Origin of the sequence: Salmonella sp. NW884, assembly GCF_051700745.1 — a bacterium.
In the GTDB taxonomy this organism is placed as follows: domain Bacteria; phylum Pseudomonadota; class Gammaproteobacteria; order Enterobacterales; family Enterobacteriaceae; genus Salmonella; species Salmonella enterica.
Genome location: NZ_JAMMDE010000018.1, coordinates 1 through 44747 on the forward strand (window position 1 = coordinate 1; position 44747 = coordinate 44747).

At 51.9% G+C, this 44747-nt stretch carries 40 protein-coding genes and 1 pseudogene; 20 read left to right on the plus strand and 21 right to left on the minus strand.

Features of this window, described 5'->3' with window-relative positions:
* The 7 genes and pseudogenes from NA197_RS22340 to mdh form a co-directional block, all read right to left on the minus strand.
* A pseudogene (locus NA197_RS22340) lies at positions 1 to 93 on the minus strand (oxaloacetate decarboxylase subunit gamma); the annotation flags it as partial.
* Between the two features lie 156 nt (positions 94 to 249).
* Positions 250 to 867, minus strand: coding sequence for a L(+)-tartrate dehydratase subunit beta (gene ttdB / locus NA197_RS22345; RefSeq protein ID WP_000162405.1), 618 nt, complete (start codon positions 865 to 867; stop codon positions 250 to 252).
* A complete protein-coding gene (gene ttdA / locus NA197_RS22350; protein WP_000045349.1) occupies positions 867 to 1766 on the minus strand; it encodes a L(+)-tartrate dehydratase subunit alpha in 900 nt (299 codons plus the stop codon). The genes ttdB and ttdA overlap by 1 nt, the downstream gene beginning before the upstream one ends.
* 32 nt (positions 1767 to 1798) lie before the next feature.
* On the minus strand, positions 1799 to 3067 hold the full coding sequence (locus NA197_RS22355) for an SLC13 family permease (RefSeq protein WP_000433390.1): 1269 nt from the start codon (positions 3065 to 3067) through the stop codon (positions 1799 to 1801).
* Between the two features lie 210 nt (positions 3068 to 3277).
* Positions 3278 to 3943: a GntR family transcriptional regulator gene (locus tag NA197_RS22360; protein ID WP_001171581.1), complete on the minus strand. Its 666-nt coding sequence runs from the start codon at positions 3941 to 3943 to the stop codon at positions 3278 to 3280.
* On the minus strand, positions 3930 to 4559 hold the full coding sequence (locus tag NA197_RS22365; protein ID WP_064043236.1) for a GntR family transcriptional regulator: 630 nt from the start codon (positions 4557 to 4559) through the stop codon (positions 3930 to 3932). Before NA197_RS22365 ends, NA197_RS22360 begins: the two co-directional genes overlap by 14 nt.
* A gap of 119 nt (positions 4560 to 4678) precedes the next feature.
* Positions 4679 to 5617: a malate dehydrogenase gene (mdh, locus tag NA197_RS22370; RefSeq protein WP_000861586.1), complete on the minus strand. Its 939-nt coding sequence runs from the start codon at positions 5615 to 5617 to the stop codon at positions 4679 to 4681.
* Positions 5618 to 6031: 414 nt separating this feature from the next.
* Here mdh and argR point away from each other — a divergent pair, with 414 nt between their 5' ends.
* From argR to yhcN-B, 3 genes are all read left to right on the plus strand, one after another.
* Positions 6032 to 6502 (plus strand): transcriptional regulator ArgR, encoded by a 471-nt coding sequence (gene argR / locus NA197_RS22375; protein WP_001257852.1) that lies wholly within the window; start codon positions 6032 to 6034, stop codon positions 6500 to 6502.
* Between the two features lie 364 nt (positions 6503 to 6866).
* Positions 6867 to 7130 (plus strand): peroxide/acid stress response protein YhcN, encoded by a 264-nt coding sequence (yhcN, locus tag NA197_RS22380; protein ID WP_000695695.1) that lies wholly within the window; start codon positions 6867 to 6869, stop codon positions 7128 to 7130.
* A gap of 103 nt (positions 7131 to 7233) precedes the next feature.
* A complete protein-coding gene (gene yhcN-B, locus NA197_RS22385; RefSeq protein WP_000853277.1) occupies positions 7234 to 7500 on the plus strand; it encodes a DUF1471 family stress response protein YhcN-B in 267 nt (88 codons plus the stop codon).
* A gap of 59 nt (positions 7501 to 7559) precedes the next feature.
* Here the strand turns inward: yhcN-B and NA197_RS22390 are convergent, their stop codons facing one another.
* From NA197_RS22390 to aaeX, 4 genes are all read right to left on the minus strand, one after another.
* Positions 7560 to 7832: a barstar family protein gene (locus NA197_RS22390; RefSeq protein WP_001103887.1), complete on the minus strand. Its 273-nt coding sequence runs from the start codon at positions 7830 to 7832 to the stop codon at positions 7560 to 7562.
* A gap of 171 nt (positions 7833 to 8003) precedes the next feature.
* Complete coding sequence (gene aaeB / locus NA197_RS22395) at positions 8004 to 9971, minus strand: p-hydroxybenzoic acid efflux pump subunit AaeB (RefSeq protein ID WP_000510913.1); 1968 nt, start codon at positions 9969 to 9971, stop codon at positions 8004 to 8006.
* A 5-nt stretch (positions 9972 to 9976) separates the two neighbouring features.
* On the minus strand, positions 9977 to 10909 hold the full coding sequence (gene aaeA / locus NA197_RS22400; protein ID WP_000855134.1) for a p-hydroxybenzoic acid efflux pump subunit AaeA: 933 nt from the start codon (positions 10907 to 10909) through the stop codon (positions 9977 to 9979).
* 7 nt (positions 10910 to 10916) lie between these two features.
* A complete protein-coding gene (gene aaeX, locus NA197_RS22405; protein WP_000051840.1) occupies positions 10917 to 11120 on the minus strand; it encodes a p-hydroxybenzoic acid efflux pump operon protein AaeX in 204 nt (67 codons plus the stop codon).
* A 181-nt stretch (positions 11121 to 11301) separates the two neighbouring features.
* On the opposite strand from aaeX, the gene aaeR reads away from it, so the two are divergent.
* Complete coding sequence (aaeR, locus tag NA197_RS22410; RefSeq protein ID WP_000440300.1) at positions 11302 to 12231, plus strand: HTH-type transcriptional activator AaeR; 930 nt, start codon at positions 11302 to 11304, stop codon at positions 12229 to 12231.
* Positions 12232 to 12353: 122 nt separating this feature from the next.
* Here aaeR and tldD read toward each other — a convergent pair whose 3' ends face one another.
* From tldD to csrD, 8 genes are all read right to left on the minus strand, one after another.
* Positions 12354 to 13799, minus strand: coding sequence for a metalloprotease TldD (gene tldD, locus NA197_RS22415; RefSeq protein ID WP_000055930.1), 1446 nt, complete (start codon positions 13797 to 13799; stop codon positions 12354 to 12356).
* Between the two features lie 144 nt (positions 13800 to 13943).
* Positions 13944 to 17744, minus strand: coding sequence for an AsmA2 domain-containing protein YhdP (gene yhdP, locus NA197_RS22420; RefSeq protein ID WP_001253500.1), 3801 nt, complete (start codon positions 17742 to 17744; stop codon positions 13944 to 13946).
* 110 nt (positions 17745 to 17854) lie between these two features.
* The gene (gene rng, locus NA197_RS22425; RefSeq protein ID WP_000123188.1) at positions 17855 to 19324 is read right to left on the minus strand and encodes a ribonuclease G; all 1470 of its coding nucleotides are present in this window, start codon (positions 19322 to 19324) and stop codon (positions 17855 to 17857) included.
* Complete coding sequence (locus NA197_RS22430; protein WP_000210309.1) at positions 19314 to 19907, minus strand: Maf family protein; 594 nt, start codon at positions 19905 to 19907, stop codon at positions 19314 to 19316. Before NA197_RS22430 ends, rng begins: the two co-directional genes overlap by 11 nt.
* Before the next feature lie 8 nt (positions 19908 to 19915).
* Entirely contained in the window at positions 19916 to 20404 is a 489-nt protein-coding gene (mreD, locus tag NA197_RS22435; protein WP_000179403.1) for a rod shape-determining protein MreD, read from the minus strand.
* Positions 20405 to 20406: 2 nt separating this feature from the next.
* Positions 20407 to 21459, minus strand: coding sequence for a rod shape-determining protein MreC (gene mreC, locus NA197_RS22440; protein ID WP_000802538.1), 1053 nt, complete (start codon positions 21457 to 21459; stop codon positions 20407 to 20409).
* 64 nt (positions 21460 to 21523) lie between these two features.
* Positions 21524 to 22567 (minus strand): rod shape-determining protein MreB, encoded by a 1044-nt coding sequence (mreB, locus tag NA197_RS22445; RefSeq protein ID WP_000913396.1) that lies wholly within the window; start codon positions 22565 to 22567, stop codon positions 21524 to 21526.
* A gap of 307 nt (positions 22568 to 22874) precedes the next feature.
* A complete protein-coding gene (csrD, locus tag NA197_RS22450; RefSeq protein WP_001241381.1) occupies positions 22875 to 24815 on the minus strand; it encodes an RNase E specificity factor CsrD in 1941 nt (646 codons plus the stop codon).
* 203 nt (positions 24816 to 25018) lie between these two features.
* On the opposite strand from csrD, the gene acuI reads away from it, so the two are divergent.
* From acuI to NA197_RS22515, 13 genes are all read left to right on the plus strand, one after another.
* The gene (acuI, locus tag NA197_RS22455) at positions 25019 to 25993 is read left to right on the plus strand and encodes an acrylyl-CoA reductase (NADPH) (protein ID WP_001148240.1); all 975 of its coding nucleotides are present in this window, start codon (positions 25019 to 25021) and stop codon (positions 25991 to 25993) included.
* 112 nt (positions 25994 to 26105) lie between these two features.
* Entirely contained in the window at positions 26106 to 27110 is a 1005-nt protein-coding gene (msrP, locus tag NA197_RS22460; protein ID WP_000723876.1) for a protein-methionine-sulfoxide reductase catalytic subunit MsrP, read from the plus strand.
* On the plus strand, positions 27111 to 27710 hold the full coding sequence (gene msrQ / locus NA197_RS22465; protein WP_001240053.1) for a protein-methionine-sulfoxide reductase heme-binding subunit MsrQ: 600 nt from the start codon (positions 27111 to 27113) through the stop codon (positions 27708 to 27710).
* A 392-nt stretch (positions 27711 to 28102) separates the two neighbouring features.
* The gene (accB, locus tag NA197_RS22470; RefSeq protein WP_000354626.1) at positions 28103 to 28573 is read left to right on the plus strand and encodes an acetyl-CoA carboxylase biotin carboxyl carrier protein; all 471 of its coding nucleotides are present in this window, start codon (positions 28103 to 28105) and stop codon (positions 28571 to 28573) included.
* Positions 28574 to 28583: 10 nt separating this feature from the next.
* Complete coding sequence (gene accC / locus NA197_RS22475) at positions 28584 to 29933, plus strand: acetyl-CoA carboxylase biotin carboxylase subunit (RefSeq protein ID WP_000884627.1); 1350 nt, start codon at positions 28584 to 28586, stop codon at positions 29931 to 29933.
* A 108-nt stretch (positions 29934 to 30041) separates the two neighbouring features.
* Positions 30042 to 30284, plus strand: coding sequence for a YhdT family protein (locus NA197_RS22480; protein WP_000340016.1), 243 nt, complete (start codon positions 30042 to 30044; stop codon positions 30282 to 30284).
* On the plus strand, positions 30274 to 31725 hold the full coding sequence (gene panF / locus NA197_RS22485) for a sodium/pantothenate symporter (RefSeq protein ID WP_001175684.1): 1452 nt from the start codon (positions 30274 to 30276) through the stop codon (positions 31723 to 31725). Before NA197_RS22480 ends, panF begins: the two co-directional genes overlap by 11 nt.
* 11 nt (positions 31726 to 31736) lie before the next feature.
* Complete coding sequence (prmA, locus tag NA197_RS22490; protein WP_001145849.1) at positions 31737 to 32618, plus strand: 50S ribosomal protein L11 methyltransferase; 882 nt, start codon at positions 31737 to 31739, stop codon at positions 32616 to 32618.
* 660 nt (positions 32619 to 33278) lie between these two features.
* Positions 33279 to 34244 carry a tRNA dihydrouridine synthase DusB gene (gene dusB / locus NA197_RS22495; protein WP_001219664.1) on the plus strand — a complete coding sequence of 322 codons (966 nt, stop codon included), beginning with the start codon at positions 33279 to 33281 and terminating at the stop codon, positions 34242 to 34244.
* Positions 34245 to 34269: 25 nt separating this feature from the next.
* Positions 34270 to 34566 (plus strand): DNA-binding transcriptional regulator Fis, encoded by a 297-nt coding sequence (fis, locus tag NA197_RS22500; RefSeq protein ID WP_000462905.1) that lies wholly within the window; start codon positions 34270 to 34272, stop codon positions 34564 to 34566.
* Between the two features lie 85 nt (positions 34567 to 34651).
* Positions 34652 to 35536 (plus strand): adenine-specific DNA-methyltransferase, encoded by an 885-nt coding sequence (gene yhdJ, locus NA197_RS22505; RefSeq protein WP_000642613.1) that lies wholly within the window; start codon positions 34652 to 34654, stop codon positions 35534 to 35536.
* 82 nt (positions 35537 to 35618) lie between these two features.
* Positions 35619 to 35783: a DUF2556 family protein gene (locus NA197_RS22510; RefSeq protein ID WP_000620015.1), complete on the plus strand. Its 165-nt coding sequence runs from the start codon at positions 35619 to 35621 to the stop codon at positions 35781 to 35783.
* A 150-nt stretch (positions 35784 to 35933) separates the two neighbouring features.
* On the plus strand, positions 35934 to 38009 hold the full coding sequence (locus NA197_RS22515) for a putative bifunctional diguanylate cyclase/phosphodiesterase (RefSeq protein ID WP_023233478.1): 2076 nt from the start codon (positions 35934 to 35936) through the stop codon (positions 38007 to 38009).
* A 26-nt stretch (positions 38010 to 38035) separates the two neighbouring features.
* On the opposite strand, the gene envR is transcribed toward NA197_RS22515, so the two are convergent.
* The gene (gene envR, locus NA197_RS22520) at positions 38036 to 38698 is read right to left on the minus strand and encodes an acrEF/envCD operon transcriptional regulator (RefSeq protein WP_001085721.1); all 663 of its coding nucleotides are present in this window, start codon (positions 38696 to 38698) and stop codon (positions 38036 to 38038) included.
* Positions 38699 to 39111: 413 nt separating this feature from the next.
* Between envR and NA197_RS22525 the strand changes: the two genes are divergently transcribed.
* The 3 genes from NA197_RS22525 (at position 39112) to NA197_RS22535 (ending at position 43852) form a co-directional block, all read left to right on the plus strand.
* Entirely contained in the window at positions 39112 to 40269 is a 1158-nt protein-coding gene (locus tag NA197_RS22525) for an efflux RND transporter periplasmic adaptor subunit (RefSeq protein WP_000160383.1), read from the plus strand.
* 11 nt (positions 40270 to 40280) lie between these two features.
* Positions 40281 to 43394, plus strand: coding sequence for an efflux RND transporter permease subunit (locus NA197_RS22530; RefSeq protein ID WP_001273283.1), 3114 nt, complete (start codon positions 40281 to 40283; stop codon positions 43392 to 43394).
* 236 nt (positions 43395 to 43630) lie between these two features.
* The gene (locus NA197_RS22535; protein ID WP_000825645.1) at positions 43631 to 43852 is read left to right on the plus strand and encodes a membrane protein; all 222 of its coding nucleotides are present in this window, start codon (positions 43631 to 43633) and stop codon (positions 43850 to 43852) included.
* Between the two features lie 650 nt (positions 43853 to 44502).
* On the opposite strand, the gene NA197_RS22540 is transcribed toward NA197_RS22535, so the two are convergent.
* The coding region (locus tag NA197_RS22540) for a hypothetical protein (RefSeq protein WP_438796703.1) at positions 44503 to 44747 on the minus strand (245 nt) is incomplete at its 5' end.

Consider the following 44747-nt stretch of genomic DNA (forward strand, 5'->3'; position numbering starts at 1 on the left):
GAAAATCAGCAGGAACAGAAACGCCAGCACGAACCCCATGCCGAGGAACATCAGGGTGAAGCCTTCACCTAATAGCAGAGCTGCATTAGTCATAAAATAGCCTTCAGGCAGGAGGCACGATAATGGGGCTATTTATGACGATAAAATAATAAGGGTGGATTTCCCTGAGCCGCCCCCGGCCAGAGCCCTTGGTTATTATTATCGTCATAACGTATTACCACCATTATCGTGCAATTTACGTAATCAGGTTTATTTGATGAAACTTACGTTCTGGCATATTTCATCAGCGACGATCTCTTTACGCTGATTAAAAATAATTTTGTTCTGTTCAAACAGATTATTCCCATGGGTATCAATAGAAACAATCAGCGGGCCAAACTCTTTAACCCGACAGACCCACAGCGTTTCCGGCATCCCCAGATCGCGCCATTGGGCATCTTCAATTTCTTCCACGCACACGGCGGCTACAACCGCACAACCGGCAGGGAATACGCAGTGCAGCGCTTTGTGTTCAGCACAGCCCTCTTCGGTACCTTTACCCATACCGCCTTTACCCACAATTAATTTCACGCCAGTCTGCGCAATAAATTCTTTTTCGAATTTCTCCATACGCATGCTGGTGGTTGGTCCAACGGAGACCATTTCAAACTTATCGTCTTCGCCTTTAATTGGGCGGACAATGGGGCCAGCGTGTAAAATAGCGCCGCCGCGAACATCTACCGGAAGTTCGCGACCACCTTCAATTAAACGGCGATGGGCTACGTCACGGCAGGTAACAATATGACCATTGAGATAAATAATATCGCCAGCCTTAATATCCGCTAAATCTTCATCTTTAATTGGCGTAGTCAGGATTTTTTTAGTCATCAGAAATTCACTCCGCTGTGAGACGTAATGGTGTAATTCAAATCTTTATCGAAAACGATATGCCCTTTACGGTGCGACCAGCAGCCGACGTTTACCGCCACGCCGATGGTAGAAGGATGACGCGCGGTGTTTTCAATGTTCACGCCCATAACGGAGGTATTACCGGACATCCCCTGCGGCCCCAGGCCAATTTTGTTAATGCCGTCTTCCAGCATTTTTTCCAGCGAGGCTGCACGCTCATTCTCGTTATGCGAACCGATCGGACGCATCAGCGCTTTTTTCGATAGCAGTGCCGCCGTTTCAACAGAGGTCGCTACGCCCACGCCAACCAGCAGCGGCGGACACGCGTTGAGGCCGTAGCTGGTCATCACATCCAGTACAAAGCGGGTCACACCTTCATAGCCTGCACCCGGCATCAGCACCATCGCTTTCCCCGGCAGAGAACAACCACCGCCCGCCATATAGGTATAAATGCTGCACTGATCGGAATTGGGAACGATCTCCCAGAAGACCGTCGGCGTACCTTTACCCACGTTTTTACCGGTGTTGTATTCATCAAAAGTTTCTACGCTGTTGTGGCGCAGCGGAGAATCTACAGTTGCTTTGATCACCGCCTCACGCAACAACGCTTCCAGCTCGCCAATCAGCGGAAAGTTCGTCCCGCACTCCACCAGAAACTGAATGACACCGGTGTCCTGGCAGGAAGGTCGATCCAGCTCTTTCGCCAGACGCTGGTTCTCAATCATGGTAGTAAAGATGACGTCGGCCAGTTTACTGGTCTCTTTCTTATGCAAATCTTCCAGTTTTGCAGTGACATCATCAGGCAAAACTTTGCCGGTATATCCCACAAACTTGGCCATAACGTCGGTCATATGGGATATCTGTTCACTTTTGCTCATAAATGCTCCTTAGTCAGAACAGCTTCCGTTAATTACGGATGAAAAGGGAAAAGGATTGGCAGCAGGATCAAGCTGACAATGGTTGAAACGATAATCAGGGGGATACCGGCCTTAGCGTAGTCGACAAATTTATAGCCACCCGCGGAGAGCACCATCATGTTGGCAGGCATACCGATAGGGGTTGCGTAGGCGCAGGAACCGCCAATGACCGTCGCCATCAGAACCGCACGCGGGTCGGCCCCCATGCCTGCGGCAATGGACAAACTCACCGGCACCAATAGCGCTGTCGTTGCGGTATTGGACATAAAGTTGGTCATCACAACGGATAAGGCGAAAACGGCGATCAGCAACATGAACGGTGAGGAGTTTTGCCCCAGCATGCCGATTACATAGTCCGCAACCAGCTTGCCTGCCCCGGTCATTTCCAGCGCTTTTGCCAGCGCCAGTGTGCCGCCAAAGATAAAAATAGTCTGTGAATCAATGGCTTTATAGGCCTGTTTTTCCGTGAGTACGCCGCTTACTACCAGCACAAGAGCGCCAATACAACCGGTCACGGCCAGGCTGACACCGATCTTTTTCTCAAAGATCATGCCGAGGATCGTTGCGATCAACACCACGAGTGAGAGCCGTTGTTTCCACTGTGGAACATGGCTGTAGTCACGTTGCTCCCCGACGCTCCCCACCTCACCGCCGGTCGCATTATTCGGCAGAAAGCGATAGCCAATAGTCAGGAAGTAGAGAATGCCGCAGATGAGCATCGGGAGACCGATTTTTGCGTATTCAAAAAAGCCAAAGCCGCCGCCAATATTCTGTAGCGCAGACTGCGCGATAAGATTTCCCGGCGCGCCAATTAACGACAGGTTACCGCCCAACGCAGCGGCGAAAACCAGCGGCATCAGTAGACGAGAACGCGAGAAGCCCGATTTTGCCGCCACGCCGATCACCACCGGAATCAAAACCGCAGCGGTACCGGTGTTAGAGAGGACGCCAGACATCAAACCCACCACCACCATAATGGTGAAGATCAGCTGTTTTTCTGTTTTCGCGAAGCGCGTGATGACGCCGCCCACTTTGTTTGCCATACCGGTCTCGAACAACGCGCCGCCCACGATAAACATCGCGACAAAGAGGATGACGTTAGTGTCGATAAAGCCAGCAAAGGCTTGTTTGATATTCAGAACGCCGGTGATCACTAAGGCCACGCAGACAATCATGGAAGTGACGGCTAGAGGCACTTTTTCCCATACAAACATGACGATAGCGAACACCAATAAACATAAGGTAAGGGTAATGGGTTCCATATTTATAATTATCCAATCAATGATATATGATATTGTATCCAATGTTGACAGGGAGAAATTATTCCCATACAAAAACTAAGTCAAATCGTTTCTCAGGAAAGATGCAGGAGTGAGATCTACATCAAGATCGTGGTTAGATCGTTACTGGACGTGATTAATAGAATTGAAGAATTGGTTGAAGCGCCTGCGATGCTCACGCAGGCGAAAAGATCAGGCAGAAGGGTCACCAACATAGCGGGTCAGCATATTCTCCATTGAGCGAATAATGTGTTCGCGCATGCGCTGGCGTGCCAATGTTTCATCATGAAGTTCAAGAGCTTGCAGAATACTTTTATGTTCCTGAATGGAAATCACGGCATACTCTTCTTCGGTGACCTTATGGCCCATCGACAGGCCGTTCCACATATTACAGAGCAACATTTTCATTTTTTCGTTGCCAGCAACATTCCATATTTCCATATGAAATGCCTGATTCAGGTCGGAGTATTCCGCCGAGTTATTTTCCGCGAGAGCCTTTTCAGCGGCATAATGCACCTGGGCTATCCGCGAGATATCGGTGCCAGGACGAGAAGCTTTAGCCACCGCCTCACTTTCTAACAGCGCGCGAATTTCATAGTGTTCACGGATCGTTTGTTCATTGATGCCCAACACCACCGCCCCTTTATTAGGGCGCACTTTTATCAGCCCATCCGCCGCCAGAATCTGAAACGCCTCGCGCACTGGCATACTGGACACGCCGACCATTCCGGCAATGCCTTCTAACGTAATCTCCTGCCCTTCCACTAACTCCCTCGAAAGAATCGCTTTACGCAGCACTGCCGCGACCTGTTCTTTCGCTGAAAGAAGCTTAATCTTCCCTAACTTAGGCTTCTGCACTTTCCCAATCCTTCATATGTTGACGCATTATTTCTGCTAAAGAGAGGAAATAACGCTGCATAACTTGCCCAATCTCATCACGCCGCCCCCGGCGTATGACGTCAGCCAGTTCAGCGAAAAGCTGCGCCGACTCCTGATTATCTTTTTTCAGATGCAAAATAACATAAGAGACATAACCGTCCAGGAACTGCTGATACACCTTTTCCAGATAGCGGTTATTCACATAAGAAATCAGCATCGCATGACACTCCAGTTCGCAGGATTTGTCTTCTGCGACAGCCAGCGCTTGCGCACGTATCAGGAGGGCATCGCCTACTTCGCTGGGTATCAGCGAAAACATTTCGGCGGCCATCGCGGCAATCACGCGAAAAATATGACTCACGCGATCGGCCTCAAGATGCGCGACCTGCATGTGCCTGTTGGGCAGTCGGATTAAAAAACCTTCCTGTTCGAGTGACTGTAGCGCTTCTCGAACCGGCATTCGTGAAAGACCGAGCTGCTCCGCAATACTTTCCTGCGCGAGTTCTTCTCCCGCTTTTATATTGCCGGAAAGAATTTCATAGCGAAGCATTTGCGTAATGTGATCGCGGGTTTGCGTTCTTTGGATCTTTTTCACGACGTTCTCGTTAATAACCGATAAGACGTGAGGAGTTTAGCAGATTTAGTACTTGATTTCGTGGCTTGTTTACAGTCAAAGAAGCCGGAGCAAAAGCCCCGGCATCGGGCAGGAACAGCTTATTTATTAATAAAATCTTCACCCAACTGAATATCTTTTTTCAGCGTATCCAGCATAGCGTCCAGCGAATGTTGCTCGAAAGCGCTCAGTGTGCCGATGGATTTACGCTCTTCTACACCGTTTTTACCCAGCAGCAGCGGCTGAGAGAAGAAACGGGCATACTGACCGTCGCCTTCCACATAGGCGCATTCCACCACGCCTTTTTCGCCCTGCAGAGCGCGAACCAGTGAAAGACCGAAACGCGCGGCAGCCTGACCCATAGAGAGGGTTGCCGATCCGCCGCCGGCTTTCGCCTCGACGACTTCAGTACCGGCGTTCTGAATACGTTTAGTCAGCTCAGCCGCTTCTTGTTCGGTAAAACTTACGCCTGGAATCTGCGACAGCAGCGGCAGAATCGTCACGCCGGAGTGTCCGCCAATCACCGGCACTTCAACTTCCGTTGGCAGCTTACCTTTCAGCTCTGCGACAAAGGTATTAGAGCGGATGATATCCAGCGTGGTAACGCCAAACAGTTTGTTTTTGTCGTATACGCCTGCTTTTTTCAGCACTTCCGCCGCAATCGCAACGGTGGTGTTCACCGGGTTGGTGATAATGCCCACGCACGCTTTCGGGCAGGTTTTAGCGATCTGCTGCACCAGGTTTTTCACGATGCCGGCGTTAACGTTAAACAGGTCGGAACGGTCCATACCCGGCTTACGCGCCACACCCGCAGAAATCAGTACTACGTCAGCGCCTTCAAGCGCCGGGGTTGCGTCTTCACCGGAGAAACCTTTGATTTTTACAGCGGTGGGGATGTGGCTCAAATCAACGGCCACACCGGGAGTCACTGGAGCGATGTCGTACAGGGAGAGTTCTGAACCTGAAGGCAGTTGGTTTTTTAAAAGTAATGCCAGCGCCTGACCGATACCACCAGCAGCGCCGAGGACTGCGACTTTCATCCTAAACTCCTTATTATATGATTAGCTAAGTGTCTATTGCTCCGCGGCGGCGACCTTAATTCACAAATTCAATGATTACAATCCTCACTCATCAAGAATGCGGAGTCGCGCAATTTTGGCTTTTATGCATTTAATTTGCGTAATCCGGATCGGCTGCAACCAGAGAGCAACGTTCCTACAGGTGATGACAATATACCCTACTATCCTCTCAAAACAACATCATTTTGATAACAATTAATTTACTTTTAATCTTATTTGCGAGGCGTGACACAGGCATGTTTCTTGATAACGAAATTTGATAAAATTCCGCTCTTTCATAACATTATTTCAGCCTTAAACAAGGCAGACTGTTTGCATAAAAATTCATCTGTATGCACAATAATGTTGTTTCTACCGCCATATTACGGGTGACTTATGCGAAGCTCGGCTAAACAAGAAGAACTAGTAAGAGCGTTTAAAGCGCTCCTCAAAGAAGAAAAATTCAGCTCACAGGGCGAAATCGTCCTCGCGTTGCAGGATCAGGGCTTTGAAAATATCAATCAGTCCAAGGTCTCGCGCATGTTGACTAAGTTCGGCGCAGTGCGTACACGTAACGCAAAAATGGAAATGGTGTACTGTCTTCCGGCTGAACTGGGCGTCCCAACAACATCCAGTCCGTTGAAAAATCTGGTGCTGGATATCGACTATAACGACGCTGTCGTGGTGATTCATACCAGCCCCGGCGCGGCACAACTCATTGCGCGCCTGCTGGATTCACTGGGGAAAGCAGAAGGTATTCTCGGCACGATTGCCGGCGACGATACTATCTTCACCACGCCTGCCAGCGGCTTTTCCGTAAGAGATCTGTACGAAGCCATTCTGGAACTTTTTGAACAAGAGCTTTAGTCCCACTTCCTCCGTCGTCGTACGGCGGAGGCACCTTTTTGTCCTCTCCCCTCGCCGCTTTCCTGTACGGCTGTCATTTGGCAAATCATGCCCTTAAACATTCACCACATGAATGATAAATCAAAAAAACGCACAAAATGTCAAATTTTTTAACCAATTGATTTTCTTTTGTTTTTTAAAAGGAAGCGGCGAAAAACAGCAATTTTAATTCCATAACGTTATAAAAAATAAAATTTTTAATGTCTTTAAAAAGCAGAAACAATTAGCGTGGTATTAATTAATCGCGTGATTAGTGTATACTTAATTTTGTGATGAGGGTCACGAAACAAAGACCCCAGTAAAGGAATTCGACGAGGTAAAAATCATGAAAATCAAAACCACTGTTGCAACATTAAGTGTTCTGTCCGTTCTCTCTTTTGGCGCTTTCGCCGCAGAACCTATCAGCGCAGAGCAAGCGCAAAATCGTGAAGCAATCGGATCGGTTTCAGTCAGCGCTATCGGCTCATCGCCTATGGATATGAACGCCATGCTGAGCAAAAAAGCGGATGAACAAGGCGCTACGGCCTACCACATTACCGAAGCGCGTAGCGGCAGCAACTGGCACGCCACTGCCGAACTGTACAAATAAAATTCACCTGCCATCGCATATAACGTGTCGTTACTTCGCGGAGATATCGCATAAGAAAAGCCCATTAATCCGCGAGGTTGACCCTATAAAGGAATAAAAGACCATGAAAACGAAATACATTATCGCATCACTCGGCCTGGCCACTCTGCTCTCTTTCGGCGCAAATGCCGCAGTACACCAGGTCAACGCGGAACAGGCGCAGAATCTGCAACCGATGGGCACCATTTCCGTCTCGCAGATTGGTAGTACGCCAATGGATATGCGCCAGGAGATCGTCGCTAAAGCCGAAAAAGCAGGCGCTAATAGCTATCGCATCATCGAATTAAAAGAAGGTGATAACTGGCACGCCACCGCCGAGTTGTATAAGTAAACCCTCGTCGTCTAACCCGACGACTTGCCCCCGCCTGTCGGGGGCTTTTTTATGCTTTTTCAATGCCGGACATTAAACCGTAGCCGCCCCTCCAGCTCTTCTTCCGCTTCATCAAAGAGTAAAATCAGCGCCCCGTAGCGCCTGCGCAGTTTATCAGGCAGGTGAACGAACTCAATCTCTAGCGGTAGAGGTAAGATATCGCTCATTACCGCATCCCATAATGTATCAAGATCGCTTACTTTCTCACTGGCAAGACCAAACGTCTGCGTAAACTCGCGATAAAAATCGCTTTGGTTTTTAATATCATTAAAATCAAAAGTATAGACATTCATAGCCAGCCACCATCCCCGACAGACAATTGTCTGTTTTACTACTAAGCATCATTATGCAGAGGTTTCACTTCCAGAAACGCTTTTAGCCCCGGAGCACTCTTGCGCTGTTTTTGTATCTCAAATAAGTATAGTCATAAAAAAACCGACGCTTTTGGCATCGGTTCTTGTGGGTTAGCTATCGGTAAGCGCGTTCTGGTATTTATGTAACATGCCCGTCAGGCGTTTAACCGGTTCCGTCACCTGTGGCGGCGCCTCCCAGATACGTAATTTCTCCTGATAGATATCCAGCTCATCCAGCAACTGACCAAAGTAGCGTCGCCGTTTATCATCGCTTCCGGCGGAAATAACATGGTCTGCGGTACGACGAAGCTGACGATGGAACACTGACAGATCCTCATTAACCGGTATCGGCGCGTCGCGCAGACGTTGATGAGCAATGATCATCGTTAGCGCCAGGCGAAACTTCGGCAAATCGCCTGGGAATTTATTCATCAGCAAAAAGAGTTGCTGATATAACGCAGGCAGACGGTTTTCTTTACGACGTACCACGTTGGTCGTCATTGCCGAGACCGCAGCGGAAACAAACTGATTAAGCAGCACGCGACCGGTTCGATCTTTGGATTTATCACGCACCAGCAGGATGACGATAAACGCCAGCATACAGCCGACAATTTGCCCCAACGCGCTGTCGAGAAACTGGCTGAAATGGAACGTCATCGGATTATCCAACACAATAATGTTAATCGTACTGGCCAGCGCCCCCATCGACCCCAGACGCCGTTTCTGGACCTCAATGCCGATAAAGAACCCCAATACCGCCAGGCTCAAACATAACAACAGCATACTTTGCTGCGTATTGGGAATAATCACCAGGAAATAGAGCAATCCCAGCGGCAACGCCGCCAGAGTGCCATAAATAAAATCAATGCAGACCATGCGCGGATTGGGTAAACGCATCGCCAGCGAGGTCACCACGGCAATCATCACCATCGCGCCATTACCCGATGTCCAGCCGGTCCATAGCCAGAATAATGTCCCCAGAATGCAGGAAAGCGTGGTGCGCCAGAAGTTCACCATCGCATGGTGGCGTTCAGCGGATTCCACTTTAACTACGGGCTCGCCTTGCAGGATCTCTTCTTCCGTCGCGCTGATTTTGGTGTTACTGATCACGCCGCGTTTAAGCAATAGATAGCGCGTCGCAGCGCCTACCCAGCTATAAAGCGTGACGGGCGTTTCGCGCTCGCCAGTCCAGACAATGACACGCCGCATCCGTTTTAACTGTCTGTGGACGTCCTGTACCGTTTCAACCGGCGTCTCGAACAGTTCCCGGAATGTATCGGTAATCAGTTCCGGCCGCGTGTTTTGAATAAGATAAGTTTCACAGGATTGCGTAATCAGCGTGAGCGAAAGCGTATTCAACGCTTTCAGGCGGCGGTTAGCGCGTACCCAGCGCGAAGATTCCATATTCAGATTACTTCGCATCCCCTCCAGCGCCGCCGTGCGTCGCACCAGATCGCCCCAGGCGTTGTCGACTTCTTCGCTGTCGCCATGCTTAATACAAAGTTGCATTAGCTGATATTGCGCTACCAGTAAACTGTCCAGTTCGCGATCAACCTCCTGCTTTATCGATCGCGGCGAGAAAAGCAGATCCGCTAAAATAGCGCAGCCAATGCCGATGACGATTTCGCTACAGCGTTCAAGCGCAAATTGCGGCGTGAGTAGCGGCTCCGTCTGAATGGTAATCACAATGATCAGCGCAGTATAACCTGACAGTCCCCACGCATAAGAGTTTTCGATCCGTACTAAAGAGGAGATCCAGGTACAAAAACCGGCCCAGACACAGCACACCAGAATCATCAATAGCGGCGCGCGGATCATAGAGATAATAATGATAAGCGCGGCGATACAGCCAATAAACGTCCCGATAATACGCAACATTCCGCGATAACGGATAGCGCCGGAATAGGGTTCCCCGCCGGCGGCAAATGCCGGGCCTGCCGCCACGATCGCGGCGGTCAGCACCGCCCAACGCGGCGTCTCCAGTTGAAAATGGAAGCCGATAAATAATGCCAGCACAATGGCGCACGCCAGCTTTACCGCAAAACGAATGTGCTGGTTGGCAATGGAGAAAATGCCCATGACGATTAACCGAATTCGCGCAGCCGGTGCGCCAGTTTACGGAAGAAGGAGTCCTGGCTTGCGTCACGATCCTGCTTACCGGTGATCACGACGGTTGCCGTCGTACCGGCAGGCCACAAATTCCCCTGCTGCTCGTCGAGCCGGATACGCACCGGGACACGCTGGGCCAGACGCACCCATTCGAGGTTAGAGTCTATCGTCGCCATCCCTTTCGCATCGCTGGTACTGCTGGCATTCGTTACCCCTGCCGCCACGCTATCGACGGTACCTTTTAATACCCGGTTGCTGCCAAGCGGCGTGATTTCGGCACGATATCCCGGACGCACGCCTTCCAGCTTGGTCTCTTCCATATAGGCCTGCACGTAAAAAGAGTTCTTTTTCACCAGGGCGACGGCTGTGGAACCGCGGGTAATAAATTCACCGGCATAAACATTGAGGTTAGTCACCCAGCCGTCGGCAGGCGCGCGAATGACGGTGCGTTCCAGATCGAGTTTAGCCAGATCGCGCGTCGCCTGGGCTTTAGCCAGTTGATGCAGTACCGTCTGCAAGACATTGTTCGCCTGATCGATCTCTTCCCGGGACATCGCCTGTACGCCGAGGCGATTACGGCGACCGGCTTCCTGGCGTTTTTCCTGCGCCAGTACCTGATAATAGGCTACATCAGCTTCCGCTTCCGCCAGCGCTTTTTGATAGCGTGGCTGATCGATGGTAAACAGGACCTGATCCTTTTTCACCAGTTGGTTATCATGCACGTTTACATGGGTAATCAGGCCCGCGACATCCGGGGCAATAGCGACGACATCGGCGCTAAAACGCGCGTCGCGCGTCCAGGGTGATTCGGTGTAATACACCCAGGCGCGGAAAATGGCGATAAAGGCCAGAATAACCAGTACGAGGGTAATGGCCGTACGGGAGAGTTTTCTTGTTAGTGTTTTCACTTCAACCTCAAACGAACAGGCGCGATATTAAATAAAACAGACAACAATACAGCGCGGTATTGAACAGAGCCGGATGCCAGACAAAATCATAGATACCCGTCGGCACAAGCATCCGACGCACCAGCCAAAAAATAGCCAGTGACAAAAGCAATTCGAAAAATATCGGTGGGAAGGAAAGACCAAACACCACGATAACGGGAAACAGACTCATGTTGACCTTGATTTCTGAGAGAGAGCAGGCGATAGATTGTTAAGCTACATCGCCGCAGAGAAGGGCAAGAGACGCCAGGCGAGAGCGACATAGCTCTTATTCGAATAATAGTATATTAACGTAATTGTTATGCTGTTATCTATATTATGTGATCTAAATCACTTTTAAGCCAGAGTGAATAATGGAACGATTAAAACGAATGTCGGTATTCGCCAAAGTTGTCGAGTTTGGCTCTTTTACCGCCGCAGCCAGACAGCTGCAAATGAGCGTATCGTCCATCAGCCAGACTGTGGCGAAACTGGAAGATGAGCTTCAGGTTAAATTGCTCAACCGCAGCACACGCAGCATTGGGCTCACCGAAGCTGGAAAAATCTATTATCAGGGCTGTCGGCGTATGTTGCATGAAGTGCAGGATGTTCATGAGCAGCTTTACGCTTTTAATAACACGCCCATCGGTACATTGCGTATCGGCTGTTCTTCAACCATGGCGCAAAATGTGCTGGCCGGGCTTACCGCAAAATTATTAAAAGAGTATCCCGGTCTGGCGGTCAATCTGGTGACAGGAATTCCGGCTCCGGATTTAATTGCCGACGGGCTGGACGTGGTGATCCGCGTGGGCGCGCTGCAAGACTCCAGCCTGTTTTCCCGTCGACTTGGCGCGATGCCGATGGTTGTGTGCGCCGCCAAGCCGTACCTCGCTCAGTACGGCGTCCCGGAAAAACCCGCCGATCTCAGTAGCCATTCCTGGCTGGAATATAGCGTGCGCCCGGATAATGAGTTTGAACTTATCGCGCCGGAAGGAATTTCTACCCGACTGATTCCACAGGGGCGGTTCGTCACTAACGATCCGATGACGCTGGTACGCTGGCTGACCGCCGGAACCGGAATCGCCTATGTGCCGCTGATGTGGGTGATCGATGAGATCAATCGTGGCGATCTGGAGATCCTGCTGCCTCGCTATCAGTCCGATCCTCGTCCGGTGTACGCGCTGTACACCGAAAAAGATAAGCTGCCGCTTAAAGTGCAGGTAGTGATTAACGCGTTAACTGACTATTTTGTCGATGTCGCACACCTGTTTCAGGGAATGCACGGGCGAGGGAAAGAAAAATAAAAACACCGGGTAATTGCGGAAGACGATTGTAGGTCAGATGCCACCCGACGCAGACATTGCCTGGTGGCGCTGCGCTTATCAGGCCTGGGCGGCACACACCACAGGCCTGATAAGGCGGACAGTTATGCGGTGCCGCCAACCGTCAGGTTATCGACTTTCAGCGTCGGCTGGCCTACGCCTACCGGCAGACTTTGACCCTCTTTACCGCAGACCCCCACCCCGTTATCCAGCTTAAGGTCGTTGCCGACCATGGAGATCTGTTGCATCGTTTCAATGCCTGATCCAATCAACGTCGCGCCCTTCACCGGCGTCGTGACTTTGCCGTTTTCAATCAGATACGCTTCCGAGGTAGAGAACACAAACTTGCCGGAGGTGATATCCACCTGACCGCCGCCAAAATTAGGCGCATAGATGCCGTATTCAACGGATTCGATAATTTCCTGCGGCGTTGACTGCCCCGCCAACATATAGGTATTCGTCATACGCGGCATCGGCAGATGCGCATAAGATTCGCGACGCCCGTTACCGGTCGGCGCAGCGCCCATCAGGCGCGCGTTCAGCTTGTCCTGCATGTATCCTTTCAGTACGCCATTTTCAATCAATACGTTGTACTGGCCTGGCGTACCTTCATCATCGATAGCAACGGAGCCGCGACGGTTCATCATTGTGCCGTCGTCCACTACGGTGCAAAGCGCGGAGGCAACCTGCTCGCCGATCTGACCGCTAAACACAGATGTCCCACGACGGTTAAAATCACCTTCCAGCCCGTGACCGACCGCTTCGTGCAGCAATACGCCCGGCCACCCGGCGCCCAGAACCACCGGTAACGTCCCCGCTGGCGCAGCGACCGCGGAGAGATTAACCAGCGCCATGCGTACCGCTTCTTTAGCCCACGCGTCGGCGCGAACCTCGCCGTCGAGATCGGCAAGAAAATACTCATAACCAAAGCGACCGCCGCCGCCGCTGGCGCCGCGCTCGCGTTTACCGTCTTCTTCCACCTGCACGCTAACGGACAACCGCACCAGTGGACGGACATCCGCCGCCAGCGTCCCGTCGGTCGCCGCCACGAGGATTAATTCATATACGCCGGTCAGGCTGGCGTTAACTTCCTGTACGCGTTTATCGGCTTCTCGCGCCGCTTTATCAACGCGTCTGAGGATATCCAGCTTCTCTTCGCGGCTCATACTTTGCAGCGGATCAAGGGTGGTGTAGAGCGGCTGATGCGCTACGGCGGCGAGCGTTTTTACCTTGCCTTCGCCGTTATCGCGTACAATGGTTCGCGCTGCCTGCGCACTCTGCTCCAGCGCGAGGAGGCTTATCTGGTCAGCATAAGCAAAACCGGTTTTTTCGCCGCTAATGGCGCGAACGCCAACGCCCTGGTCGATATTATATGAACCATCTTTAATGATGCGGTCTTCTAAAACCCAGGATTCGTGATAGCTCGACTGAAAATAGAGGTCGCCATAATCAAGACGGCGTTCGGCCAGTTGGCCCAAAATAGCGAACAGATCCTGATGGTTCAGGCCATTCGCCGCTAGCAATTGTTCACTTACCAGGTTCAGACTCATCGTTTTTGCTACTCGTTGATTTCTGCCGGATGGCGGTTCACGCCTTATCCGGACTACGTTGTTAGATTGTGCAAACCGGATAAACGCAGCGCCGTCCGGCATGACTATTTACTGAGAGTGGGGCAATTCCTCGCCCCCGTCAAATCATTGCTGGCTTTCTTTTCTCGGTTGGCGCAGAACTTCGTTGATCTGCGGCGCATCGACCGGACCGGTAATGCGATAACGCAAAATGGAGACCTTGCTCCATAGCGGCCCCAACACTTTACTGGCGGCAAATACCGCCGCGCCGACAATCGGGTTAACGGCAAACGCGGCGGCGACGCCCACGGTGGCGGAAATTTCCGGCGCGACAACGGCCTCCATATCAAGACGACGACGCACCAGATCAACAGAACCTTTCATTGCAATATCCGCTTCCAGCCCATCCACCAGCGTATCGTCAGTATGCAGGACGCCATCTTTAATCCACGCGGTACTATGAATAGAGTCGAAATAGAAGCCCTCGCTAAAGGTATCTCTGAAGTCAAACCGCAGCTTACGCAGCAACGCATCAAAACTGAGCAGCCGCAGTAGCTGTCCGGCATGACCGCTACTGAGATCAGTAAACTCGCCTTTGCCCAGACGCGTACGTAAAATCCCGTTGAGCGTGGCTTCATCAGGTTGCCAGGGCGGGTTTCGCCAGTGCAGATCGTAATCTACGTTAAAAGACGCGTTCTGGATTGGCGTCGAGATGCCGAAGAACCCGGCAGCCGTGTCGAGGTTACTACCATGCAGACTACCTTTCAGCGAGGTTCGTTCATTACCCGGCGCATTCACCCACTCGCCGTTCGCTTTCAAACGGGCGAATCCGGTATCGATCAGGCCATTCGCCAGAGTCAGCGTATTGCCTTTGATGGCGAAATCGCCATCAATACGCCCATATTTTTGCCCCCACAGCCAGCACTCTTCGCAGCGAAGCTGTAAGTCCGGCCAGCCGCGGAAGCTAATCGTGTTCGCCGAAGCCAACGGCGATGTCGGCGTTGGTGACGAGGCGTGCGTTTTTGCGACACCAGGGTTGTAATACAGGTACTTAATGTTCGCCAGCCACGGCGCATGGTTGCGCATGAGCAGCGTGGCGTTCACCTCACGGCCCTGCGCTTCAATTTTTGTTCCATTCAGCGAGGGGGCTGAAACGACGCTCAAATTGTTCCACTGCTGGCCGCCCAGCGATAGCGCGGGAGTACGCAACGTGACGCGTTGAGGAAACTCGGCCGAACTGCTCACGTTATCCGCCGCGCCTTTCTGGAATAACGCCAGCCATTGCGCGCCATCCAGCGCCGGCAGATTGAGCTCAACGCCTTGTTGAGCAGGCAATGGCGGAATCGTCCGGCTGTCCGTCGTCCAGATAGCCCGATCCAACGTCAGCTTCTGATTTAATAACCAGCGGCTGTTAAAGTGATTTTTACTCCCTGCGCTCCCCGTTAGCGCAAAACTTTTCAGGTTGCCGTCAGCCTGAATGTTCACCGGAATGGCTTCGCCTGCGGGTTTATTTAGCGGAGAAGGTAAGTGACTACTCACATTTCTCAGATCGCCGTTCAGCTCGATGTGATAAGTGGTGTCAGCGTGATACGGAAGATCGATGCCGACTTTACCATTCCACGTCACGCTGCCGCTCAGGGCATCATTCAGTTGCGGCGGTAAGACGCCCATACGCGTTGGCTGCCAGTTACCGTTCAGGTTGACGGCGACCTGATAGGCTTTTGCCCCTTCCGTCGTACTGAAATCCAGGTTCAGCGGCTGATTAAACCAGTTTGCCGTCAGCGGCCCGCTTTTTAGCGCGCCATTCACAAAGCTGAATTTACCGTTCAGATTTTTGAGCGTGCTGTTTAGCGGCTTAATAAACAGACTGTTATTACGCAACGAGACATCACCCTCAGCGGTAACCTGTTCGCCATCCAGCGGAATATCAAGATGTAAGCGAGCATTCACATCGCCATCTAATTGGAGCTCCGCCAGCGTCGAGCCAAGCGAGTCTTTTAGCGGCGTCTCGTCAAAATAAGGCCCAACGGCTTTTCCCGGCCCGTTAATATCGGCATCAATGAGCAGTTTCTCTTTGGAATAATCCGGAATCGCCGCCGCGAGTTTGCTGGCCTTCACCCCGCCCAAATCGACGCTATCCGAACGCATCCACAGACCGTCGTTCAGGAAATCCAGTTCAATGTTGAGATTTTTTAGCGCCGGCCAGTCGGGTTGAAAAGCAAACGTCGCATTGCGTAGCGGCACCAGTACTTCGAACTGACCTTCGTTATGCTTATAGGGAAAGAGGTGCGGGTTACCACCGTAAACCAACGTGGCGTTATCCGCCTCGCCGCCCTGAATCGCGCCGCTAAGGTAATCGACCAGCGCTTTGCCCATCAGGTTTTCCGGAAAATAGCGCCACGCCTGAGATCCATCGTCGGTACTGATTCCGGCCAGAATACCCAGCCACGGTTCGTCGCCCGTCGGTTGCAGATAGCGGAACCCGCCGCGCGCATGTACCGCCTTTGCTTTGACGTCAATGTCGCGGCCATCAAGCTGAAAGCCGTTCTCATTCTTCAACCAGCTAAGCGTCGCGACGCCGTTTTCAATTTCCAGCGGCGCGCGAAAAACGGTTTCATAGGGCATTTTAGCTTGCTGCATCGCAACCTTCATCTGCCCGTCTTCTACGCTTCCCGCCAGCGTACCGGAAAAATGTTCCGCGCCGGGCAACAGCTTCCACTGTTTCCAGGCAAGATTTTCCCACGATGCCTGAAAACGCGTTTTTTCGGTCGCCTGTAGCGGAATATCCAGCGCCAGTGTGGCGATCTTTCCGCTCGGCTGCGTAGCCTGCCATATTTCGCCCAGCACAGGCGACAGTTTAGCCGCCAGCGGACGTAATGCTTCCAGCCCCGCCAGTTCAAGATTACTGGCGCGAATGCGTAGTTCATCGCTACGTGTGTGATTCTCGCCGCCGACGTCCTGCTGCGGGAGCCAGGCCACGGTTAAGGCTCCGCTCGGCCAGGGTTTACCATCAAGCGTAATCCGTGTGTCCGGAATATAAAACTGCCAGCCCGGCTGCTCGCGGCTAATCTGCGCCGTCAGGTTATCGACAGACAGCGTGTGCGTCGTGTTATCGCCCAGCCAGCTTGCGCCGCCCTGTTTCAGCCAGACGTCTCCTCCGGCGATTTCGCCTTTACTGAGCGTCATCCAGCCTTCCAGACTGAAACGCGCCGTCTGGAGCGCCACATTATCCTGCATCCATTTGCCCAGCCACGGCTTGACGTCAATATCGTCGGCCTGTAACCAGACTCTGCCGTTATTTAGCAAACCGTCGTCATCGCGTAAATCCATCCGCACCTGCATCACGCCGTGCTGCCCGGTCAGGCTGGAGAGACTGACCTCGCCTTCGGCGCGGTGCCGCTCTTTGCCGTTTAGCCAGGTAAGTTGTGGGATCGCCAGCTCTGCGCGTTGTCCGGAAAGCGTCAGAAAACTGATTTGGCTATCGCGCAGATCGAAATGATCGAACTGCCGCAGGAAAAGATCGCTTAAACGGCTGGTTTCGATGCCTTCGCCGTCGCTGCTTTGAAGAGGCGTGTTGGTGCGGAAATTGAGTTGCCAGAAGGTCAGGTCGCGAAACTGCCAGCGCATATGCAACAGGCTTTGCCAGACGTCCAGCGCCAGCGTAACGCGTTTTATCGACAGTTCGCCGCCATCTTTCAGGGCGGCATGAATATTATGCGCTTCCAGCGTAGGGCCAAAATTTTGCCAGCTTGCGGAGAGTTGGCTGGCGGCCACCGGCACGCCGGTCACAGACTCAATCTTATTCAGGATAGCTGGACGCCAGGCGTCAAGATGAGGCAACGCCAGGCGCAGCCCGCTAACCAGCAGCGCTGCAATGACGATGAGCGCGGCTCCAGTGAGCAATAAAATCCCCGGCAATCGCCTCACGCGTCTCTCCTTGTCTGCCAAAAAATACGACTCACACCCCTTGAGGATATATTGCCGGATGGCGGCGCTTGCGCCTTATCCGGCCTACATGCGCTGGTACTATTACTCAATTACATCATTACGACGTCAAACTGCTCCTGGTTATAAAGCGGTTCGACCTGAACTTTAACCTGTTTGCCGACAAAGATTTCGACTTCCGCCAGCGCGTGTGATTCTTCGCCTTTCAGCGCTTCCGCCACCGCAGGAGAAGCATAAACCAGGAAGCGATCGGAGTCATAAGCGTGATGAACACGTACAATTTCACGCATGATCTCATAGCAGACGGTTTCCACCGTTTTTACCGTCCCGCGGCCATGACAGGTTGGACATTCGTTACAAAGCACATGTTCCACGCTTTCACGAGTCCGTTTACGGGTCATTTCCACCAGTCCCAGCGGCGAAAAACCGTTAATACTGGTTTTCACGCGATCCTTACTTAACGCCTGTTCCAGCGAATGCAGCACCCGACGGCGATGATCTTCATTATTCATGTCGATAAAATCGATAATGATAATGCCGCCCAGATTACGTAGGCGTAGCTGGCGGGCAATGGCCTGAGTCGCTTCAATATTGGTATTAAAAATGGTGTCGTCGAGATTACGGTGTCCGACAAACGCGCCGGTATTGATATCTACCGTCGTCATCGCTTCGGTTTGGTCGATAATCAGATAACCGCCGGACTTGAGTTCAACCTTACGCTCCAGCGCGCGCTGGATCTCATTTTCCACGTCATAAAGATCGAAGATCGGCTGATGGCCACTGTAATGCTCCAGCTTACTGGTCATTTCCGGGATGTATTCTGCGGTAAACTCCAGCAGCGACTCATAGGTCAGACGTGAGTCGACGCGAATTCGGTCCAACTGCGCATCGGCGAAATCGCGCAGCACGCGCTGCGCCAGCGCCAGTTCGCCATACATCTGGTAGCGCGTTTGCGGACGCTTTTTGCGCTCCATGACTTTCGTCCAGACGCGCTTGAGATAGGCGGCGTCAGACGCGAGATCCTCTTCACACACGCCTTCCGCCGCGGTACGGATAATAAACCCGCCCTGTTCGTCGCAGTATTCCGCCACCACCTTTTTCAGGCGCTCGCGTTCACTTTCGCTTTCGATGCGCTGGGAAACGCCAACGTGTGACGCGCCGGGCATAAAAACAAGGTAACGGGAGGGCAACGTGATGTCCGTGGTCAAACGCGCGCCTTTCGTGCCGAGCGGATCTTTCACTACCTGCACCATCAGATCCTGTCCCTGACGCACCAGTTCGGAGATATCGCGCACGGTAAACTGTTTTTGCTCGTCGCCCGCCACGCATTCGGTATGCGGCATAATGTCGGAAGCGTGAAGAAATGCGGCTTTATCCAGCCCAATATCTACAAAAGCCGCCTGCATACCTGGAAGTACACGACTTACACGACCTTTGTAGATATTGCCTACGATTCCGCGTCGCGCTTCGCGCTCAATATGGATTTCCTGAAGAATACCGCCATCAATGTACGCCACGCGCGTTTCCGATGGCGTTACGTTTACCAACAATTCAGCCGTCATGTTTATCCCTTTTATCACGCAGTGCGTTAAAATGACTCAACAACTCATACGTTTCAACCAGCGGTAAGCCGACCACGGCGTGATAGCTGCCATTTATCTTCCTGACAAAACAGCCACCCCGCCCCTGAATACCGTATGCACCTGCTTTATCTAAAGGCTCGCCGCTGGCGACATAGCCAGTAATATCCTGCGCAGAAAGCGTGCGGAAAGTCACCTCCGTTACCACCAGACAATTCAGCGTCTGCTGCGAGTCCGCAAGCGCAACAGCAGTCATCACCTGATGCGTATTTCCGGAAAGCAAACGCAGCATTTCTGCGGCATGAGCGGCGTCGCGCGGCTTTTCCAGCACCTCGCCGTTTAACACGACTATCGTATCCGCGCCCAACACCGGCAGATCACGGGGAACCAGCGCCACGCCAGCCTGCGCCTTTTCGCGCGCCAGCCGAACAACATACTGCTGCGCGCTTTCCTGAGCACGCCGTTGCTCTTCAATACCAGGCACGACCTGCTCGAATGAAAATCCAAGTTGAGTCAATAATTCCTGGCGACGCGGGGAACCGGAAGCAAGATACAGAGTTGTCATATCGACCTTTATTGCACAGCAAACTGCTGGCGTACTTTACGCATCAGCAAAAAGAGCCAGGGCCACAGCACGCCATTGACTACACTACTCCAGAACACTTCCGGTCTGAAAGAGACGTTGATCACTAAAAACTCGGCCCAGAAAACAATAATGTCCACGGCCAGTGAAAGCAACATTACCACCAGCGCCTGCTGCCAGAGCGCCAGGTTACGGAAGAGCTGGAATTTCAGAGCGACCAGATAGGCGACAATACTCATCGACAGAGCGCGCACGCCAAGTGTGGAACCGCTGATGAGATCAAGTATGGCACCCATCACAAATCCCGTCCCCACATTTACGCGGTGCGGCAGGGCCAGAATCCAGTACAGTAAGATGAGCAAAACCCAGTTTGGCCGGAAAACAATGATGTCGTCCGGCCAGGGCATGATTTGCAGCAACAGCGCAATAAGAAACGAGAGCCAGATAACCCAGCGCCCCTGGCTACGATAGCTCGCCACCATTACCCTCCCGGCGCACGCGCAGGCGGCGTGGTCGCGCCCGAAGGCGATGGTTGCGTTGATACCGGCGCAGTCTGGCCCGCAGATGGCTGAGTAATCCCCGTCGCCGGGTCCGGCACTGGCGCCGGCGGCCCCATCGCATCCGGAGAAGGCAACACCTGCGGCATCATCTGCATCAGGCGCTCATTGGCGACGCGGTGAACCTCTTCCGGCGTCATCGGATTGGCGCCGTTACGATCGGCTCCCCACAACAGCAGCAGATAGCGTAAACGCTGCAAACCCGCGGTTGGACGTGCCTGAATGACGGTATAGGCGCGCTGAGTGTCCAGCTTGACGGAGGAGACCACCGCCACCGGATACCCTTCCGGGAAACGCCCGCCAAGTCCGGACGTTACCAGCACATCGCCAACGCGAATATCGGTATTGGCGGGCAGATGTTCAAGCTGAAGATCGTCAGTACAGCCGTTACCGGCGGCAATCACGCGGATGTCATTGCGCAGTACCTGAATCGGCAGCGCATGAGTCGCATCGCAAATCAGCAACACGCGGCTGGTCAGTTTCGCCACGGCGACAACCTGTCCTACGACGCCTTTGTCGCTAATGACCGGTTGACCTTCATATACGCCATTAACGCTGCCTTTATCGATAACGACCTGATCGCTGTAAGGATCGTTAACCGTTGAAATAACCTGCGTCACCATTTTCTGCTCGTCCTGACGCAGCGGCGACCCCAGCAGCTCGCGCAACCGCGCGTTCTCCTGTTTGTACTGCCCCAGCATCAGCAGGTCGCTGTTTTTTAGCAGTAATTCCTGGCGCAGCGCCCGGTTTTCCAGCTCAAGCTGGTCGCGAGAAGCCAGCGTTTGCGACACGCTGTCGAGCAGTTCACGAGGGCCGTTTGAAATAAAATAGAAAGGACTGACGGCAGTGTCCATGTACGTTCGGATTTGACTGAACGTCCCCAGGCGGCTGTCGGCAATGATAACGCCGAGCGCCACCAGCACCGCCAGAATAAGGCGAATCTGTAGCGACGGGCCACGGCTAAAAATTGGCTTCATAGGCTATGCGTATTCTCGCGTCGGAGAGGCAGGACAATCCAGGGATAATCCTGCCCGTATCCAACTACTCTTCGCTGAACAGGTCGCCGCCGTGCATATCGATCATTTCCAGCGCCTTGCCGCCGCCGCGCGCCACACAGGTCAGCGGATCTTCAGCAACCACGACAGGAATGCCCGTCTCTTCCATTAACAGACGGTCAAGGTTACGCAGCAGCGCGCCGCCGCCGGTGAGCACCATACCGCGCTCGGAGATGTCTGACGCCAGCTCTGGCGGACACTGCTCCAGCGCCACCATTACCGCGCTGACGATACCGGTCAACGGTTCCTGCAACGCTTCCAGAATCTCGTTTGAGTTCAGGGTAAAGCCGCGTGGAACGCCTTCCGCCAGGTTACGGCCACGCACTTCGATCTCGCGGACTTCGTCGCCCGGATAAGCGGAACCGATTTCGTGTTTAATACGTTCTGCGGTGGCTTCACCAATCAGAGAGCCGTAGTTACGACGAACGTAATTAATGATGGCTTCGTCGAAGCGGTCACCACCAATACGGACAGAAGAAGAGTAAACCACGCCGTTCAGGGAGATCACGGCAACTTCAGTGGTACCACCACCGATATCCACAACCATTGAACCGGTTGCTTCAGAAACTGGCAGACCTGCGCCGATCGCGGCCGCCATCGGCTCTTCGATCAAAAAGACTTCACGGGCGCCTGCGCCCTGAGCGGATTCACGAATCGCGCGGCGTTCTACCTGCGTCGCGCCGACCGGCACGCATACCAGTACGCGCGGGCTTGGGCGCATAAAGCTGTTGCTGTGCACTTGTTTAATAAAGTGCTGGAGCATTTTTTCGGTCACAAAGAAGTCAGCGATAACGCCGTCTTTCATCGGACGGATCGCAGCGATATTGCCCGGCGTACGGCCCAGCATCTGCTTCGCATCATGACCGACTGCAGCCACGCTTTTCGGCGAACCGGCACGATCCTGACGAATGGCCACAACGGAAGGCTCATTCAATACGATGCCTTGTCCTTTTACATAAATGAGGGTATTCGCGGTACCCAGGTCAATGGACAGGTCATTGGAAAACATGCCACGAAATTTTTTCAACATACTAAGGGATAATCCTGAAAGCTGGGGCGGAAAACAAAATCCGCTTACTTTACCAACCACACGCAGCAGCGACAAGGCGCAAAAATCATCTGCTACGGTGAAAATTAGTGCAGTTCGTTTCCTTTGTTACAAATCTCGGCCTGAGTCCCTCAGGGCTGAAAAAATCAGCAGCAATCCTCGCCTTCGTTTGCAACCTGTCAAAGGTCATTCACCTGCATATTTGCTGCAACAATCTGGCGAGCAGACAAGCACACCCCCATGAGGCGCAGCGCGCGTTATTCTACGTGAAAACAAATTAAACGGCAGGTTAAACCGAGTATCTTTGCGAATATTTTTTCACGTTTGTGTCAAGTAGTTGGGAGGAGGCAAAAAAATCACCCTGCCCACCAGCCACGCCGCGTTTTGTCAGCGTCTGCCACTCGCCGCGCGAACGGACGCCCGTCGCGTAAACCTGCGTAGGCGTACCCGCGCAGGCCTCTACCAAACTTTGAACCAGAAGCTGGTTTTCCGTTCGCTTCTCAATGTTTCTGACCAGACTCGGATGCAGCTTGAGTAATTCCACATTGAGCGCTTTAATCCAGCTCGTGCTAACCAGCGTCAAACCCGCCTGTGTCACCGCCACCCGAACGCCAAGCGCATTGACTAAGCGAAGGATGGGTTGTAACCGGCTGATGTGTTGACAAACATCTGCCTCCGCAAGTTCAATAATTATGCGATTTCGCTGTGATTTTTCACACTGCATTAACGTATCGCGCAACCAGCGCTGAAAACGCGGACGAATCAGCGACTCGACCGTCAACTGCATTGCCAGATTTTCATCCGGCCAGTAGCCCAGCAACGTAATCAGGCGGCTAATTTGTAATCTGTCATACTCTTCCGATAAACCAAATTGCAACACCATCGGCATATATTCCGCCGAGCTCACCTCTTCTTTACCGTCATAGATGCGACACATCAATTCCCGATGATGCACGCGACCTTCTCGCGTGACCGCCGGTTTTTGATAAAGTCGCGGTCCGCCCCGGTTCAGCATCTGCTCAATCAATGTGCGCCAGCGCACATTGCCGCGCCCTTTTTCCGGCAGAGTGTCGTCGTAGATAGCCCAGCTATTTCCCCCCTGCAGGGCGGCATTCCGCGCCGCGGCTTCAGCATGTTCCATCACCTGCTCGGTGGACTGTCCGCTGCGCCAGGCGCAAATGCCGATATGTACCATATCGTCACGATCGAGCATTTTGTTAGCCGGTAGCGCATCGACAGCTTTTAAAAGTTGTCCGGCAATACTTTCCGCTTCTTTCAGCGTTCGATGCGGTAGCAGCACGGCAAAGTCGCTGCGGTGATAACGCGCCAGCAGCGAGCCTGGGTAACGCATAATAAATGTCGATAGCAGATTGATAAGCATAAACATCTGCTCTTCCGCCTGATTGCCTCCCAGGCTGTCGCGCAGAAGATTGAAGTCTGGCAAGCGGATCATCATCACCACGCCATGCACTCCCACTTTTTCCTGATCTTCCAGCAGCGTCGCCAGTTGGTTATCAAAGAACAGACGGTTACCGAGTCCGGTTTTGGTGTCCTGCGCGGCGTAGGAGCGAATGAGGGTGTCCAGGCGACTACGCTGTTCGTGAGCAAACTGAATTTCGGAAAGCAATACATCAAGCGCGCTACTGGTGCGCGCTGGCCATTCGTAAACAGAACCGCGGACATTCGCCCCGCGTTCGCCGTTCAGAATGCGCGTGGAGCGAATTTCCAGAAGCTCCTGCCCGGAAAGCTGCCGCTGCAGCCAGCGCACCGATAAAAACAAAATCAGAACGATAAAACCGATCGCCAGCGTCAGCGGCGCCGTGGTGATCAGTGAGTGAAAATAGTTACCCATCGGGTCCTGGTAAACCAGACGTAGCGACATTCCTGGATGTTTTATCAGCGGTACGACCAGCTCGCGATACATGTCGCTGGTACCGGCTGGCCGATAACCTCTGGCGCGAGAATGGCTGTAGACGCTGCGCTCCCCCTGCAACAGATCGACACGCACAATATCGGAAGCGATCATGAGTTCGTCGATTTGCGGCGTCAGCGAGACAATATCATGGGTCACCAGGTGCGTATCAATGGCTGTCGCCGTCGCCTGCACACGGCTGACATACTTATACTGTACGGCGTTATAAAAGCTTAGCGAGCAACCTATCAGAGTCACGAAGATCGTTAACCCCGTGAGCAGCGTGATAAAAGCTGAGAATTTCGTCGTTAATCGCATCCTTGAGTTAACTCCGACGGTTATAAACAGTATGAAAAAGCGAATCTGAAGGCGGAATTCGCCACGGCGCGCAATGAAGCAGGCATACTACCAAAATGGATCTATCTGGCAATTTATTGCGTTGCATCGGCATCACGTTTTAATTAGCGAGTATAGTCTTCGTAGCTATTTTTCCAATCTACCATGTAAAGTGAGGACAGGTTATGCAGGCGTTGATCTTAGAACAGCAGGACGGTAAAACCCTCGCATCCGTGCAACATCTCGAAGAGAGTCAACTGCCGGCAGGTGATGTGACGGTGGATGTCCACTGGTCCAGCCTGAATTATAAAGATGCTCTGGCTATCACCGGAAAAGGGAAAATTATCCGTCATTTTCCGATGATTCCTGGTATTGATTTCGCCGGCACCGTTCACGCAAGCGAAGATCCTCGCTTTCATGCAGGCCAGGAAGTACTACTGACTGGCTGGGGCGTGGGCGAAAACCACTGGGGCGGCCTGGCCGAACGCGCACGCGTTAAAGGCGACTGGCTGGTCGCGCTGCCTGCGGGACTGAGCAGCCGTAACGCCATGATCATCGGCACCGCCGGTTTTACCGCCATGCTGTGCGTCATGGCGCTTGAAGATGCAGGTATTCGCCCGCAAGACGGTGAGATTGTCGTCACCGGCGCCAGCGGCGGCGTGGGCAGCACTGCCGTTGCATTACTGCATAAGCTGGGCTATCAGGTTGCAGCAGTATCAGGCCGTGAAAGCACCCACGGCTATCTTAAGAGCCTGGGAGCTAACCGTATTCTCAGCCGCGATGAGTTTGCTGAATCTCGCCCGTTGGAAAAACAGCTGTGGGCCGGTGCAATTGATACCGTTGGCGATAAAGTGCTGGCGAAAGTGCTGGCACAGATGAACTATGGCGGTTGCGTGGCTGCCTGCGGCCTGGCGGGCGGCTTCGCGCTGCCGACCACCGTTATGCCATTCATTCTGCGTAATGTGCGTTTGCAAGGGGTGGACTCGGTGATGACCCCACCGGCACGTCGCGCAGAAGCCTGGGCGCGTTTGGTTAAGGATCTGCCGGAATCGTTCTATGCTCAGGCCGCCACAGAGATTACGCTGGCGGATGCGCCAAAGTTCGCCGATGCCATCATCAATAATCAGGTTCAGGGCCGTACGCTGGTGAAGATAAAATAACGTCACGTATAAAAAAATTTACACTTAATTAACTATTTATTTTTACACATTGACACACTCCCTGTCATATTCACTACACGCCATGTTGTGGTGGGTAGACCGGGAGTCTGTGATGAAAAAGATACGTCCATTAACAGAAGCCGATGTGACTGCGGAATCGGCTTTTTTTATGCAGCGCCGACAGGTGCTAAAAGCATTAGGCATCAGCGCGGCCGCCTTATCCTTACCCTCAACGGCGCAGGCCGATCTCTTCAGTTGGTTTAAAGGCAACGATCGTCCGAAAGCGCCTGCCGGTAAACCGCTTGAGTTTAGTCAGCCTGCCGCCTGGCGAAGCGATTTAGCGTTAACGCCGGAAGATAAAGTGACGGGCTACAACAATTTCTATGAGTTTGGCCTTGATAAAGCCGACCCGGCGGCCAATGCCGGAAGTCTGAAAACCGAACCGTGGACGTTGAAAATCAGCGGGGAAGTCGCGAAGCCATTTACGCTGGATTACGACGATTTAACACATCGTTTCCCATTAGAAGAGCGTATCTATCGAATGCGCTGCGTCGAAGCGTGGTCCATGGTCGTGCCGTGGATTGGTTTCCCTTTATATAAGCTACTCGCGCAGGCACAGCCCACCAGCCACGCTAAATATGTGGCATTCGAAACGCTATACGCGCCGGATGATATGCCAGGACAGAAAGATCGCTTTATTGGCGGCGGACTGAAATACCCTTATGTCGAAGGGCTACGTCTGGACGAAGCCATGCATCCGCTGACTCTGATGACCGTTGGCGTCTATGGTAAGGCGTTACCCCCGCAAAACGGCGCGCCTATTCGACTCATCGTTCCATGGAAGTATGGTTTTAAAGGTATTAAATCTATTGTCAGCATTAAACTCACCCGCGAACGTCCGCCAACCACCTGGAATTTGTCGGCTCCCAACGAATATGGTTTTTACGCCAATGTGAACCCGCATGTGGATCATCCACGCTGGTCTCAGGCTACCGAACGCTTTATTGGTTCAGGCGGTATCCTTGATGTGCAAAGGCAGCCGACGCTGCTGTTTAACGGCTACGCCAATGAAGTCGCTTCGCTGTATCGCGGTCTCAATTTGCGGGAGAATTTTTAAGTGCGTCTGACAGCAAAACAGATAACCTGGCTAAAAGTTTGTCTGCATCTTGCCGGTTTTTTGCCGCTTCTGTGGCTCTTTTGGGCGATAAATCACGGTGGACTCAGCGCAGACCCGGTAAAGGATATCCAACACTTTACCGGCAGAACCGCGCTCAAATTTTTGCTCGCCACCTTGCTGGTTTCACCGCTGGCGCGCTACGCTAAACAGCCATTATTGATACGCACACGCCGCCTGTTAGGATTATGGTGTTTCGTTTGGGCTACGCTGCATTTAACCAGCTATGCCTTACTGGAACTGGGGATACATAACCTGGCGTTGTTAGGAAGCGAGTTGATTTCACGCCCTTATTTGACGCTTGGGATCATTAGCTGGCTGGTGTTATTGGCGCTGACGTTGACCTCAACGCAATTTGCGCAGCGTAAATTGGGCAAACGCTGGCAAACACTGCATAACGTCGTCTATCTTGTCGCGATCCTGGCTCCCATACATTACCTGTGGTCGGTAAAGATTTTATCACCACAACCGGTCATCTACGCGGCATTAGCGTTAGCCCTTTTAGCGTTGCGTTATCGGAAGTTTCGCCAGTGGTGGCGCTAGTTTGGTGAACTGTGCGGTCGATTGCAAAACGCAAAACAGGTAATGTCCTTTTTATGTTTCGGGTTGATTATCTTCCCTGATAAGACCAGTATTTAGCTGCTAATTGCGACGAAATAGTTATAATGTGCGACTTTACATTGCCCAACGGCGATTTTCGTTCGCAGAAAGGGTGACAATCGAGCAATGAAGGTATATTTTGTTTTTTGCCCGAAAATGGCAGAAGATAGCCACACAATGACTGGCAAATCATGAATTTCACCTTCGGGTGCTACGGCATAACAGGCAAATCAAAGATGCGCGGTATTTTACCCGCGGCAGTCATTCACATGCTTTACAGACGGCGCTAAAACGCCTGTCACAATCACACTAAACAAAGAGTACGGAACCCACTCATGGATATTCGTAAGATTAAAAAACTGATCGAGCTGGTTGAAGAATCAGGTATCTCCGAACTGGAAATTTCTGAAGGCGAAGAATCTGTTCGCATCAGCCGCACAACGGCAAACGCCGGTTTTCCGGTGATGCAGCAGGCTTATGCGGCGCCGATGATGCAGCAACCCGCTCTGTCTAACGCTGTCGCGCCAGCGGCTACTCCAGCAATGGAAGCGCCTGCCGCAGCGGAAATCAGTGGTCACATCGTACGCTCCCCAATGGTTGGTACTTTCTACCGCACCCCAAGCCCGGACGCGAAAGCGTTCATCGAAGTGGGCCAGAAAGTGAACGTGGGCGATACCCTGTGCATCGTTGAAGCCATGAAAATGATGAACCAGATCGAAGCTGACAAAGCAGGTACTGTGAAAGCGATTCTGGTCGAAAGTGGTCAACCGGTAGAATTTGACGAGCCACTGGTCGTCATCGAGTAACGAGGCGAACATGTTGGATAAAATTGTCATCGCCAACCGCGGCGAGATCGCACTACGTATTCTTCGAGCCTGTAAAGAACTCGGCATCAAGACCGTCGCTGTGCACTCAAGCGCGGATCGCGATTTAAAACACGTATTGCTGGCGGATGAGACGGTCTGTATTGGCCCGGCACCGTCCGTAAAAAGTTATCTGAACATCCCGGCTATCATTAGCGCCGCTGAAATCACCGGCGCGGTGGCAATCCACCCGGGTTACGGCTTCCTTTCTGAGAACGCCAATTTTGCCGAGCAGGTTGAACGCTCCGGCTTTATCTTTATCGGCCCGAAAGCGGACACCATCCGCCTGATGGGCGATAAAGTGTCCGCGATTACCGCGATGAAAAAAGCGGGCGTGCCGACCGTACCAGGATCTGACGGCCCGCTGGGCGACGATATGAATGCGAACCGCGCTCATGCCAAACGTATTGGCTATCCGGTGATCATCAAAGCGTCCGGCGGCGGCGGCGGCCGCGGCATGCGCGTGGTTCGTAGCGATGCTGAACTGGCGCAGTCCATCTCCATGACCAAAGCGGAAGCGAAAGCGGCTTTCAGCAACGACATGGTATACATGGAAAAATACCTGGAAAATCCACGCCACATCGAAATTCAGGTGCTGGCGGACGGCCAGGGCAACGCTATCTATCTGGCGGAACGCGACTGTTCCATGCAGCGTCGCCACCAGAAAGTGGTTGAAGAAGCCCCGGCGCCAGGCATTACGCCGGAACTGCGTCGCTATATCGGCGAACGCTGCGCGAAAGCGTGCGTAGACATCGGCTATCGCGGCGCAGGGACGTTCGAATTCCTGTTCGAAAACGGCGAGTTCTATTTCATCGAAATGAACACCCGTATTCAGGTTGAACACCCGGTGACTGAAATGATTACCGGCGTCGATTTGATCAAAGAGCAGTTGCGCATCGCGGCGGGTCAGCCGCTGTCGATCACACAGGACGAAGTTGTCGTTCGAGGCCATGCGGTAGAATGCCGTATCAATGCCGAAGATCCGAACACCTTCCTGCCAAGCCCAGGCAAAATCACGCGCTTCCATGCGCCTGGCGGCTTTGGCGTTCGCTGGGAATCTCATATCTACGCGGGCTACACGGTGCCGCCGTACTATGATTCCATGATCGGCAAGCTCATCTGCTACGGTGAAAACCGCGATGTGGCGATTGCCCGTATGAAAAATGCCCTGCAGGAACTGATTATCGATGGTATCAAAACCAATATCGATCTGCAGACCCGCATCATGAATGACGAGCACTTCCAGCACGGTGGAACCAACATCCACTATCTGGAGAAAAAACTCGGTCTTCAGGAAAAGTAATCGCACGTTAATCTCAAAAGGCCGGTGAATCCGGCCTTTTTTATTTCTGGGGATAGCGATGCCCCATCATGTACAATTCCCGCTTTCTTCACCCATAAGGGACAAAAAATGGACGCTCGTTTTGTTCAGGCCCATAAAGAGGCGCGCTGGGCGCTGTGGCTGACCCTTTGCTATCTGGCGGCATGGTTAGTGGCTGCTTACTTACCTGGAGACTCGCCGGGAATTACCGGTCTGCCGCACTGGTTCGAGATGGCCTGCTTATTGACGCCGCTGGTCTTTATTTTGCTGTGCTGGGCGATGGTGAAATTCATTTATCGCGATATTCCGCTGGAGGATGACGATGCAGCTTGAGGTCATTCTACCGCTGGTAGCCTATCTGATCGTGGTCTTCGGGGTCTCGATTTACGCTATGCGCAAGCGTACCGCCGGCACCTTTTTAAACGAATATTTTCTTGGCAGCCGTTCGATGGGCGGGATCGTACTCGCGATGACGCTTACCGCCACCTATATTAGCGCCAGTTCATTTATCGGCGGTCCCGGCGCGGCTTATAAATACGGTCTGGGCTGGGTCTTGCTGGCGATGATCCAGCTTCCCGCCGTCTGGCTTTCACTGGGTATTCTGGGTAAAAAATTCGCTATCCTGGCGCGTCGCTATAATGCCGTCACGCTTAACGATATGCTATTCGCTCGTTACCAAAGCCGCCTGCTGGTGTGGTTGGCAAGCCTGAGTTTATTGGTCGCGTTTATTGGCGCAATGACCGTACAATTTATCGGCGGCGCGCGACTGCTGGAAACCGCGGCGGGAATTCCCTACGAAACCGGCCTGCTAATATTTGGCGTCAGTATCGCACTCTATACGGCGTTTGGCGGCTTTCGCGCCAGCGTACTTAACGATACGCTACAGGGCCTGGTGATGCTGGTCGGCACGATAGTGCTGCTGGTGGGCGTGGTGCATGCGGCGGGCGGTCTAAGTCAGGCCGTTGACACGCTGCACGCTCTCGACCCCAAACTGGTAACGCCGCAGGGCGCCGATGACATACTTTCTCCCGCCTTTATGACCTCTTTTTGGGTACTGGTCTGTTTTGGTGTGATTGGCCTGCCGCATACGGCGGTGCGCTGCATCTCCTATAAAGACAGTAAAGCGGTACACCGGGGCATTATTATCGGTACGATTGTCGTGGCGATTTTAATGTTCGGGATGCACCTTGCCGGCGCGCTGGGTCGCGCGGTGCTTCCGGATCTGACGGTGCCGGATCTGGTGATCCCAACGCTAATGGTGAAAGTTTTGCCGCCATTTGCCGCCGGGATCTTCCTGGCTGCGCCAATGGCGGCGATCATGTCAACAATTAACGCCCAACTGCTGCAAAGTTCCGCGACGATCATTAAAGATCTCTATCTCAACCTGCGCCCCGATCAGATGCAAAATGAGATCCGGCTGAAGCGTATGTCGGCAGCGATTACATTACTGCTAGGCGCGCTGTTGCTGCTGGCAGCATGGAAACCGCCAGAGATGATCATTTGGCTCAACCTGCTGGCGTTTGGCGGCCTGGAAGCGGTGTTCTTATGGCCGCTGGTATTGGGCCTTTACTGGGAGCGGGCAAACGCGGCAGGCGCATTAAGCGCCATGATCGTGGGCGGCGTGCTATATGCCCTGCTTGCCACATTTAATATTCAGTACCTGGGCTTTCATCCGATTGTGCCCGCGTTACTGTTAAGTTTATTGGCTTTTCTGATCGGAAACCGATTCGGCTCTTCCGCTTCGCAAGCCACCGTATTGTCTACTGATAAATAAAGAGTTTTGCCATGCCATGGATCCAATTGAAACTGAATACCACCGGCGCGAATGCTGAAGAGCTGAGTGATGCGCTGATGGAAGCGGGCGCCGTTTCCATTACCTTTCAGGATACGCACGATACGCCGGTTTTTGAGCCGTTGCCGGGCGAAACCCGTCTGTGGGGCGATACCGATGTGATCGGTCTGTTCGACGCCGAAACAGACATGAAAGACGTTGTCGCGATTCTGGAGCAACATCCACTGCTGGGTGCCGGATTTGCCCATAAAATCGAACAACTGGAAGATAAAGACTGGGAACGCGAATGGATGGATAATTTCCATCCGATGCGTTTTGGCGAGCGTCTGTGGATTTGTCCCAGCTGGCGTGACATTCCGGACGAGAATGCCGTCAACGTGATGCTCGACCCGGGACTGGCGTTCGGTACGGGTACGCACCCCACCACCTCTTTATGTCTGCAATGGCTGGACGGGCTCGATCTCAACGGCAAAACCGTGATCGACTTTGGCTGCGGTTCAGGCATTCTGGCGATTGCCGCGCTGAAGCTGGGAGCGGCAAAGGCGATTGGTATTGATATCGATCCGCAAGCTATTCAGGCCAGTCGCGATAATGCCGAACGCAACGGCGTGTCTGACCGGCTGGAGCTGTACCTGCCGAAAGACCAGCCAGAAGCCATGAAAGCCGACGTGGTTGTCGCTAACATCCTGGCAGGCCCATTACGCGAACTGGCCCCGTTAATCAGCGTACTGCCCGTTGAGGGCGGTCTGCTGGGGCTTTCAGGTATTCTCGCCAGCCAGGCGGAAAGCGTCTGCGATGCTTACGCCGAGCTTTTCACTCTCGACCCGGTCGTCGAAAAAGAAGAGTGGTGCCGCATTACTGGCCGTAAGAAATAATTCTTGTCTGCGTGGTCGCCCGGCCACGCTTTTCTCCACACAACTTGCCTTAACGCCTTTCAGGCACCGAGACATCATTAAATTCATCAAATGAATGCCTGAAATGACTTCTTTGTCACTATCCGTCTGGGTAAACAGCTGCTACCAGCGGACAAAAGGTACTGGCGTTTTAACGGGTGGCAGCCATCGCCCTCGTGCTTAGTAATGCTGTCCGGGTTGTTCTGCAGCATCCGCTAACGCGCTCTTCAGCACAGCTGGAAAAATTTATGCGTGCCATTCATGAACACAAAAGCGCATCTGTGCCCCCCTTCCGACTGGCAATGGAGAAAAGTCACGCGCAGCGGGAAGTGATCTTGTCCTGAAACGAGACGGCGATCCCATTCATTTGGGGTAATTAGCTTATAAAAAAAGCAGATTATTCCGCTTATCTTGTTTCTGGACGAAGAAATAGAGAGAAGTTACGGGAATTTGTAAGCGCGTACAAAACCGCCAACAACAAATAACCCTATGATTTTACTGAATTATAAATTTATTTTGCTGTTTTTAAGCACGATTCATTGATCTACAACAGTGGATTGTTCAAAGTTTGGCCTTTCATCTCGTGCAAAAAATGCGTAATATACGCCGCCTTGCAGTCACAGTATGGTCATTTCTTAACTCATGCGCATCGGACAATATCAGCTCAGAAATCGCCTGATCGCAGCGCCCATGGCTGGCATTACTGACAGACCTTTCCGGACGCTGTGCTATGAGATGGGAGCAGGATTGACAGTATCCGAGATGATGTCTTCTAACCCGCAAGTGTGGGAAAGCGATAAATCTCGTTTACGGATGGTGCACGTTGATGAGCCAGGAATTCGCACGGTGCAAATTGCCGGTAGCGACCCTGTTGAGATGGCCGATGCCGCACGTATTAACGTGGAAAGCGGCGCCCAGATTATTGATATCAATATGGGGTGCCCGGCGAAGAAAGTGAATCGTAAGCTGGCAGGTTCAGCCCTCTTGCAGTACCCGGATTTAGTGAAGTCTATACTCATCGGGGTCGTAAACGCAGTGGACGTTCCTGTGACTCTCAAGATTCGCACCGGCTGGGCGCCGGAACACCGTAACTGCGTAGAGATTGCCCAACTGGCTGAAGATTGTGGTATTCAGGCTCTGACCATTCATGGCCGCACCCGCGCCTGTTTGTTCAACGGAGAAGCTGAATACGACAGTATTCGGGCAGTTAAGCAGAAAGTTTCCATTCCGATTATCGCGAATGGCGACATTACTAACCCGCATAAAGCCAGAGCTGTTCTCGACTATACAGGGGCGGATGCCCTGATGATAGGCCGCGCAGCTCAGGGAAGACCCTGGATCTTTCGGGAAATCCAGCATTATCTGGACACTGGGGAGCTGCTTCCGCCGCTGCCGCTGGCAGAGGTAAAGCGCTTGCTTTGCACGCATGTTCGGGAACTGCATGACTTTTACGGTCAGGCAAAAGGGTACCGAATCGCGCGTAAACACGTCTCCTGGTATCTCCAGGAGCACGCTCCAGACGACCAGTTTCGGCGCACATTCAACGCTATTGAGGACGCCAGCGAACAGCTGGAGGCGTTGGAGGCATACTTCGAAAATTTTGCGTAAACAGAAATAAAGAGCTGACAGAACTATGTTCGAACAACGCGTAAATTCTGACGTACTGACCGTTTCTACCGTTAACTCTCAGGATCAGGTAACCCAAAAACCCCTGCGTGACTCGGTTAAACAGGCACTGAAGAACTATTTTGCTCAACTGAATGGTCAGGACGTTAATGACCTGTATGAGCTGGTACTGGCTGAAGTAGAACAGCCCCTGTTGGACATGGTGATGCAATACACCCGTGGTAACCAGACCCGTGCTGCTCTGATGATGGGCATCAACCGTGGTACGCTGCGTAAAAAATTAAAAAAATACGGCATGAACTAATTTCGATTAGCTAACTGCTTGTTTAAAAAGGCGCTACTCGGCATGGGGAAGCGCCTTTTTTATACGCATCACATGGAATTTGGTCATGAAAGCGGAATGTGAACCTCAGTACTTTGGCGATGAATCGAAGAAGATTATTCACGGTGACGCGCTAACAGAACTTAAAAAACTGCCTTCTGAAAGCATTGACTTAATTTTTGCCGATCCGCCTTACAATATCGGAAAAGATTTCGACGGTATGGTGGAATCCTGGGACGAAACGTCTTTTCTGGCCTGGCTGTATGAATGCATTGATGAGTGCCACCGCGTACTGAAGAAACACGGCACCATGTACATCATGAATAGCACAGAAAATATGCCGTATATCGATCTCAAATGCCGAACGCTTTTTACCATCAAAAGCCGTATCGTCTGGTCCTATGATAGTTCCGGGGTGCAGGCGAAAAAATACTTTGGTTCTATGTATGAACCGATCCTGATGATGGTAAAAAACCCGAAAAGCTATACCTTTAACCGTGATGCGATTCTGGTCGAAACCACTACGGGCGCTAAGCGCGCGCTAATCGATTATCGAAAAAACCCGCCCCAACCATACAATCAGAAAAAAGTGCCGGGCAACGTTTGGTCATTTCCTCGCGTACGTTATCTGATGGATGAATATGAAAACCATCCTACGCAAAAGCCCAGCGCGCTGTTAAAACGGATCATACTGGCCTCTTCTAACCCGAGCGATACCGTATTGGACCCTTTCGCAGGCAGTTTCACCACAGGCGCTGTCGCAGCGGCGTCAGGTCGTAAGTTTATCGGTATTGAACTCAATAATGAGTACGTAAAAATGGGGCTCAGAAGATTGAGCGTCACTTCGCATTATTCAGAAAATGAACTTGCAAAAGTCAAAAAGCGAAAAACACAAAACCTGTCCAAAAAGCAGCGAAATGTCGGGATAAACGCGCTATCTTCAGAGAAGTAAAAGCATTGTAAGTCCGCTTTTCAGCGTCAAAATTTCATGTATATTCCCAGCACGCATGGGCATGAATACACAGGATTTGACGATGATACGTAAGTATTGGTGGCTGGTTGTTTTTGCCGTCTCCGTTTTTCTTTTTGATGCGCTTTTGATGCAATGGATCGAATTGATGGCGACTGAACAGGATAAGTGCCGAAACATGGATTCGGTTAACCCTCTTAAATTGATCAATTGTACCGATCTGGAGTAGCGAACCGGGCGATTTAACCTATGATTATTTATCACCCGGATTTCTTTTATCCCTTATAAAAACAGGGAATTAAAACACGTTGAGGATAAAAGAAGGGGTGATACTGTCTCGTCCTGTTCTTTTCCTGCATAACCAATGAGCTAATGATACATGCCGGTTAGTGAGTACAACCACATCCTTGTGGCGGTTTCATTTGCTGTCGCTATTTTTGCGTCCTATACCGCATTAAATATGGCCGGACGCGTAGCCGGAAGCGCCCGATCAAACGCCAGAATATGGCTAATGGGCGGCGGCTTCGCGCTGGGCGTCGGTATTTGGGCGATGCATTTTGTCGGGATGCTGGCGATGGATCACGCGATGAACATGCGCTTCGATCCGTTCCTCACCGGCCTCTCCATGCTGATCGCGATCGGCTCCTCCCTGTTTGCGCTATGGCTGGTTAGCGCTGAAAAACTGCGCCTGCGCCGTTTACTGCCGGGCGCGCTGGTGATGGGACTGGGCATCAGCGCAATGCATTATACCGGGATGGCGGCGCTGCAATTTGCTTCCATTATCGTCTGGAATAGCGCATGGGTTGCCCTCTCTATCATTATTGCGCTACTGGCGTCCTGCGGCGCGCTGTGGCTCACGTTCCGCCTGCGTAATGAGGGAACAGATGTCGCCCTGAGGCGAGCAGGCGCTGCGGTATTAATGGGGATAGCTATCGCCGGCATGCATTACGCCGGCATGAAGGCCGCACACTTTCCCCAAAACTGGCCGATGGAGCATCGTGGCGTCGATAGCAACTGGCTGGCTGTTCTTGTCAGCGTGGTCGCGCTGACTATCCTGGGTATTACTCTGCTGGTTTCTTTATTTGACGCCCGGCTTCAGGCCCGTACCGCACTACTTGCCTCTTCGCTGGCGCAGGCGAACCAGGAACTGGCGCAGTTGGCGCTGCATGATACGCTCACCCGTTTACCAAACCGGGTACTCCTTGAGGATCGTCTGGAACAGGCCATCAGCAAAGCGAATCGGGAAAGCACGTCTTTCGCGCTACTGTTTATGGATCTGGATGGCTTTAAAACCGTTAATGACGCTTATGGTCATGATATCGGCGATAAGCTACTGGTGGCGGTCACGCATCGTCTGAACCAACCGCTGAGCGGGCAGTTTACCCTGGCGCGGATTGGCGGCGACGAATTTGTGCTGCTTGCGGAAGTCAGCGCGCCTGACGAAGCGGCTTCCCTTGCCAGCGCGCTGGTACATTCGATAGATGCGCCCTTTACGATAGATCCGTACGAACTGGTCGTCACCCTTAGCGTGGGAATAGCGCTCTATCCGCTGGACGGAAAAAACGAACGGGAACTGATGTTCAACGCCGATGCCGCGATGTACCACACGAAGCATACGGGGCGTAACGGATACCATTTCTTTCAGCCATCAATGAATATGCTGGCGCAAACCCAGCTTCAGCTAATGAATGACCTGTGGCTGGCGCTGGAAAGACAAGAGCTCAGGCTGGTGTACCAGCCTAAATTTCAGGCCCCTGCCGGCCCCATTGTAGGATTTGAGGCCCTGTTGCGCTGGTATCATCCAAAACAAGGCGTACTGAATCCTGACCAGTTTTTACCGCTGGCGGAAAAAACGGGTCTTATCGTCACTATCGGTAGCTGGGTGATAGACGAGGCGTGTCGACAGCTCCGCGAGTGGCACTTACAGGGATACGCCTTATGGTCAGTGGCGGTAAATCTGTCCGCCTTACAATTTGAGCAGCCCGGCCTTGTGGACACCATTACGCGGAGCCTGGCCCGACACAGTATCCGTCCCGATTTATTGATTCTGGAAATCACCGAAACCACGGCGATGAACAAGCCAGAGCAAAGCGTCGCTATACTCACCAGATTAACGGAAATGGGGGTTAAGGCCTCTATTGACGACTTTGGCACCGGTTATTCCAGCCTTCTCTATCTGAAACGTCTTCCGGCGTGCGAACTAAAAATTGATCGCGCTTTCGTACATGAACTCAGCGAGGCAGGCGACGGCGCGACCATTGTTGCGGCTATTGTCGCGCTGGCGAAAGCGTTAAATCTGCAAATTGTGGCAGAAGGGGTAGAGAATGAAACGCAGCAACAATTTTTGACCCAGTTAGGATGCCATACGCTTCAGGGGTTCCTGCTTGGCAAGCCGCGTACGGCAGAGGAAATTGCTCGCGATATTCGGGACCCTGCCAATATATTCACAAGGTAAATATATAATATCAACTCAAAATAATCTCAGGCTTCTTCAGCCTGTTGTTCATTTGGCATTAATTGCCTCACACTGCCATCCGGGCTTAGCATTTTTAATACATTATCGACTAATGCAGGCGCCTGCTTATAAAGATCATAACTTGTGGGATTCATTAACCAGTTCTTTACTATTCCGCTAAAACTACCATGCAGAATAATTAATATGACATCCAGATCAAGACTGCCTGAGATCAGCTTTTTATCCATACATCGCTGTAATACTTCAAGCAGCGACTGATGATGGAAACCAATCTTCTCCCGAATGGCCTGTTCCGATATCATACCATTATGGAATTCACATTTATGATATAAAATCTGCATTAATGCCTGCTGACGAGGCACTGCCGCAATATATTGTAAGGCTGCAATAAATTTCTCTCGTAGATCCTGTAAAGGATTATCATTCCAGCATCCCGTAAGCCTATCCTGAATAAGTTCGCGTAAAGGTGGTTGCTGTAACCAAACCTCATTAAACAACTGCGTTTTATTCTCAAAGTGCCAGTAGATGGCGCCCCGCGTGACATCAGCGGCATCAGCGATATCATTCAACGTCGTGTTGGCAACGCCGCGCAAAGCGAACTGCGCAATAGCGGTTTCAATCAAATGTTGCCGCGTTTTAAGCGCATCCGCCTTCGTTTTCTTCGCCATAATTAAGATATCCTGGACCATAAAAACGATAAATACGCTGATAAAATACTCAGCACAAAAAACAACTTTACCATGTCCTTTTTAGTCAGACGAGAGACAGCCATTTTTATTTCGCACAATATCGCCAAATCAATAATAAAAACAAATAAATCAATAAAACATATTCATATAAAATATATATTTCTAATTATGTTATTCAACATCATGATTTTACTAATCGGGACATTATGAAACGACAGGGAATAGTTCTTTTTTTTTGCTTTTATGTGCCGTGAACCCCATCCCAAAATAAGTATTGCTTACATCACAAGCTAATAATTTGTAGGATACCCCACTGCTATTCTATTTTTCGCGCGTTAACGCCTTACCGTTATCCGGTGAATAACGAGCTTTCGGTTTTTTAAGGAACAGTAATGACGAAACATGCCAGGTTTTCACTCCTGCCCTCATTCATCATATTCTCTGCTGCGCTGCTGGCCGGTTGTAATGACCAGGGAGATACCCAGGCTCATGCCGGCGAGCCGCAAGTCACCGTCCATGTGGTCGAAACAGCGCCGCTAGCCGTAACGACCGAACTTCCCGGACGTACGTCCGCATTTCGCATTGCGGAGGTTCGCCCCCAGGTGAGCGGGATCGTGCTTAAAAGAAACTTCACCGAAGGTAGCGATGTAGAGGCCGGGCAGTCGCTTTATCAGATCGATCCTGCCACTTATCAGGCCGATTATGACAGCGCTAAAGGCGAACTTGCTAAAAGCGAAGCGGCTGCGGCTATCGCGCACCTGACGGTCAAACGCTATGTTCCACTGGTCGGCACAAAATATATCAGCCAACAGGAATATGATCAGGCGATTGCCGACGCCCGCCAGGCCGATGCCGCCGTTGTGGCGGCAAAAGCCGCTGTTGAAAGCGCGCGTATTAACCTTGCGTATACCAAAGTCACCTCACCCATCAGCGGGCGTATAGGAAAATCTAATGTGACTGAAGGCGCGCTGGTGACTAATGGTCAGTCAACTGAACTGGCTACCGTGCAACAACTCGATCCGATTTATGTCGACGTGACGCAATCAAGCAACGACTTTATGCGACTCAAGCAATCCGTCGAACAAGGTAACCTGCATAAAGACAGCGCCAGTAGCACGGTTCAACTGGTAATGGAAAATGGTCAGGTCTACCCGATTAAAGGCACGCTGCAATTTTCCGACGTTACCGTAGATGAAAGCACCGGCTCTATCACGCTCAGGGCGGTGTTCCCTAACCCGCAACACAGTCTGCTTCCCGGTATGTTTGTTCGCGCCCGCATTGATGAAGGCGTCCAGCCCAATGCCATCCTTGTCCCCCAGCAGGGCGTAACCCGCACGCCGCGCGGCGACGCAATGGTGATGGTGGTTAACGATAAAAGCCAGGTCGAAGCCCGCAATGTCGTGGCGGCGCAGGCTATTGGCGATAAATGGCTCATCAGCGAAGGGTTAAAACCGGGCGATAAGGTCATCGTCAGCGGCTTACAAAAAGCGCGACCGGGCGTCCAGGTGAAAGCCACTACCGATGCTCCTGCAGCGAAAACGGCGCAATAAGGTAACCGTACATGGCAAACTTTTTTATTAGACGTCCTATTTTCGCCTGGGTTCTGGCCATTATCCTGATGATGGCTGGCGCACTGGCAATAATGCAACTTCCCGTTGCGCAGTATCCAACCATTGCGCCGCCAGCGGTTTCTATTTCTGCAACCTATCCTGGCGCGGATGCGCAGACGGTACAGGATACGGTTACTCAGGTTATCGAACAAAATATGAACGGTATCGATAACCTGATGTATATGTCCTCTACCAGCGACTCTGCTGGTAGCGTGACCATCACCCTGACCTTCCAGTCCGGAACCGATCCGGATATCGCGCAGGTTCAGGTGCAAAATAAATTGCAGCTCGCCACGCCTTTACTGCCGCAAGAAGTCCAGCAGCAGGGGATTAGCGTTGAAAAGTCCAGCAGCAGCTTTTTGATGGTCGCCGGGTTCGTCTCGGATAATCCGAACACTACCCAGGACGACATCTCTGACTATGTCGCCTCTAACATTAAGGATTCTATCAGCCGTCTTAATGGTGTGGGCGACGTTCAGCTATTTGGCGCACAGTACGCCATGCGTATCTGGCTGGATGCGAATCTGCTAAATAAATACCAGCTCACGCCAGTTGACGTCATCAACCAGTTAAAAGTACAGAACGACCAGATTGCGGCAGGCCAACTGGGCGGCACGCCAGCATTACCGGGCCAGCAGCTTAACGCCTCAATCATCGCCCAAACGCGTCTGAAAGATCCGGAAGAGTTCGGCAAAGTTACGTTGCGCGTCAATACCGACGGCTCTGTCGTCCATCTCAAAGATGTCGCGCGTATTGAGCTTGGCGGTGAAAACTATAACGTTGTAGCGCGCATTAACGGTAAACCGGCCTCCGGTCTCGGTATTAAACTGGCGACCGGCGCTAACGCGCTGGATACCGCAACCGCAATCAAAGCGAAACTGGCGGAACTGCAGCCTTTCTTCCCTCAGGGAATGAAGGTGGTTTATCCTTATGACACAACGCCCTTCGTAAAAATATCTATCCACGAAGTGGTAAAAACGCTGTTTGAAGCGATTATTCTGGTGTTCCTGGTAATGTATCTGTTCTTACAGAATATCCGGGCAACCCTGATTCCTACCATCGCTGTTCCTGTCGTGTTGCTAGGCACTTTTGCGGTACTCGCCGCCTTTGGCTATTCCATCAATACTCTGACGATGTTTGGTATGGTACTGGCGATAGGGCTGTTGGTTGATGATGCGATAGTGGTCGTAGAAAACGTTGAACGTGTAATGATGGAGGATAACCTTTCTCCCCGAGAGGCGACGGAAAAATCCATGTCGCAGATTCAGGGAGCGCTGGTTGGTATCGCGATGGTACTGTCTGCGGTATTTATCCCGATGGCCTTTTTTGGCGGCTCGACCGGGGCAATTTATCGCCAGTTCTCTATTACTATTGTTTCAGCAATGGCGCTATCCGTTCTGGTTGCGTTGATTCTGACGCCAGCACTGTGCGCTACGCTGCTTAAACCCGTATCTGCTGAACATCACGAGAAAAAAAGCGGCTTCTTTGGCTGGTTCAATACCAGGTTTGACCACAGCGTTAACCACTATACTAACAGCGTAAGCGGCATCGTGCGTAATACGGGTCGCTATCTCATTATCTATCTACTTATTGTAGTCGGAATGGCGGTTCTGTTTTTACGCCTCCCGACCTCCTTCCTGCCGGAAGAAGATCAGGGGGTATTCCTGACCATGATTCAGCTCCCCTCTGGCGCTACGCAAGAACGTACGCAGAAAGTGCTGGATCAAGTCACTCATTACTACCTGAATAATGAAAAAGCGAACGTCGAAAGCGTGTTTACCGTAAACGGCTTTAGCTTTAGCGGTCAGGGACAAAACTCAGGGATGGCATTTGTTAGCCTTAAACCCTGGGAAGAGCGTAACGGTGAAGAAAATAGCGTCGAAGCCGTTATCGCCAGAGCGACACGCGCCTTTAGCCAGATTCGCGACGGGTTGGTGTTCCCCTTCAACATGCCGGCAATTGTCGAGTTAGGTACCGCGACAGGTTTCGACTTTGAACTGATTGATCAGGGAGGACTCGGTCACGATGCGTTAACAAAAGCGCGTAATCAACTCCTGGGTATGGTCGCGAAGCATCCTGACCTATTAGTGCGCGTACGCCCGAACGGGCTGGAAGACACGCCACAGTTCAAGCTGGATGTCGATCAAGAAAAAGCGCAGGCGCTCGGTGTTTCGCTGTCTGATATCAACGAAACCATCTCCGCGGCGTTGGGCGGCTATTACGTTAACGACTTTATCGATCGCGGACGAGTGAAAAAAGTATACGTTCAGGCTGACGCTCAGTTCCGTATGCTGCCGGGAGATATCAACAATCTTTATGTACGCAGCGCCAATGGCGAGATGGTGCCCTTCTCTACCTTTAGCTCAGCACGGTGGATTTATGGTTCGCCACGCCTGGAACGCTATAACGGGATGCCGTCAATGGAACTGCTCGGTGAAGCAGCGCCCGGACGAAGTACCGGTGAAGCCATGTCGTTAATGGAAAACCTGGCTTCACAGCTGCCAAACGGTATTGGCTATGACTGGACAGGTATGTCGTATCAGGAACGGTTGTCAGGTAACCAGGCGCCGGCGCTGTACGCAATCTCACTCATTGTCGTTTTCCTCTGCCTTGCTGCTCTGTATGAAAGCTGGTCAATTCCGTTCTCGGTAATGCTGGTCGTACCGCTCGGCGTGGTTGGCGCTCTGCTTGCAGCGTCATTGCGCGGTCTGAACAATGACGTTTACTTCCAGGTTGGCTTGTTAACCACTATTGGCCTTTCTGCTAAAAACGCCATCCTGATTGTTGAGTTCGCCAAAGATCTCATGGAAAAAGAAGGACGTGGATTGATTGAAGCGACGCTGGAAGCATCCCGTATGCGTTTACGTCCTATTCTAATGACCTCGCTGGCCTTTATTCTCGGGGTAATGCCGTTAGTTATCAGTCGTGGCGCAGGTAGTGGTGCACAGAACGCAGTAGGCACAGGGGTTATGGGGGGAATGTTAACCGCAACCTTATTAGCTATCTTCTTCGTGCCAGTATTCTTCGTTGTTGTAAAACGCCGATTTAATCGCCATCATGATTAACCGGTAAACAGAGGCGTCTTCGGACGCCTTTTTAAACGGTACGTTTTTATCTCCGCTATTCCCCCTCTCCGCTTACCTCTGCATTCTCCATAGTTTTTACAATTCACATGAATTGAGATGATTCCTCATGTCAGCCATTTTTTCTGTGGTGGTAAAATAACTCTCGTTTTCGCAGCGGTTAGAGCCAGCATTTACGTTGCTGTACTTTGCGAAACGCTGATTAATGAGGTAACACCATGAAAAGACTAATTCCAGTTGCATTGCTTACCACCTTATTGGCAGGTTGTGCACATGATTCTCCCTGCGTACCGGTTTATGACGATCAAGGGCGGCTGGTTCATACCAATACATGTATGAAAGGTACTACGCAGGATAACTGGGAGACAGCAGGCGCTATTGCTGGCGGCGCTGCGGCGGTAGCAGGGTTGACGATGGGTATCATTGCGCTTTCTAAATGATACATGCAGGCGCGGCAATGCCGCGCTTTCAGTAATAATATAAAGGTCGTACGGATACTCAGCGACGTAATCTGTTCAGCCTGTCCCCCGAAAGTTAACACGATAAAACGCTCTCTTTTCTTACTCGCCCATCCCGATGGTATTTATTCTATTCCTTGTCCGATGCAGACAAAATTGTAGCTTGATAGCATCGTAAGCCGCATTACAAACACGCTTTATACAGTAAGACTTAGAGCGTGGTCATTAGGCGTAATTATCGCAGACAGTCTGGATAAAAACCGGAGCATACACGTAATACATGAGGATTTTGAGCACTGTCCCAGGGCCAAACTGGCAAATAAAATAGCCTAATGGGCCAGATTCTTAGTCCTCAGCGAATATCTCTATTGCTTATTAGAGGCGTAAGTAAAAGCCGTTTGTACATCCACTTCAGCACGGTTCACATTCTATGGTTCAGGCGGATATATGGCGGGAAATCACGTTGACTAAAACGGTTTTTATCCACTCTACGAAGATGTTATATACCCAAAATAATTCGAGTTGCTTAAAGGCGGCAAGGGAGTGAGTCCCCAGGAGCATAGATAACTATGTGGCTGAGGTGAGCGACAAATCTGCCGGGAGCAGATTTGAACGTCGCGTGCGACGGCCCGTCAGGGCGAGGCCCATGAATGGGCCGAGTAATCCGTAGCCAACACATAAGCGACTTGAAGTATGAAGGGTATAAACCAAATATAAAACGCGTCGGCGCCATTAACCGATAACTTTTTCCATAGAGAGATAAATGCAAAAAGGCCCAATCTTTCGATTGGGCCTTTTGCTTTATTTGATGCCTGGCAGTTCCCTACTCTCGCATGGGGAGACCCCACACTACCATCGGCGCTACGGCGTTTCACTT

What these genes read in the sequence shown, in the direction of transcription:
- acuI (WP_001148240.1), top strand. Translation starts at nt 25,019, where the DNA reads ATGCAGGCGTTGATCTTAGAACAGCAGGACGGTAAAACCCTCGCATCC.
- NA197_RS22530 (WP_001273283.1), top strand. Translation starts at nt 40,281, where the DNA reads ATGGCAAACTTTTTTATTAGACGTCCTATTTTCGCCTGGGTTCTGGCC.
- mdh (WP_000861586.1), bottom strand. Translation starts at nt 5,617, where the DNA reads ATGAAAGTCGCAGTCCTCGGCGCTGCTGGTGGTATCGGTCAGGCGCTG.
- aaeB (WP_000510913.1), bottom strand. Translation starts at nt 9,971, where the DNA reads ATGGGCATTTTCTCCATTGCCAACCAGCACATTCGTTTTGCGGTAAAG.
- prmA (WP_001145849.1), top strand. Translation starts at nt 31,737, where the DNA reads ATGCCATGGATCCAATTGAAACTGAATACCACCGGCGCGAATGCTGAA.
- aaeR (WP_000440300.1), top strand. Translation starts at nt 11,302, where the DNA reads ATGGAACGATTAAAACGAATGTCGGTATTCGCCAAAGTTGTCGAGTTT.
- NA197_RS22515 (WP_023233478.1), top strand. Translation starts at nt 35,934, where the DNA reads ATGCCGGTTAGTGAGTACAACCACATCCTTGTGGCGGTTTCATTTGCT.
- msrP (WP_000723876.1), top strand. Translation starts at nt 26,106, where the DNA reads ATGAAAAAGATACGTCCATTAACAGAAGCCGATGTGACTGCGGAATCG.
- dusB (WP_001219664.1), top strand. Translation starts at nt 33,279, where the DNA reads ATGCGCATCGGACAATATCAGCTCAGAAATCGCCTGATCGCAGCGCCC.
- NA197_RS22480 (WP_000340016.1), top strand. Translation starts at nt 30,042, where the DNA reads ATGGACGCTCGTTTTGTTCAGGCCCATAAAGAGGCGCGCTGGGCGCTG.
- mreC (WP_000802538.1), bottom strand. Translation starts at nt 21,459, where the DNA reads ATGAAGCCAATTTTTAGCCGTGGCCCGTCGCTACAGATTCGCCTTATT.
- NA197_RS22525 (WP_000160383.1), top strand. Translation starts at nt 39,112, where the DNA reads ATGACGAAACATGCCAGGTTTTCACTCCTGCCCTCATTCATCATATTC.
- NA197_RS22510 (WP_000620015.1), top strand. Translation starts at nt 35,619, where the DNA reads ATGATACGTAAGTATTGGTGGCTGGTTGTTTTTGCCGTCTCCGTTTTT.
- NA197_RS22390 (WP_001103887.1), bottom strand. Translation starts at nt 7,832, where the DNA reads ATGAATGTCTATACTTTTGATTTTAATGATATTAAAAACCAAAGCGAT.
- yhcN-B (WP_000853277.1), top strand. Translation starts at nt 7,234, where the DNA reads ATGAAAACGAAATACATTATCGCATCACTCGGCCTGGCCACTCTGCTC.
- accC (WP_000884627.1), top strand. Translation starts at nt 28,584, where the DNA reads ATGTTGGATAAAATTGTCATCGCCAACCGCGGCGAGATCGCACTACGT.
- envR (WP_001085721.1), bottom strand. Translation starts at nt 38,698, where the DNA reads ATGGCGAAGAAAACGAAGGCGGATGCGCTTAAAACGCGGCAACATTTG.
- fis (WP_000462905.1), top strand. Translation starts at nt 34,270, where the DNA reads ATGTTCGAACAACGCGTAAATTCTGACGTACTGACCGTTTCTACCGTT.
- ttdA (WP_000045349.1), bottom strand. Translation starts at nt 1,766, where the DNA reads ATGAGCAAAAGTGAACAGATATCCCATATGACCGACGTTATGGCCAAG.
- ttdB (WP_000162405.1), bottom strand. Translation starts at nt 867, where the DNA reads ATGACTAAAAAAATCCTGACTACGCCAATTAAAGATGAAGATTTAGCG.
- aaeX (WP_000051840.1), bottom strand. Translation starts at nt 11,120, where the DNA reads ATGAGTCTGTTTCCCGTTATCGTGGTGTTTGGTCTTTCCTTCCCACCG.
- mreB (WP_000913396.1), bottom strand. Translation starts at nt 22,567, where the DNA reads ATGTTGAAAAAATTTCGTGGCATGTTTTCCAATGACCTGTCCATTGAC.
- panF (WP_001175684.1), top strand. Translation starts at nt 30,274, where the DNA reads ATGCAGCTTGAGGTCATTCTACCGCTGGTAGCCTATCTGATCGTGGTC.
- tldD (WP_000055930.1), bottom strand. Translation starts at nt 13,799, where the DNA reads ATGAGTCTGAACCTGGTAAGTGAACAATTGCTAGCGGCGAATGGCCTG.
- rng (WP_000123188.1), bottom strand. Translation starts at nt 19,324, where the DNA reads ATGACGGCTGAATTGTTGGTAAACGTAACGCCATCGGAAACGCGCGTG.
- yhcN (WP_000695695.1), top strand. Translation starts at nt 6,867, where the DNA reads ATGAAAATCAAAACCACTGTTGCAACATTAAGTGTTCTGTCCGTTCTC.
- accB (WP_000354626.1), top strand. Translation starts at nt 28,103, where the DNA reads ATGGATATTCGTAAGATTAAAAAACTGATCGAGCTGGTTGAAGAATCA.
- NA197_RS22430 (WP_000210309.1), bottom strand. Translation starts at nt 19,907, where the DNA reads ATGACAACTCTGTATCTTGCTTCCGGTTCCCCGCGTCGCCAGGAATTA.
- csrD (WP_001241381.1), bottom strand. Translation starts at nt 24,815, where the DNA reads ATGCGATTAACGACGAAATTCTCAGCTTTTATCACGCTGCTCACGGGG.
- yhdJ (WP_000642613.1), top strand. Translation starts at nt 34,652, where the DNA reads ATGAAAGCGGAATGTGAACCTCAGTACTTTGGCGATGAATCGAAGAAG.
- NA197_RS22535 (WP_000825645.1), top strand. Translation starts at nt 43,631, where the DNA reads ATGAAAAGACTAATTCCAGTTGCATTGCTTACCACCTTATTGGCAGGT.
- NA197_RS22355 (WP_000433390.1), bottom strand. Translation starts at nt 3,067, where the DNA reads ATGGAACCCATTACCCTTACCTTATGTTTATTGGTGTTCGCTATCGTC.
- argR (WP_001257852.1), top strand. Translation starts at nt 6,032, where the DNA reads ATGCGAAGCTCGGCTAAACAAGAAGAACTAGTAAGAGCGTTTAAAGCG.